The organism is Paractinoplanes ferrugineus, from assembly GCF_016862195.1.
Classification (GTDB): Bacteria; Actinomycetota; Actinomycetes; order Mycobacteriales; family Micromonosporaceae; genus Actinoplanes; species Actinoplanes ferrugineus.
Genome location: NZ_BOMM01000070.1, coordinates 1 through 57671, shown reverse-complemented (window position 1 = coordinate 57671; position 57671 = coordinate 1). Strand labels below are relative to the sequence as shown.

Annotated in this window: 47 protein-coding genes and 5 riboswitches (1 of these 52 running past the window's edge); of the genes, 23 read left to right on the top strand and 24 right to left on the bottom strand. The window is 67.9% G+C overall.

Going from position 1 to position 57671, the window contains the following annotated elements:
- The 4 genes in view from Afe05nite_RS37235 to Afe05nite_RS37220 are tightly spaced (at most 11 nt apart) and all read left to right on the top strand, a layout consistent with a single transcriptional unit that may run on beyond the window.
- Window positions 1-287 carry the 3' end of a FecCD family ABC transporter permease gene (locus tag Afe05nite_RS37235; protein ID WP_203822018.1) on the top strand. It extends 799 nt beyond the left edge of the window, so only the last 287 of its 1086 coding nucleotides appear in the window; its start codon lies off the left edge, out of view; its stop codon occupies window positions 285-287.
- Window positions 288-298: 11 nt separating this feature from the next.
- Complete coding sequence (locus Afe05nite_RS37230; protein WP_203822017.1) at window positions 299-1261, top strand: ABC transporter substrate-binding protein; 963 nt, start codon at window positions 299-301, stop codon at window positions 1259-1261.
- Window positions 1258-2028 carry an ABC transporter ATP-binding protein gene (locus Afe05nite_RS37225; protein ID WP_203822016.1) on the top strand — a complete coding sequence of 257 codons (771 nt, stop codon included), beginning with the start codon at window positions 1258-1260 and terminating at the stop codon, window positions 2026-2028. The genes Afe05nite_RS37230 and Afe05nite_RS37225 overlap by 4 nt, the downstream gene beginning before the upstream one ends.
- The gene (locus Afe05nite_RS37220) at window positions 2025-2687 is read left to right on the top strand and encodes a class I SAM-dependent methyltransferase (protein WP_203822015.1); all 663 of its coding nucleotides are present in this window, start codon (window positions 2025-2027) and stop codon (window positions 2685-2687) included. Before Afe05nite_RS37225 ends, Afe05nite_RS37220 begins: the two co-directional genes overlap by 4 nt.
- Window positions 2688-2762: 75 nt before the next feature.
- Here the strand turns inward: Afe05nite_RS37220 and Afe05nite_RS37215 are convergent, their stop codons facing one another.
- Complete coding sequence (locus Afe05nite_RS37215; protein WP_203822014.1) at window positions 2763-3407, bottom strand: GNAT family N-acetyltransferase; 645 nt, start codon at window positions 3405-3407, stop codon at window positions 2763-2765.
- 98 nt (window positions 3408-3505) lie between these two features.
- Between Afe05nite_RS37215 and Afe05nite_RS37210 the strand changes: the two genes are divergently transcribed.
- Window positions 3506-3943, top strand: coding sequence for a Fur family transcriptional regulator (locus tag Afe05nite_RS37210; protein ID WP_203822013.1), 438 nt, complete (start codon window positions 3506-3508; stop codon window positions 3941-3943).
- Between the two features lie 135 nt (window positions 3944-4078).
- On the opposite strand, the gene Afe05nite_RS37205 is transcribed toward Afe05nite_RS37210, so the two are convergent.
- Together Afe05nite_RS37205 and Afe05nite_RS37200 are read right to left on the bottom strand one after the other, a co-directional pair.
- The gene (locus tag Afe05nite_RS37205) at window positions 4079-4423 is read right to left on the bottom strand and encodes a PDGLE domain-containing protein (protein ID WP_203822012.1); all 345 of its coding nucleotides are present in this window, start codon (window positions 4421-4423) and stop codon (window positions 4079-4081) included.
- Window positions 4420-5121 (bottom strand): energy-coupling factor ABC transporter permease, encoded by a 702-nt coding sequence (locus tag Afe05nite_RS37200; protein WP_203822011.1) that lies wholly within the window; start codon window positions 5119-5121, stop codon window positions 4420-4422. The genes Afe05nite_RS37205 and Afe05nite_RS37200 overlap by 4 nt, the downstream gene beginning before the upstream one ends.
- Window positions 5122-5262: 141 nt before the next feature.
- Window positions 5263-5417, top strand: a riboswitch (cobalamin riboswitch).
- Between the two features lie 106 nt (window positions 5418-5523).
- Between Afe05nite_RS37200 and Afe05nite_RS37195 the strand changes: the two genes are divergently transcribed.
- From Afe05nite_RS37195 to metE, 5 genes are all read left to right on the top strand, one after another.
- Window positions 5524-6021 (top strand): acyl-CoA thioesterase, encoded by a 498-nt coding sequence (locus Afe05nite_RS37195; protein WP_203822010.1) that lies wholly within the window; start codon window positions 5524-5526, stop codon window positions 6019-6021.
- A gap of 96 nt (window positions 6022-6117) precedes the next feature.
- Window positions 6118-6327: riboswitch (cobalamin riboswitch) on the top strand.
- Between the two features lie 122 nt (window positions 6328-6449).
- Window positions 6450-8861 (top strand): ribonucleoside-diphosphate reductase subunit alpha, encoded by a 2412-nt coding sequence (locus Afe05nite_RS37190; protein WP_203822009.1) that lies wholly within the window; start codon window positions 6450-6452, stop codon window positions 8859-8861.
- Entirely contained in the window at window positions 8858-9904 is a 1047-nt protein-coding gene (locus Afe05nite_RS37185; protein WP_203822008.1) for a ribonucleotide-diphosphate reductase subunit beta, read from the top strand. Before Afe05nite_RS37190 ends, Afe05nite_RS37185 begins: the two co-directional genes overlap by 4 nt.
- A 14-nt stretch (window positions 9905-9918) precedes the next feature.
- Window positions 9919-10275, top strand: coding sequence for a restriction endonuclease (locus Afe05nite_RS37180; protein ID WP_203822007.1), 357 nt, complete (start codon window positions 9919-9921; stop codon window positions 10273-10275).
- Window positions 10276-10541: 266 nt separating this feature from the next.
- Window positions 10542-10759: riboswitch (cobalamin riboswitch) on the top strand.
- Window positions 10760-10882: 123 nt separating this feature from the next.
- A complete protein-coding gene (metE, locus tag Afe05nite_RS37175) occupies window positions 10883-13132 on the top strand; it encodes a 5-methyltetrahydropteroyltriglutamate--homocysteine S-methyltransferase (RefSeq protein ID WP_203822006.1) in 2250 nt (749 codons plus the stop codon).
- Window positions 13133-13497: 365 nt separating this feature from the next.
- On the opposite strand, the gene Afe05nite_RS37170 is transcribed toward metE, so the two are convergent.
- The 7 genes from Afe05nite_RS37170 to Afe05nite_RS44250 form a co-directional block, all read right to left on the bottom strand.
- Window positions 13498-14451 (bottom strand): MerR family transcriptional regulator, encoded by a 954-nt coding sequence (locus tag Afe05nite_RS37170; RefSeq protein WP_203822005.1) that lies wholly within the window; start codon window positions 14449-14451, stop codon window positions 13498-13500.
- A gap of 2 nt (window positions 14452-14453) precedes the next feature.
- Window positions 14454-14665, bottom strand: a riboswitch (cobalamin riboswitch).
- A gap of 105 nt (window positions 14666-14770) precedes the next feature.
- Entirely contained in the window at window positions 14771-15322 is a 552-nt protein-coding gene (locus Afe05nite_RS37165; protein ID WP_203822004.1) for a GNAT family N-acetyltransferase, read from the bottom strand.
- A complete protein-coding gene (locus Afe05nite_RS37160) occupies window positions 15322-15987 on the bottom strand; it encodes an ABC transporter ATP-binding protein (RefSeq protein ID WP_239118479.1) in 666 nt (221 codons plus the stop codon). The genes Afe05nite_RS37165 and Afe05nite_RS37160 overlap by 1 nt, the downstream gene beginning before the upstream one ends.
- Window positions 15984-16931 (bottom strand): ABC transporter ATP-binding protein, encoded by a 948-nt coding sequence (locus tag Afe05nite_RS44750; RefSeq protein ID WP_275407542.1) that lies wholly within the window; start codon window positions 16929-16931, stop codon window positions 15984-15986. Before Afe05nite_RS44750 ends, Afe05nite_RS37160 begins: the two co-directional genes overlap by 4 nt.
- Window positions 16928-17800, bottom strand: coding sequence for an ABC transporter permease (locus Afe05nite_RS37150; protein ID WP_203822003.1), 873 nt, complete (start codon window positions 17798-17800; stop codon window positions 16928-16930). Before Afe05nite_RS37150 ends, Afe05nite_RS44750 begins: the two co-directional genes overlap by 4 nt.
- A complete protein-coding gene (locus Afe05nite_RS37145; RefSeq protein WP_239118478.1) occupies window positions 17793-18815 on the bottom strand; it encodes an ABC transporter permease in 1023 nt (340 codons plus the stop codon). The genes Afe05nite_RS37150 and Afe05nite_RS37145 overlap by 8 nt, the downstream gene beginning before the upstream one ends.
- Window positions 18800-20395 (bottom strand): ABC transporter substrate-binding protein, encoded by a 1596-nt coding sequence (locus Afe05nite_RS44250; RefSeq protein WP_239118477.1) that lies wholly within the window; start codon window positions 20393-20395, stop codon window positions 18800-18802. The genes Afe05nite_RS37145 and Afe05nite_RS44250 overlap by 16 nt, the downstream gene beginning before the upstream one ends.
- A gap of 184 nt (window positions 20396-20579) precedes the next feature.
- Window positions 20580-20762, top strand: a riboswitch (cobalamin riboswitch).
- Window positions 20763-20792: 30 nt separating this feature from the next.
- Between Afe05nite_RS44250 and Afe05nite_RS37140 the strand changes: the two genes are divergently transcribed.
- The 4 genes from Afe05nite_RS37140 to Afe05nite_RS37125 are packed head-to-tail and all read left to right on the top strand — an operon-like array spanning window position 20793 to window position 24335.
- Window positions 20793-21797, top strand: a complete 1005-nt coding sequence (locus Afe05nite_RS37140; protein WP_203822001.1) for an ABC transporter substrate-binding protein — start codon at window positions 20793-20795, stop codon at window positions 21795-21797.
- A gap of 5 nt (window positions 21798-21802) precedes the next feature.
- Window positions 21803-22858: a FecCD family ABC transporter permease gene (locus tag Afe05nite_RS37135; protein ID WP_239118476.1), complete on the top strand. Its 1056-nt coding sequence runs from the start codon at window positions 21803-21805 to the stop codon at window positions 22856-22858.
- Window positions 22858-23616 carry an ABC transporter ATP-binding protein gene (locus Afe05nite_RS37130; RefSeq protein WP_203822000.1) on the top strand — a complete coding sequence of 253 codons (759 nt, stop codon included), beginning with the start codon at window positions 22858-22860 and terminating at the stop codon, window positions 23614-23616. The genes Afe05nite_RS37135 and Afe05nite_RS37130 overlap by 1 nt, the downstream gene beginning before the upstream one ends.
- A complete protein-coding gene (locus tag Afe05nite_RS37125; RefSeq protein WP_203821999.1) occupies window positions 23613-24335 on the top strand; it encodes a (2Fe-2S) ferredoxin domain-containing protein in 723 nt (240 codons plus the stop codon). Before Afe05nite_RS37130 ends, Afe05nite_RS37125 begins: the two co-directional genes overlap by 4 nt.
- A 153-nt stretch (window positions 24336-24488) precedes the next feature.
- Here the strand turns inward: Afe05nite_RS37125 and Afe05nite_RS37120 are convergent, their stop codons facing one another.
- Entirely contained in the window at window positions 24489-24860 is a 372-nt protein-coding gene (locus Afe05nite_RS37120) for a helix-turn-helix domain-containing protein (RefSeq protein WP_203821998.1), read from the bottom strand.
- Window positions 24861-25126: 266 nt separating this feature from the next.
- Here Afe05nite_RS37120 and Afe05nite_RS37115 point away from each other — a divergent pair, with 266 nt between their 5' ends.
- The 3 genes from Afe05nite_RS37115 to Afe05nite_RS37105 all read left to right on the top strand — a co-directional run bounded on the left by Afe05nite_RS37115 (window position 25127) and on the right by Afe05nite_RS37105 (window position 27792).
- On the top strand, window positions 25127-26476 hold the full coding sequence (locus tag Afe05nite_RS37115; RefSeq protein ID WP_203821997.1) for a tyrosine-type recombinase/integrase: 1350 nt from the start codon (window positions 25127-25129) through the stop codon (window positions 26474-26476).
- A gap of 236 nt (window positions 26477-26712) precedes the next feature.
- Window positions 26713-27249: a hypothetical protein gene (locus Afe05nite_RS37110; protein WP_203821996.1), complete on the top strand. Its 537-nt coding sequence runs from the start codon at window positions 26713-26715 to the stop codon at window positions 27247-27249.
- A 195-nt stretch (window positions 27250-27444) separates the two neighbouring features.
- Entirely contained in the window at window positions 27445-27792 is a 348-nt protein-coding gene (locus Afe05nite_RS37105; RefSeq protein WP_203821995.1) for a histone-like nucleoid-structuring protein Lsr2, read from the top strand.
- On the opposite strand, the gene Afe05nite_RS37100 is transcribed toward Afe05nite_RS37105, so the two are convergent.
- From Afe05nite_RS37100 to Afe05nite_RS37075, 7 genes are all read right to left on the bottom strand, one after another.
- On the bottom strand, window positions 27777-28904 hold the full coding sequence (locus Afe05nite_RS37100; protein ID WP_203821994.1) for a hypothetical protein: 1128 nt from the start codon (window positions 28902-28904) through the stop codon (window positions 27777-27779). The genes Afe05nite_RS37105 and Afe05nite_RS37100 overlap by 16 nt on opposite strands.
- A gap of 446 nt (window positions 28905-29350) precedes the next feature.
- Window positions 29351-32863 (bottom strand): DEAD/DEAH box helicase, encoded by a 3513-nt coding sequence (locus tag Afe05nite_RS37095; RefSeq protein ID WP_203821993.1) that lies wholly within the window; start codon window positions 32861-32863, stop codon window positions 29351-29353.
- Window positions 32853-33638 (bottom strand): Hachiman antiphage defense system protein HamA, encoded by a 786-nt coding sequence (locus Afe05nite_RS37090; RefSeq protein WP_203821992.1) that lies wholly within the window; start codon window positions 33636-33638, stop codon window positions 32853-32855. Before Afe05nite_RS37090 ends, Afe05nite_RS37095 begins: the two co-directional genes overlap by 11 nt.
- Window positions 33639-34166: 528 nt before the next feature.
- The gene (locus tag Afe05nite_RS44245; protein ID WP_239118488.1) at window positions 34167-34355 is read right to left on the bottom strand and encodes a DNA-binding protein; all 189 of its coding nucleotides are present in this window, start codon (window positions 34353-34355) and stop codon (window positions 34167-34169) included.
- A 189-nt stretch (window positions 34356-34544) separates the two neighbouring features.
- Window positions 34545-38462 carry a hypothetical protein gene (locus tag Afe05nite_RS37085; RefSeq protein WP_203821991.1) on the bottom strand — a complete coding sequence of 1306 codons (3918 nt, stop codon included), beginning with the start codon at window positions 38460-38462 and terminating at the stop codon, window positions 34545-34547.
- 515 nt (window positions 38463-38977) lie between these two features.
- On the bottom strand, window positions 38978-44176 hold the full coding sequence (locus Afe05nite_RS37080; protein WP_203821990.1) for an NACHT domain-containing protein: 5199 nt from the start codon (window positions 44174-44176) through the stop codon (window positions 38978-38980).
- Between the two features lie 188 nt (window positions 44177-44364).
- Window positions 44365-44925 (bottom strand): hypothetical protein, encoded by a 561-nt coding sequence (locus Afe05nite_RS37075; RefSeq protein WP_203821989.1) that lies wholly within the window; start codon window positions 44923-44925, stop codon window positions 44365-44367.
- On the opposite strand from Afe05nite_RS37075, the gene Afe05nite_RS37070 reads away from it, so the two are divergent.
- Window positions 44915-45157: a hypothetical protein gene (locus tag Afe05nite_RS37070; RefSeq protein WP_203821988.1), complete on the top strand. Its 243-nt coding sequence runs from the start codon at window positions 44915-44917 to the stop codon at window positions 45155-45157. The two genes, Afe05nite_RS37075 and Afe05nite_RS37070, sit on opposite strands and share 11 nt — an antisense overlap.
- Before the next feature lie 359 nt (window positions 45158-45516).
- Here Afe05nite_RS37070 and Afe05nite_RS37065 read toward each other — a convergent pair whose 3' ends face one another.
- From Afe05nite_RS37065 to Afe05nite_RS37055, 3 genes are all read right to left on the bottom strand, one after another.
- The gene (locus tag Afe05nite_RS37065; RefSeq protein ID WP_203821987.1) at window positions 45517-46110 is read right to left on the bottom strand and encodes a hypothetical protein; all 594 of its coding nucleotides are present in this window, start codon (window positions 46108-46110) and stop codon (window positions 45517-45519) included.
- Window positions 46107-47468 (bottom strand): MFS transporter, encoded by a 1362-nt coding sequence (locus Afe05nite_RS37060; protein WP_203821986.1) that lies wholly within the window; start codon window positions 47466-47468, stop codon window positions 46107-46109. The genes Afe05nite_RS37065 and Afe05nite_RS37060 overlap by 4 nt, the downstream gene beginning before the upstream one ends.
- Window positions 47469-47592: 124 nt before the next feature.
- Window positions 47593-48036 (bottom strand): hypothetical protein, encoded by a 444-nt coding sequence (locus Afe05nite_RS37055; protein ID WP_203821985.1) that lies wholly within the window; start codon window positions 48034-48036, stop codon window positions 47593-47595.
- A gap of 430 nt (window positions 48037-48466) precedes the next feature.
- Here Afe05nite_RS37055 and Afe05nite_RS37050 point away from each other — a divergent pair, with 430 nt between their 5' ends.
- From Afe05nite_RS37050 to Afe05nite_RS37040, 3 genes are all read left to right on the top strand, one after another.
- Complete coding sequence (locus Afe05nite_RS37050; RefSeq protein ID WP_203821984.1) at window positions 48467-48703, top strand: hypothetical protein; 237 nt, start codon at window positions 48467-48469, stop codon at window positions 48701-48703.
- Between the two features lie 62 nt (window positions 48704-48765).
- A complete protein-coding gene (locus Afe05nite_RS37045) occupies window positions 48766-49011 on the top strand; it encodes a hypothetical protein (RefSeq protein ID WP_203821983.1) in 246 nt (81 codons plus the stop codon).
- A 74-nt stretch (window positions 49012-49085) separates the two neighbouring features.
- Window positions 49086-50462, top strand: a complete 1377-nt coding sequence (locus Afe05nite_RS37040; protein ID WP_203821982.1) for a hypothetical protein — start codon at window positions 49086-49088, stop codon at window positions 50460-50462.
- Between the two features lie 83 nt (window positions 50463-50545).
- On the opposite strand, the gene Afe05nite_RS37035 is transcribed toward Afe05nite_RS37040, so the two are convergent.
- Window positions 50546-51019, bottom strand: coding sequence for an NUDIX domain-containing protein (locus Afe05nite_RS37035; protein ID WP_307835670.1), 474 nt, complete (start codon window positions 51017-51019; stop codon window positions 50546-50548).
- Window positions 51020-51100: 81 nt separating this feature from the next.
- Between Afe05nite_RS37035 and Afe05nite_RS37030 the strand changes: the two genes are divergently transcribed.
- Window positions 51101-52063 (top strand): phosphotransferase, encoded by a 963-nt coding sequence (locus tag Afe05nite_RS37030; RefSeq protein ID WP_203821981.1) that lies wholly within the window; start codon window positions 51101-51103, stop codon window positions 52061-52063.
- On the top strand, window positions 52056-53105 hold the full coding sequence (locus Afe05nite_RS37025; RefSeq protein WP_307835669.1) for a phosphotransferase: 1050 nt from the start codon (window positions 52056-52058) through the stop codon (window positions 53103-53105). Before Afe05nite_RS37030 ends, Afe05nite_RS37025 begins: the two co-directional genes overlap by 8 nt.
- Window positions 53106-53192: 87 nt before the next feature.
- Here Afe05nite_RS37025 and Afe05nite_RS37020 read toward each other — a convergent pair whose 3' ends face one another.
- The gene (locus Afe05nite_RS37020) at window positions 53193-54347 is read right to left on the bottom strand and encodes a DUF2399 domain-containing protein (RefSeq protein ID WP_203821979.1); all 1155 of its coding nucleotides are present in this window, start codon (window positions 54345-54347) and stop codon (window positions 53193-53195) included.
- Window positions 54344-57625: an SbcC/MukB-like Walker B domain-containing protein gene (locus Afe05nite_RS37015; protein ID WP_203821978.1), complete on the bottom strand. Its 3282-nt coding sequence runs from the start codon at window positions 57623-57625 to the stop codon at window positions 54344-54346. The genes Afe05nite_RS37020 and Afe05nite_RS37015 overlap by 4 nt, the downstream gene beginning before the upstream one ends.
- Window positions 57626-57671: the final 46 nt, after the last annotated feature.

Sequence of the window (57671 nt, the reverse complement as noted above, 5' to 3'; positions counted from 1 at the left end):
TGCTGGTCATCGTGTCGCTCTGCGTCGGCGTGCTCGTCTCCGCGTCCGGCAGCATCGGCTTCGTGGGGCTCGTCGTGCCGCACCTGGCCCGCCGGCTGGTCGGCGCGACCCATGTCCGCGTCGTGCCGGTTGCCGCCCTGCTCGGCGCGATCCTGCTGATCTGGGCCGACGTCATCGCCCGCGTCCTGCTGGCCCCGCAGGAGATCCCGATCGGCATCATCACCGCGCTGCTCGGTGCCCCCTTCCTGCTGATCCTGATCCGCCGCCTGCACGCCACCGGTTCCTGAGAGGTTCGCCCATGAAGAAGGCTTTCTGGTTCGCCACCCTGCTGCTGGTCGCCGGCTGCGGCGCGGCGGCAGACGACAGTGAGGCCGCGGCCGGTGCCGGCTATCCGGTGACGGTCACCAACTGCGGCGTCGACGTCACCTTCGACAAAGCCCCCGAGCGGACCGTGCTGCTCAAGAGCGCCGCCGTCCCCTACTTGCACGACCTCGGCGTGCTGGACCGGGTCACCGCCCGCGCCGGGCAGTACCCGAAGGCGTACTACGACGCGGCGACGCTGGCCGAGCTCGACAAGATCCCGCTGCTGACCGACAAGACCGACACCAGCGGCCACCTGCAGATCTCCAAAGAGGTCGTCATCAGCCAGCAGCCCGACCTGGTGTTCGGCGAGGTCGACAACCTGTCCCGTGACACGCTCTCCGCGGTGGACATCCCGCTCCTGGAGGAGCCCGCGTTGTGTGAGAACAACACCGCGGTGCCGAGCTTCGACGACATCTACCGGCAGATGCAGACGTACGGAAAGGTGTTCGGCCGCACCGCTGAGGCGGCCACCGCGGTCACCGCTCTCAAGGACCGCATGACCAAGATCAAGAGCGACGGGAACGGACGTACGGCGGCGGTGCTGTACCCGACCGTCGGCGGCGGCGTCACCTACGCGTACGGGTCGACGAGCATGGCGCACCCGCAGTTGGAGGCGGCCGGCTTCAAGAACGTGTTCGGCGACAGCAAGGAACGCGTCTTCGAGGTCACCCTGGAGGAACTGCTCGGCCGCAACCCCGACGTGCTGATCCTGCTCTACAGCGACGGCGACCCGGCCAAGGTGGAACAGGCTCTGACCGGGCTGCCCGGCGCCGAGAAACTCAAAGCTGTCCAGAACAAGAACGTGATGCCGCAGCTGTTCAACTTCACCGAGCCACCCTCACCGCTGTCGATCGACGGCTTGGAGAAGATCGTCGAGCGGTTCAAGGCGGGCGCGTGATCAAGGCCCACGGGGTGTCCTGGCGCTACGGCGCCAACCCCGTGATCGACGGGGTCAGCGTCACCGCCCAACCGGGCCGGGTCCTGGGTCTGATCGGCCCGAACGGCAGCGGTAAGACCACCCTGTTGCGGTTGCTGTACGGCGCCCTGCGCAGTCCCACCGGCTCGGTCACGGTGGACGGCTCCGCTTTGACCGCGCTCAGCCCGCGCGAGGCCGCGCTGCGGATGGCCGTGGTGGTACAGGAGACCGGCGGCGAAACGGCCCTGACGGTGGCCGAGATGGTCTTGCTCGGCCGGGGCCCGCACCTGTCGACGTTCCAGCGCACCGGCCGCGCCGACCACGAGATCGCCGCCCGGTGCCTGGCCCGGGTCGGCGCCACCCACCTCGGGCCGCGCGCCTTCGGCGGCCTGTCGGGCGGAGAGCGCCAGCGGGTGCTGATCGCCCGGGCGCTGGCCCAGCAGGCCACCCACCTGCTGCTCGACGAACCGACCAACCACCTCGACATCCGCTACCAGCACGAGGTTCTGGCCCTGGTCCGCGGTCTGGGCACCTGTTCAGTGGTCGTGCTGCACGACCTCAACCTGGCCGCCCGCTACTGCGACGACCTCGTCCTGCTCGGCACGGGCGGGGTGGCCGCCGCCGGCCCGGTCGACGAGGTCCTCGACCCGGCCATCCTCGAGCCCGTCTACGGCATCGGCATCAAGCGGCTCGACCTCGACGGACACCTGCACCTGTTGTTCCAGCCCCTGGAGGAGACCGTCGCATGACCGCACAGGAGCGCATCAACACCTACTGGACCGGCCGGGCCCCCACCTACGCGGAGTACCAGCGCCGGCCCGACCGGCTGGCCGACGACACCCGGGCGTGGTCGCAGATCTGGAGTTCCGCCCTACCGGCCGGGCCTGCCGATGTGCTCGACGTCGGCACCGGCAGCGGCCAGGTCGCGGGTGTCCTGGCCGGCCTCGGCCACCGGGTGATCGGCATCGACCTGTCCGAGGGCATGCTGGCCCAGGCCCGATCGGCTTACCCGGCCCCGGAATTCCGGCTCGGTGACGCCGTAAGCCCCGAGTTCCCGGACGACAGCTTCGATGCGGTGACCGGACGCTATGTCATGTGGACCCTGCGCGAGCCGGAGACGGCGGTGGCCGACTGGATCCGGTTGCTGCGCCCCGGCGGCACTGTCGCCGTGGTGGACAGCACCTGGTTCCCAGAGGGCGGCACCGACTTCTACGATGCCGAGGTGTGGGCGGCTCTCCCCCTGGCCACCGCCACCTCGATCAATCAGACCGCCGCCGTGCTGGAGAGGGCCGGTCTCACCGAAGTGACGGTCACCCCGCTCACCTCGATCCTGGAGCTCGATCAGAAGTACGGCGTCGCCCCGAATCACGAGGTGCAGACGCAGTACCTGATCACCGGGCGCGTGTGATGTAGCGCCCGCCCGTCGCGTGACGCCGCGGGCCGATCGACGAGTGGGTGTCCTGGCTCCGCCGACGGCCCGGTCCTAGACGGGCCGGGACGGCGGGCGGCGATTCGGCCGCGTCGCCGAGCGTCGGCGGACGGGCCCGCACGCGGATCCTTGGCCCGGGGCCGGCAGCGCGGGCGTATCCCGCGGCGGCGACGCTTGGTAGGTGTAGAGGACCAGCGGCGTACCGGACGCCACGTAGGCGGCCCGCCGGACCCAGCCTTCGCTCTCGTAGAGGGCGACCGCACCCGCCCCGGGATGGGTGGCCAGCCAGGCCCGGGAACGGCCCGCCACGTACTCCGCCAGCAACGTGCGGCCGATGCCGCGGCGGTGGAACGCGGGAGCGACCATCAGCTCGGCCACCACCACGGCCGGAGCGACCAGCAGCGCCGCGACCGCCGGGGACACCGCGTCGCGGACGGCCAGATCGAACGCGCTCGCCTCGGGAAGACACGCCGGGGCAGGCCAGCCGTAGATCGCCCCGGCGAGCTCCGCGCCCTCCTCAGCCACGAAGCCGTACGACCCGGGGTGGCCGGTGTGGCGGGCCAGCCGGGCGGGGTAGTCCGCGATCTCCTCGTCTGTCTCGTTCCACGGCGGGGCGGAGAAGCACTGCCGGTAGACCGGCTCGAGGCGGTCCTGCAGGTCGCACAGTTGCGCGGCGGAGACCGGGCGGATAGCGATCATGCCGGTGGCACCTGCTTCCTGCGGAGTGGCCGTGAGCCGGCTGCGACGGTCGAGCGCTACCGTTGGGCCCGGCCGGCGAACAGAACGTGAGGTGGATCGTGGTAGGGGCACGGCAACTGGACAGGCTGAGCGCGGTCCGCGACCAGGTGCGCGCGGCCGGGCGTCGCTGGACCGTCGCGAAGGGCGCGGTCGTCGAGGCATTGCTCGCCACCGACGAGCACCTGTCCGTGCAGCAGGCCCATGACCAGGTCAGCGCCCGGTTCCCGCAGATCGACCGGTCGACCGTGCACCGGATCCTGCTCGCGCTGGCCGACGAACACGTCGTGCACATCCTCGGCCGCCAGGGCGAGGCCCGATACGGCATGGCCGACCTCCCGCACCACCACGCCATCTGCTCCCACTGCGGCAACGAGGCCGAGATCCCGGCCGCGGCGATCGCGCCGGCGCTCGCCTCCGCCACGGCCGCCACCGGCTTCACGTTCGACAGCAGTAGCGTCACACTCACCGGCCTGTGCGAGAAGTGCACCGCTGCGTGACCTGAGGGCGCCCCGCATGCTGGATCATCGCAACGGAACGCCCTCAGTCACGGAACGACGGGTCACGGCCACGCAACACCCGTTCCATCTGCCATCTTCTAGCAATTGCCATACTGATGCAACAAGGTGGGGCGATCAAACTTTCTGATCGCGGCGGCGCACCAACCAGAAGGCCCCCGCGCCCACGGCGAAGGTGATCAGCACCCCGGCCGTGCCGGCGAGGGCAGTCGACAGGAAGCTGTTGTCCACGCCGCGGACGCCGTAGTCGGCCAGCGGGCTGTCACCCATCTGGTGCTCGCCCTCCTGCTGCAGCATGCACGTGCCGCCGGTGATCTCGTCATCGGCGTTGAAGGTGCAGCCCTCCCGAGCGGTGGCGTCCAGCCCGTCCGGGCTGCCGGACGCGAAATTACTGACCACACCGGCGAGCAGCAGGGCCACGAGCAGGCCGCCGGCGATGAACCAACCCAGACGCCGGCTCACGCGGTCGCTCCGATCCCGCTGGTCGTGACGGGCTTACGGAAACGGCGCAGGGCGTACACCAGATCGGGCCGGACCCTGGCCACGGTGACGACCGTGGTCGCCGCGATCAGGCCCTCACCGATACCGATCAGCACGTGCGTGCCGGCCATCGTGCCCGAGATCAACGGCAGCGACAGCGCTGTCGTGCCACCCAGCGCGTACTCGAGCACGAAGCCCTGCGAGGCCACCACCACCGACACGACCGAAGCGATGAACGCGACCGCGCCCAGACTTGTGGGCGTCTTCGGCAGGATGCGCAGCAACGCCGCGACCAGCAGATAGCCGGCCGCCGTGCCGAGCAAGGCCATGTTGGTGATGTTCAGGCCGATCGCCGTCAGCCCACCGTCGGCGAACAGCAGGCACTGCACGATCAGCACGGTCGAGACGCAGAGCGCACCCACCCACGGCCCGACCAGGATCACCGCGAGCGTGCCGCCCAGCAGGTGCCCCGAGACACCCGGCAGCACCTGGAAATTCAGCATCTGCACGGCGAAGATGAACGCCGCCACCAGCCCGGCCATCGGCGCCAGCCGGTCGTCCAGGTCGGCGCGCGCCTTCACCACACAGAACGCGAGCGCGGCCACCGCTATCACTATGAAGATCACCGAAACGGGACCACTGATGATCCCGTTGGCGATGTGCATCGCCACTACATCCATCGAAGCCCTCCCCAGGCCTTCCCGGCCCTTGAGGCCCGGTCAGCGGCAGCATATTGACAGCAGTTGGCTCCTGCCAATACTTCGCAACAGAGTCTGGTGCTCGGGACGACAGTCCGGCCGCCCATGACCGGCGACGGTGGCTACCATCGGGGCAGCGCTGGTTCGCCCCCTCTGACCGAGGCGGCGACGCAAGAGGGAACCCGGTGGGAGTCCGGGACTGCCCCGCAACGGTGAGCACGGCCCCTCGGTGAAGGGACCGCACGAGTCCGGATACCTGCCTGCGCCACGCACACGGTCGGCGTGTGCGTTGCCGTCGGCCTCGCGGGTGGGCTCTCCGGCACGGGTTGCGCCGTGCCCGACCACGCCCGCCGGGCCGGCCGACCCGGAACGGACGCCACCTGCATGACCCAGCCTGCGCGACCGCCCGCGGCCTCCGAGATGACGCTGTCGCAGATCATGGATCAGCACCACACCAACCTGATGGGCACAGTGCACGGCGGGCGCATCCTCAACCTCATCGACTCGGTCGCCGGCGTCGTCGCGGCCCGGCACTCCGACGGGCCCGCGGTCACCGCGGCCATCGACGAGACCGCCTTCCTGCAGGCCGTACGCGTCGGGGACGTCGTCCACGTGCACGCCCGGATCACCTGGGCCGGACGCAGCTCGATGGAAGTCGCGGTCAGGGTCACCGCCGATCGCTGGGACCGGGCCGTCCCGGCCACCACCGTCGTCACCTCGCACCTGGTGATGGTCGCTGTCGACGACGACGGCAAGCCCCGTACGGTGCCCCTGCTCGCGCCCGAGACCGAGGACGACCACCGGGCGTTCCGGCAGGCGGAGATCCGCCGCCGGCACCGGCTGGCCCTGCGCGACGCCCTGGCCGGCGAGGCGGCCGCCTGATGGGCGCAGTCACTATCGGGTGGAATGTATGTGACGGAGAGACGCGACACGCCCGACACACCATCTGGTGTTGCCTGCGTCGACCCTTGCCCACATATGGTGTTGATCGCAGCTGGTTCGATCATCGCTCCACGGTGGTCGAGGCAACAGGGAACCCGGTGTGAATCCGGGACTGCCCCGCAGCGGTAAGTGGGAACGACCGCCGTCATGAAGCACTGGACCCCACCCGGGTCTGGGAAGCGACGGCCAGTAGGAGCGTGTCCGACGCCCACGAGTCCGAAGACCTGCCAGCGCGCCGCACCCCGGCCGGGTGTGCGGTCGAAGGCCGCGTGGGACGGCTGACGCCATCGAGCTGGGGGCATTCTGCGCCCGGTGGCGTCTCCCTGCGCGCCCGACGACCTTGGGGTCTCGGCGTGAAAGAGGGGGACATGACGGTCACGCAGGACAAGACTTCCGTGCCGGATCAGCGCCGGCACGGTATGCAGGTGCGCAAGCGCAACGGCGACCTGGAGACGGTCGACGTCAACAAGATCGTCAAGGCGGTCGAGCGGTGGGTCGCCGATCTCGACGAGGTGGACCCGCTGCGGGTCGCGACCAAGACGATCAGCGGGCTCTATGACGGCGCGACCACCGCCGAGCTCGACAAGCTCTCGATCCAGACGGCGGCCGAGCTGATCGGCGAGGAGCCGCAGTACTCCCGGCTCGCCGCGCGCCTGCTGGCCGCGTACGTCGACAAGGAGGTTCGCCTGCAGGGGGTGGCGAGCTTCAGCCAGTCGATCCGCTACGCCTACCAGCAGGGCCTGATCAGCGATGCGACCGCCGAGTTCGTGGCCCGCAACGCCCGCAAGCTCGACGACGCGGTGGACGAGGACCAGAACCTGCGGTTCGAGTACTTCGGGCTGCGGACCGTGGCTGACCGTTATCTGCTGCGCCACCCGCAGGAGCGCACGGTGCTCGAGACCCCGCAGTACTGGCTGTTGCGGGTCGCGTGTGGTTTGTCGGAGACACCGACCGAGGCGATCGGCTTCTACCGGCTGATGTCGAGCCTGGCCTATCTGCCCAGCTCGCCGACCCTGTTCAACTCGGGTACGAGCCACACGCAGATGTCGTCGTGCTTCCTCGTGGACTCGCCGAAGGACGAGCTGGACTCGATCTACGAGCGGTACCACCAGGTCGCCAAGCTGTCGAAGTTCTCCGGCGGCATCGGCATCTCGTGGTCGCGGGTCCGGGGCCGGGGCGCGCTGATCCGGGGCACCAACGGCAGGTCCAACGGCATCGTCCCGTTCCTCAAGACTCTCGACGCGGGGGTGGCGGCGGTCAACCAGGGCGGCCGGCGCAAGGGTGCGGCGTGTGTCTACCTGGAGCCGTGGCACCCCGACATCGAGGAATTCCTTGAGCTGCGCGACAACACCGGCGAGGACTCCCGGCGTACCCATAATCTGAATCTGGCCAACTGGATCCCGGACGAGTTCATGCGCCGGGTCGAGGCCGACGGCGACTGGTCGCTGATCGACCCGTCCGAGGTGCCCGAGCTGCCCGACCTGTTCGGCGACGCGTTCGACCAGGCCTACCGGGCGGCCGAGAAGAAGGCCGTCAAGACGGTCAAGGCCCGCGACCTGTACGGCCGGATGATGCGCACCCTGGCCCAGACCGGCAACGGCTGGATGACGTTCAAGGACCAGTCGAACAAGCTGTCCAACCAGACCGGCGAGCCGGGCAACACGATCCACCTGTCGAACCTGTGCACCGAGATCCTCGAGGTCAACTCCGACGACGAGACGGCGGTGTGCAACCTCGGCTCGATCAACCTGGGCGCGCACCTGGCCGACGGCGGCGTCGACTGGGAAAAGCTGCGCACCACGGTCCGCACCGCGGTGGTGTTCCTCGACCGGGTCATCGACATCAACTTCTACCCGTCGGAGCAGGCCGCCGCGTCGAATCCGCGCTGGCGGCCGGTGGGCCTGGGGCTGATGGGGCTGCAGGACGCGTTCTTCGTGCTGGGGCTGCCGTTCGACTCCGACCAGGCGAAGGAGCTGTCGACCCGCGTCCAGGAGGAGATCTTCCTGACCGCGCTCGAAGCCTCAGCCGCGTTGGCCGAGCAATTCGGCCCGCACCCGGCCTACGCCGAGACCCGCGCGGCCAAGGGCGACCTGCACCACGAGCTGTGGGGGGCCACGCCCTCGCAGACCGGGCGGTGGAGTGCCCTGAAGGAGCGCGTCGCGGCGACCGGCCTGCGGAACTCGCTGCTGATCGCGATCGCCCCGACCGCCACGATTGCCTCGATCGCCGGCTGCTACGAGTGCATCGAGCCGCAGGTGTCCAACCTGTTCAAGCGCGAGACCATGTCCGGCGAGTTCCTGCAGATCAACACCTATCTCGTCCGGGAGCTCAAGGCCCGTGGTCTGTGGACCGCCGCGATCCGCGAGCAGATCAAGCGGGCCGAGGGCTCGGTGCAGGGCATCGCCGAACTGCCGGCCGACGTGCGCGAGGTGTTCCGCACGGCGTGGGAGCTGCCGCAGAAGGCGCTGATCGAGCTCGCGGCGGCCCGCGCCCCGTACATCGACCAGTCGCAGTCGCTGAACCTGTTCATGAGCGCACCGACCATCGGCAAGGTCTCCTCGATGTATCTGTACGCGTGGAAGGCCGGCCTGAAAACCTCGTACTACCTGCGCTCGCGCCCGGCGACGCGCATCCAGCAGGCCACGGTCGCGGTGACTTCGACTGCCAGGACCCCGGTCGTCACCGCTCCGGTCGTCGTCGCGCCGGTCGCGGCGATCTCCGATGAGGAAGCGCTGGCCTGCTCCCTGGAAAACCCCGAATCCTGTGAGGCCTGCCAGTGACCACCATTCCCGAACCCCGCACCGCGCCCGCTGCGACCAGGCAGCAGATGCTGCTCGACCCCGGCATGGACCTGACGTTGCGGCCGATGCGCTACCCGCACTTCTTCGACCGGTTCAAGGACGCCATCAAGAACACCTGGACCGTCGAGGAGGTCGACCTGCACGGCGACCTCGCTGACCTGCAGCGCTTGTCACCGGCCGAGCAGCACCTCGTGTCGCGGCTGGTGGCGTTCTTCGCCACCGGTGACACGATCGTGGCCAACAACCTGGTGCTCAACCTCTATCAGCACGTCAACTCGCCCGAAGGGCGGCTCTACCTCTCGCGTCAGCTGTTCGAGGAGGCCGTGCACGTCCAGTTCTACCTGAACCTGCTCGACACCTACGTTCCCGATCTCGACGAGCGCACGGAGGCCTTCTCCGCCGTCGAGAACATCCCGTCGATCGCCCGTAAGGCCGAGTTCTGCTTCAAGTGGATCGACTCGATCTACGAACTGCGCGAACTGAGGACCCGCGAGGACCGGCGGGCGTTCCTGCTCAACGTCATCTGCTTCGCCGCCTGCATCGAGGGCCTGTTCTTCTACGGCGCCTTCGCCTACGTCTACTTCCTGCGCTCACGGGGCTTGCTCAACGGGCTCGCGTCCGGGACCAACTGGGTGTTCCGCGACGAGAGCATGCACATGGCGTTCGCGTTCGACGTGGTCGACCAGGTGCGTCAGGAGGAGCCGGACCTGTTCGACGCCGAGATGGAGCAGCAGGTCCGCGACATGCTGGCCGAGGCCGTCGAGTGCGAGGTGCAGTTCGCCGCCGACATCCTCGAACAGGGCGTCTCCGGCATGTCGCTCGGTGACATGCGCGAATATCTCCAGCACGTGGCCGACCGGCGGCTGGGCGTGCTGGGTATCGAGCCGATGTACGGCAGCAAGAACCCGTTCGCCTTCATGGAGCTGCAGGACGTTCAGGAGCTGTCGAACTTCTTCGAGCGCCGCGTCTCGGCCTACCAGGTCGGCGTGACCGGAAGCGTCAGCTTTGACGACGACTTCTGATTATCGGCGGCGGCGTGAGCAGGCAGCTCGCTGATCGCGTCGCCGCGCTGATGCGCGCGGGTGGCTGGCGAAAGGTGACGGTCACCGCCTCCATGGGTCTGCTCGGCACGGATGTGGTCGGGGTCGGCGCGGACGGGCGGCGGTGGCTGATGCGCTGCCACCACGACCCGTCCCGGCTGGAGCCGGCCGACGTGCACCGTTTCGCCGACATGGTGCGCCAGGCACGCCGGGGTGAGGTGAGCATGATGGTGGTCCCGGGAACCGTCCCGGATCCGGTGCTGCACACCGCGGCCCAGGCCGGCGTCACCCTCGTCGACGCCGGCAGCCTGCGATGGTGGGCGGCACTGCAGAGCGAGAACGGCAGCGCCTGAGCCGGAGATGTCAGCAGGTGCGGCCGCTGTCCTGGGTGACTCTGTCATCCAGGACAGCGGTGACCTGACCGCAGACGCACTGCGCAGCATCACCGGCCGCGAGGATCACCCGGATCCGGGCCAGCCTGGCGTTCGCATCACGCAGTTGCTGACAGACCCAGTGCGTCCGCCGTTCGGGACGGCGGGATGAGGTCTGCCCGTCCGACTTCGATCGCCTGGACGCCTCCCGCCGGCAGGTGGGCCCCGGGTTCCGGTCGCGAGCCCGTACGATGGCCGACGGTGTTGGTTCGCCCGGTCGGCCAGAGTGGGCGTCGTAAGAGGGAACCCGGTGCAAGACCGGGACTGCCCCGCAGCGGTGAGTGGGAACGACCGCCGTCATGAAGCACTGGACCTGTGTACGGGTCTGGGAAGCGACGGCCAGTAGGAGACCGGGATTCCGGTCGTGCCCGCGAGTCCGAAGACCTGCCCGCACTGCGCACACCGTCCGGTGTGCGCCGCCGGCGACCCCTCGGGAGGGTCAGGGCGGAAGCGGGTGCTTCGCCGTACCCGTCCTTCCTCCTTTCCTCCTTCGGTGTCGTCGGGCACTTCGAGGGAAGGACCCCTGCAGGTGAACACCGCATTCGGGCAGAGCACCGTGCTCGGCTACCCGCGCATCGGCGCGAACCGGGAACTGAAGAAGGCCGTCGAGGCCTACTGGGCCGGCACGATCGACGCCGCCGCCCTCGAGCAGACCGCCGCCGGGCTGCGGGCCGAGGTGTGGCAGACGCTGCGCAACGCCCGCCTCGACGCCATCCCGTCGAACACGTTCTCGTTCTACGACCACGTCCTGGACACCGCTGTCGCCGTCGGTGCGATCCCGGACCGGTTCGACCGGCTGGGTCTGTCGGACCTGGACACCTACTTCGCCATGGCCCGGGGCGTTGACGCCGAGCCCGCGCTCGAGCTGACCAAGTGGTTCGACACCAACTACCACTACCTGGTCCCCGAGATCGCCGACGACACCACCTTCCAGGCCCGGCCCGGCAAACCCCTCCGGGAGTACGCCGAGGCCGCCGCGCTCGGCATCACCACTCGCCCGGTGCTGGTCGGGCCGGCCACGTTCCTGTTGCTGGCCAAGACGTCGGAGTCGAGCGGGCGGCCGTTCGACCGCCTCGGCGAACTGACCGACACGTACGCGGAGATCCTGGGCCGGCTCGCTGACGCCGGCGTGCCCTGGGTGCAGCTGGACGAACCGGCCTACGTCACCGACCGCACACCGCAGGAGATCGAGGCCCTGCGCGCGGTCTACCACCGCCTCGGCGGCCTCGAACGGCGGCCGCAGATCTTCGTGGCCACCTACTTCGGCGAACTCGGCGACGCCCTGCCCGCCCTGCTCGACACCCCGATCGAGGCCCTCGGCCTCGACCTGGTCGCCGGCCAGGGCAACCTGGTCCGGCTCGCCGCGGCCGGGCCGCTGCGCGGCAAGACGATCGTGGCCGGGCTGGTCGACGGGCACAACATCTGGCGTACGGATCTGCACGCCGCGGCGACGACCGGTGCGACCGTCACCGGGCTGGCCGACCACGTCGCCGTCTCCACCTCATGTTCGCTGCTGCACGTTCCGGTCGACCTGTCGGCCGAGACCCGTCTCGACGCGGATCTGGTCGCCCGGCTCGCGTTCGCCCGGCAGAAGGTCGACGAGGTGGTCCTGCTCGGCCAGGCGCTGCGCGACGGCACCGCCCACCTGCCCGATCCGCTGCCCGCGACCCCGGCAGCGTGGCGGCACGACGAGGTCCGGGCCCGGCTCGCCGGGCTGAGCCCGGCGGACCGGCAGCGCGGCGCCTACCCGGAGCGGGCCGCCGCCCAGCAGGCCCGGCTCGGCCTGCCGGACCTGCCCACCACCACCATCGGCTCGTTCCCGCAGACCGCCGAGCTGCGCCAGGCCCGCGCCGCACTACGGGCAGGCACCCTCGACGACGCCGGATACGCCGCCCTCATGCGCAAGGAGGTCGAGCACGTCATCCGGCTGCAGGAGGCGTTGGGCCTGGACGTCCTGGTGCACGGCGAGCCCGAGCGCAACGACATGGTGCAGTACTTCGGCGAGCAACTCGACGGTTTCGCCGCCACCGACCTGGGCTGGGTGCAGTCGTACGGGTCCCGGTGCGTGCGCCCGCCGATCATCTACGGCGACGTGGCCCGGCGTCGGCCGATGACGGTCGAGTGGTCGACGTTCGCGCAGTCGCTGACCGCCAAGCCGGTCAAGGGCATGCTCACCGGCCCGGTCACCATCCTGGCCTGGTCGTTCGTCCGCACCGACCAGCCGCTCGCGGACACCGCCGACCAGGTCGCCCTGGCCCTGCGCGACGAGTGCCACGACCTGGAGACGGCCGGCATCACGGTGATCCAGGTCGACGAGCCGGCCCTGCGGGAAACCTTGCCACTGCGCAAGGCCGACCAGAAGGCCTACCTGGACTGGGCGGTCGGCGCGTTCCGGCTGGCCACCAGCGGTGTCGCCGACGACACCCAGGTACACACCCACCTGTGCTACTCCGAGTTCGGCGAAGTCATCACCGCCATCGACGCGCTCGACGCCGACGTCACCAGCATCGAGGCGTCCCGCTCCAAGATGGAGGTCCTCGACGACCTCGCCGCCATCGGCTACCGCCGCGGTGTCGGCCCGGGCGTGTGGGACATCCACTCACCGCGGGTGCCGTCACACGACGAGGTGATCGGCTCGCTACGCCGGGCCGTCGCGGCTGTTCCCGCCCAGCGGCTGTGGGTCAACCCTGACTGCGGCCTGAAGACCCGCGGCTACGCCGAAGTCGAGGCCTCCCTCAAACGCCTGGTCGCGGCGGCGGCAGTGGTCCGCGGCGGCTGATCCCCCTTCCCCGGTGCCGGGCGGGCCGTTGCCGCGGCCCGTCCGGCCCTCACTCCTGGAGTGACCGGCTGATCCGGTGAGCCTGGTGTCTGACGCAGTCGTTCGGCGGGCGTCGCCGCTCGTTCGGCGGGCGTCGCCGCTCGCTCGCCAGGCGAGCCGGGCGCGTTGTCGGCGATCATCCAGCGTCGTTGCCGCACTTCCGCGGGATCCGCGAGGACAAGGCAAGCGGCTCCCGACAGACCCCGGGATCGGCGTGATCAACCCGGGCAGCGCCGTCCGGGTCCGCGCCTGCGCTGCGTCCTGACCGGAGATTCTACGGCGGCACGGTCATCGAAGCGGCCTCCTCTCCATCGGCGGCGTCCACCCTACGGACCATCGATCAGCCCGGCGACCGCCGCGACGGTGTCCGCGAGGGTCGGGCAGAGCACGCCGTGGCCGACCGGCCACGCGCCGCCCGCGGTCACGATGACCGGCTGCCATTGCGGCACGGTACTCAGCGCGGCGATCAGCTGTGAGATGTCCTCCCGCCAGGAGTGGCTCCACACGACGACAACGGTTGGTCGGATCTGCCCGGCGACGTCGGTGAGAGCGCCGGGCGGCAGATCCGCGCCCAGGTGCACCGAGCCCACGCCGCGCTCGGCCAGGGCTGCCGCCAGGGCGTCGAGCGCGGCGACGTCGCGGCGGGTGTCCACGGCGACGAGCATCACCGGCGCCGCTGACCCGGCCGGCGGACGGGGCACCGCGGCGAAGACCTCGCTGAGGCAACGGCCGAGGACCCTTCGGGCGACAGCCTTGTGCGGCTCGCCGTATCCGGCCTGGCTGATGTGGACGAAGGCCGGCCCGGCAAGGGCGTGCCAGGTGTGCACCACCCCCTGCGACGCGACGGCGGCGGTGAGGGTCTCACGTAAGGTCAGCACGTCCAGGCGGCGGGCGGCACGAGCGATCCTCCGGGCCGCGGCCTCGGTGCCCCGGTCGAGAGCCGGATGGTCGGCGGGCCACGGAGTCGTCTGTCGGCGAGCCTGCCGGGCGGCCTCGGCGGCCGGGACGCCGCGGGTGGTCAACCGGGCCATCTCGGTCAGGGCGGCGACGTCATGCGGCGTGTAACGACGATGTCGACCGGCCTGGTGACCGGACGGCCCCAGCCCGTACCGCTGATGCCAGGTCCGCAGGGTCGTCGTTGCGACTCCCAGCCGGCGGGCGAGCGCTCCGGCCGCCAGACCAGGGTCGGCCCGCTCACCGGACGTGTTCGGGGCATGCTGAGGAAAGATGCTGTCTGTCACCGCCGACCCGCCCTCGAGGTCACCGAAAAGACCACGCACCGACCGATGCGTAGGCAGTGGCAGGTCTTCGGACTCGTGGGCGCTCGTTCTTGCCTACTGGCCGTCGCTTCCCAGACCCGTGCGCAGGTCCAGTGCGTTTCTGACGGCGGTCGTTCCCACTCACCGCTGCGGGGCAGTCCCGGATTTACACCGGGTTCCCTCTTACGACGCCCGGCCTGGCTGAGCGGGCGAACCGACTGCGCCTGCAGTCTACCGACGGGCCGCCTTCAGCGGCTCGGGCCATCCCGCCCGCGAACGTCATCGGATGCCGCAGGCATGCGCTCGACCGCCGGTACCGAGGTGGACGCACCACCCCGCCTCAACCCGTAGCCTGTGAGTGCCATGGTGCCAGGAACACCACGATGTCGTTGACGGCCTGCGGAAGCGGGTCGACCTCATGCCATCCCATGCCCCGGTAGAACGCCACGGTTTCGCCGGCGTGCCGTGCGGTCAGCAGCCAGGCCCGGCGCTGCGGCGCGGTCTGAGTGATCAGGTGGAGCAAGCGCCGCCCCAGTCCCCGTCCGCGAGCCGTCGGCATTACGGCGAGTTCGTCGACCTCGAAGGCCCCGTCGAGCAGCTCGCTGGTGCGGATCTCACCGAGCTGGCTGGTCACCCTGGGGTAGGCCCGCTCGGCCGGAAGCGGGGTGTGGGTGAGCCGGCCGGTTGCGAACCCATCGACCCGGGTGCCGGTGCGGGCGACGACCGCCCGGAATCCGTCGCTGCTGGCGTCGGTGGTCAGCCGTTGCCGGAATGCCTGTGCTGCTGCGGCGTCTTCGTGCCACGGTGGAGCGCTGAACACCTGTGTGTAGACGCCGGTGAGGTCGTCGAGCAGAGTCGGCGGCAGGAGCGGGCCGGTGTAGGTCTCGAGCATCAGCGGGCGACGGCCGGCAGATCGGCCAGGTCGAGTGTGCGGTCGGCCCAGCGGGTCATCAGCGCGGGGTCGTGGCTGACGATCAGGACGCCGGCGTTGTGGCGTTGCTGGTAGGCGGTGATGACGGTAGCGATCAGCGCTTGGGTGGCCGCGTCGAGCATGGTGGTGGCTTCGTCGCAGAGCAGGTAGTCCGGGGTGTGGGCGAAGGTCCGGGCCAGGCAGGCGCGTTGCAGTTGGCCGTCGCTGACGGCGTGCGGTCGGCGGGTCAGCAGGTCGGTGGTCAGTCCGACGGTGTCGGCGAGTTCGGCGACCCGTCTGGTGACGGTTTCCCGTGGGTGCCGGGCGACGCGTAGGGGTTCGGCGATGAGGTCGGCCAGGGATAGTCGTGGGTCGGCGGCGGCGCGGGGGCTCTGGAAGAGCACGCCGATGCGGGTGCGGACGGCGGCCGGGACCGCGTACCGGGTGCCGGCGATTGCCGTGTCGTCGATGCTGATCGTGCCGGCGGCTGGGCGGTGCAGCAGGGCGAGGACCCGCAGCAGGGTGGACTTGCCCGCGCCGGACGGGCCACGCAGCCCGACCGTCTCACCCCGCATGATGCTCAGCGACACGCCGTCGAGGACGCGGCGGCGGCCGTAGGTGACGGTGATGCCCTCGGCGGTGATCACAGCCGGGCTCCCATCGGGTGGTGGCAAGCCACGCCGCGGTCGCGGCTCGGCTGAGTGCCGCAGTCGATCGAGGCGTACGGGCAGCGCGGCGCGAAGGCGCAGCCGGCCGGCAGGTCGGTCAGCATCGGCGGGTGGCCGGGGATCGGCGCGAAGGAACGGTCGGGCAGCGCGTCGAGCAGGGCGTGGGCGTACGGGTGCCGGGGCCCGGCGAAGAACTCCAGGGCAGGCCGGTGTTCGACGATGCGACTGGCGTACATGACCGCGACGGTGTCGGCGACCCGTTCCGCCGCGGCCAGGTCATGGGTGATCAGGATGACCGCGGCGCCGTCATCGCAGCGGGCCCGCAACAGGTCCAGGGTCGCGTCGACCAGCGGCCGGTCGAGTCCCGAGGTGGGTTCGTCGGCCAGCAGCAGCGGCGGATCCGGCGCCAGCGCCAGCGCTGTCGCGAGGCGCTGGGCCATCCCTCCGGACAGTTCGTGTGGATACAGGTCGAGGTCGGCCGGGGCGAGTCCGACTCCGGCGGCTACCGTCTCGGCGTCGGTGCGGGCTCGGCTGTGGGCGCGCAGGGTTTCTTGCAGGAGGTGCCGGCCGGTGCGGACCGGCGTCAGCGCGGTGGCCGGGCTCTGCGGGACCAGGCCGACGCGGCGTCCCCGTACCGTGCGGGCCATGGTTTTTTCGTCGGCGGCGAGCAGGTCGACCGGTGCGCCATCGCCGTGCAGCAGTGCGGTCCCGCTGACGGTGGCGTTGGCGGGCAGCAGACCGAGCAGGGCGTGGGCGAGGACGGACTTGCCGCAGCCGGACTCCCCTACCACAGCCAGCAGTTCGCCCGGGGCAACGGTGAGACTGATGGCGGTGACGGCGTGCACGATGGCGCCGGGCAGCCGGAACCGTACGGTCAGGTCGCTGATGGCCAGCATCGTCGAGGTACACACGGTGGTGGTCACAGCTGCAGCTCCGCTCGGACGCGGGGGTCGAGGCGGTCGCGCCAGCGGGCGACGACCGCCGCGAGGGCGAGGGTGACGATGACGATGACCAGGCCGGGCATGAGGCTGGCCCACCAGGCGCCGGTGAGCAGCGAGCCCTGCCCGTCGTTGATCATGTTGCCGAGGGAGGCCAGGTGCGGTGGCAGGCCGAGGCCGAGGAACGACAGGGCGGTCTCGTGCCAGACCGCGTGCGGCACCATCAGGGTGGTGGCCAGGGCCAGTTTCGGCAGGACGTGCGGCAGCAGGTGCCGGGTCAGCACGCGCAGTCGGCCGGCGCCGCCGCTGATGGCGGCGTCGATGAACGGCCGGGTGCGCAGGCTGAGCAGTTCGGAACGCACGATCCGGGCGGTGGACAGCCAGTGGGTCAGTCCGACGGACAGGATGACTGCGCCGAGGCTGGGCCGCAGCATCGCCACGATGAAGATGCCCAGCAGCAGGTGCGGCAGCGCGGCGACGGTGTCAACGATCCGCATCAGCAACCGGTCCACCCGGCCGCCGAGGGTGCCCGCGATGCCGCCGACGATCCCGCCGATCACGGTGGCGACCAGTGCGGCGACGGCACCGACGAGCAGGGAGACCCGCAGGCCGTAGAGGGTGCGGTGGGCGACGTCACGGCCGAGGTCATCGGTGCCGGCCGGATGGGCCCACGACGGCGCCAGCCGGATGCGGGCGAGGTTGACGGCGCTCTGGTCCAGCGGCCACAGCAGCGGGGCAAACAGGCAAGCGGCCACGGCCAGCACCAGCACAGTCGTGGCGATGGTGACACCGAGGCGGCCGGGCCGCAGGCGCAGGCGGGGCAACCGGGTGCGGCGCAGGGTCAGCTCAGCCATCGAGGCGCACCCTCGGGTCGGCGGCGGTGTAGGCCAGGTCTGTGAGCAGGTTCGCGGTCAGCACGACGGCGGTGGTGACCAGAGTGATCGCGGCCAGCAGGGGGAAGTCGCTGCCCAATGCGGCCTGCACGGTGACCGCACCCAACCCGGGCAGCGAGAACACCGTCTCCACCAGCACCGCGCCACCGACCAGCTCGGGCAGGTGGGTGCCGATCAGGGTCAGGAACGGCAGCAGCGCGGTCCGCAGCGCATGTCCAAACAGCACGGTCCGCCCGGGCAGGCCCCGGGCTTTCGCAGCGAGGACGTGGTCGTCGCGCAGACTCTCGGCGACCGAGTCCCGCACGAACAGCAGGAACCACGGCGCCTGCGACACCGCCAGGACCCCGACCGGCAGGATCAGATGCCGGGCCACGTCCGCGGCCGACGTGGTGGTGGCGGTGACCTCGGTCAGGCCGCCGGCGGGCAGCCAGCCCAGGCTCAGGGCGAACACCGCGATCGCGGCCAGGCCGAGCCAGAACACCGGCATGGCCTCGACCGCATAGGCCGCGGCCCGCAGGCCACGATCGAACAGACCACCCCTGCGGTACGCGGCCAGCGTGCCGAGCACGAGGCTGGACACCAGCACGACGGCCAGGGCGGTGCTCACCAGCAGCAGGGTCCAGCCGGCCCGGGCGCCGAGGACCGCGGTGACCGGCTCGTGCCGGCTCGTGGACCAGCCCAGATCACCCTGAAGCAGGTTGCCGACCCAGCGGGCGTACTGCACCGGCAGCGGGTCGTCGACACCCCAGTTCGCGCGGATCTGGTCGAGGTTCTCACTCGTGGCGGTGAACGCGGCTGCGCCGGCGTACTGCTTGGCCGGGTCGATGGGCGAGGCTGCGCCCAGCAGGAACATCCCGATGCTGGTCGCGATCAGCACCGGCACGGCGACCAGCAGCCGGCGGCGGACCACCGCGCCCGCTCCGGCGAGCCCGCGCCGTCGGCGTGCCGGCGGTGCCTGGGTCACGAACGGGTCCAAGTGTTGATGTTCCACCACAGACTGTTGGCCACGTCGTGCTCGTGCGCCTCGACCCGCGGGCTGACCCCGGTGATACCGGCCTTCACCACGTAGGTGTGCTTGAGGTAGGTGAGGAACACCCACGGGGCGTCGGCGGCCAGTTGCTGCTGGAACGTGGCGTAGGCGGCTTTGCGCTCGGCCGGGTCGGCCTGGTCACGGCCGTCCTGCAGGGCTTTGTCAGCGATCGGGGACTTGTAGCTGCCGGGGTTGAAGTAGCCCTGCGCGGCGAACACCGACCCGAACAGCTTGTAGGACACGAAGTCCGGGTCATACGGGGTGCCGAACCCCATCAGCAGCGCGTCCCGGGTGATCCGGGTGTCGATGGCGTCCCAGGTCAGGCCCTCCGGATTGACCTTGATGCCGACCTTCTTCGCGTCCGCGGTGACGGCCAGGGCGAGTTCCTTGCGCAGGCTGTCGCTGGCCGGGTACATGAGCGTGAAAGCCGCCTGCCGCCCGGCCTTGGCCCGGATCCCGTCCGGGCCGGGCGTCCAGCCGGCCGCGTCGAGCAGCGCGGTCGCCGCCGCCGGGTCGGCCGAAGGGTTGCCGGCCGCCGACCCGTCGGCGTACTCGGAGGTCGGCGGGATCGGCCCGAAGGCCGGTTCACCCGCCCCGGCGAGGATGCCGGTCACCATGGCGGCGCGGTCGACCCCGACGGCGAGGGCCTTACGGACGGCAGGGTCCGCGGTGACCGGGTTGGTCAGCGGCAGCATCACACCGCGGTAGTCGGCGGTCGGTACCCGCTGCACGGTGTAGCCGGTGGCGTTGTCGAAGCCGGCGGCGAGCTTCGGTGCCAGCTCGGCGGCGTCGAACTCCCCCGCGCGCATCCGCTGGGCCCGGACGTTGTCGTCGGCGACGAAGGCGACGATCAGCTTGCGGTTGGCGGGCTTGCCACCCCAGTAGGTGTCGTTGGCGGCGAGCACGAGGCGGTCCCCGGCGGTCCAGGATTCCACCTTGTACGGGCCGGTGCCGATCGGTTGCCGGTTGAAGCCGGCCTTGTTGATGTCCTGGCCGGTCAGCGCCTTGGCCGGAACGATACCCAGGGTCAGCCGCTGCAAGAACGGCGCATACGAGTACTTCAAGGTGAACACGACGGTGGCCGGATCCGGTGCGGTGACCGTGGTCAGCATGTCCAGGTCGGAACGCAGGGTCGAGTCGACCTTCGGGTCCAGCACCGCCTGATAGGTGAAGACGACGTCCGCGGCGGTCAGCGGGGACCCGTCGTGGAAACTCACCCCGGAACGCAGTTTCGCCGTCACCGTCTTGCCGTCCGCGGAGACGGCGGGTAGTTCGGCCGCCAGGGCCGGAACCAAAGTGTTCGTGGCGTCCCGGGCGACCAGGCCGTCGAAGATCAGCGACGCGCCGTCGACACCGAAGTTCAGCACCGGGTTCAACGTGTCCGGCTCCCCCGCGGTCGCCACCACGAAGGTGGAACTCGCGGCTGAAGGTCCTGACGTGGCCGAGGTGGACGAGCAGGCGGCCAGCAGCAGAGCGCCGGTGACGGCAGCTAAGACACGGCTCGCGCGGGGATGCGATCGGACCATCACAGGGGTGACTCCCAGGTCTGGGCAGGCCGGGGTCACCGGCCGGCGAAGGCTTCTGGTGCGATCGGAGACTTCCTGACGTCAGCCTGACGCAGTTGCACAAGATTGGCAACAAGTCGATCGTGAATGAGTACGGGTCCACCGCCATGGCGTTGATCACCGTGGCCAGCACCGCCCTCGGCGGTTAGGGTGGCGCTGCCGTGGTGTTCGGGAAGCCGGTGTGAAACCGGTGCGGCCCTCGCCACTGTGATCGGGAAAGTCTGCGGCCCTCGTCGTTTTTGCGAGGTCACTGGGCGCGAGCCTGGGAAGGCCGGCCGCAGACGCACGTCCCGTCAGCCAGGAGACCGGCCACGGCACCGAACGACCCGTCCACGAGGTGCTGGAAGGTGGTCCCGCGATGCGGTCCCCCATGTCTTGGCGCGCTATTGCGCCGCTGTCCGTTCTGCTCATGCTGCTCGCGGGTTGCTCCGCCACCGCGGACGAGCCCGGAACTGCCCCGTCAGGATCGGCCGGCCCGGTCGCGCTGACCAACTGCGGTGTCCCGGTCACCGTCACCAAGCCGCCGGCCCGCGCGGTGACGATGAACCAGCCCGCCACCGAGATCATGCTGGCCCTCGGATTGCAGGACCGGATGATCGGCACCGCTTACCTCGACGATCAGGTCCTGCCCGAGTACGCCACCGCCTATGCGACGGTGCCGGTGCTGGCCAAGGAGTACCCGTCGAAGGAGAAACTCCTCGAAGCCGAGCCGGACTTCGTCTACGCCTCCTTCGCCAGCGCCTTCAGCGACGAAGGCGTCGGCGACCGGGCCGGCTGGAACAAACTCGGGGTCGGCACCTACAACTCCCCGGCCGGCTGCGCCAAGGAGACCCGCCCGGCGAAGCTGAGCGTCAACGACGTGTTCGCCGAGATCCGCGACATCGCCGCGATCTTCGGCGTCCGTGACCGTGCCGAGACGCTGATCGCCGACCAGCAAGCGAAGATCACCGCAGCCGCCGCCACGATCAAGGACGCGGAGAACACCACCGTGCTGTGGTGGGACGGCGGCAGCGACGCCCCCAGCGTGGGAGCGTGCTGCGGCTCCCCCGGCATGATCATGCAAGCGGTCGGCGTCACCAACGCCTTCGCCGATCTGACCGGCAGCTGGGCCGACTCGAGCTGGGAAACCGTCGCCGACCGCGACCCGGACGCGATCGTGCTGATCGACGCGAGCTGGGATCCCGCCGCCACCAAGCAGGCTTTCCTGCAGAAACACCCCACGTTGAAGGACCTGCCCGCCGTCCGCGCGAAGCGGTTCATCGTCATCCCGTTCTCGGCAACTGCGGCCGGCGTCCGCAACGTGCTCGGCATCGAAGCCCTGGCCAAGGGCATCGCCGCGCTGCCGGCCAAGGTGGGCAGCTGACCGCCGTGGCGACCCGCCCGCTCCCGGCCCTCGGCGGGCCGGGACGGGCGGGCCGCACGACGGTAGTGCTGATCGTCGCCCTGGCCGGGCTCCTGCTGTCCATCGGTGCGGCGATCACCGTCGGTCCGGCCGACCTGTCCCTGGGCATCGTGTGGAAGGTCATCGCCGACCACCTCGGCCTCACCCACGCCGACGTACCCCTGCTGCGTGACCACATCGTCTGGGAGCTGCGCCTGCCCCGGGTCCTCGGCGCGGCCGTCGTCGGTGCCGGTCTCGCCGCGGCCGGGGCGGTCATGCAGACCGTCACCCGTAACCCTCTTGCGGACCCGTACCTGCTCGGCGTCTCCTCCGGCGCCTCCCTGGGTGCTGTCGCGGTGATCGTGCTCGGCCTCGGTGCCGGCACCGCCGCCCTGGCCGGTGGCGCTTTCACCGGCGCCCTGCTGGCGTTCGCCCTGGTCATCACCATCGCCGGCCGCCGGGCCGCCCGCGCACCGACCCGCATCATCCTGGCCGGCGTCGCCATCGGGCAGCTCTGCGCCGCGCTGACCTCGTTCGTCATCATCTGGGTGGCCGACCCGCACGCCACCCAGAGCATCACCTTCTGGCTCTCCGGCTCCCTGGCCCGCGCCGACTGGACCGCCCTGGCCTGGGCGGGACCCACTCTTGGCGTGATTCTCACGCTGATCCTGCGGTACGCCCGCAGCCTCAACGCCTTCGCGTTCGGTGAAGAGGCCGCGGCGACCCTCGGCGTCGACGTCACCCGGACCCGTTGGATCCTGCTGATCGCCACCGCCTTGCTCACCGCAGTGCTGGTCGCAGTCAGCGGGGCGATCGGCTTCGTCGGGCTGATCCTGCCGCACGCCGCACGCCTGCTGACCGGCCCGGACCACCGCCGGCTGCTCCCGGTCGTGGTCCTGACCGGGGCGATCTTCATGATCTGGGTCGACACCGCCGCCCGCACCCTGTTCGAACCCCGCGAACTGCCCGTCGGCGTGCTGACCGCACTGCTGGGTGTGCCGGCGTTCCTCCTACTGATGCGCCGCCGGGAAGTGCGCGGCTGATGCTCGAGATCACCGACGTCTCCTGGACGGTGCCGGCCGCCCGCATCCTCGACAACATCACCTTCACCGTGCCGGCCAACAGCCTCGTCGGGCTGCTCGGCCCGAACGGCTCCGGCAAGACCACCCTGCTGCGTGTCGTCGCCGGACTGCTCCGGCCGCGGACCGGGCAGGTGGCCCTCGGCGACGCCACCGTCGCGGACCTGCCCCGCCGCGTCGCCGCACGCCGGATGGCTCTACTCGCCCAGTACGCGGAAACCGATCTGGACCTCACCGCGCTCGACGTGGTCCTGCTCGGACGCACCCCGCACCAGCGGTCCCGCTGGTCGGACACCGACACCGACCACGCCCTGGCTCTGGCCGCTCTCGATCGGGTCGACCTGGGCGGCTTCGCCCACCGCAAATGGCAGACCCTGTCCGGCGGGGAACGCCAACGTGTCCAGCTCGCCCGCGCCTTCACCCAGGAACCCGAATTGCTGCTGCTCGACGAACCCACCAACCACCTCGACATCGGCCATCAGCTACAGCTGCTGCACCTGGTCCGCCGCTCCCAGGTCACCACCCTGGCCGCCCTGCACGACCTCAACCTCGCCGCGATGTTCTGCGACACCGTCGTGGTCCTGCACCACGGACAGGTCGTCGCCGCAGGCCCGCCGTTCACCGTGCTGACCACCGACCTGCTCGAAGACGTCTACGGAGTCGACGCCGACATCACCAACCATGACGGGCGACCGGTCATCACCTACCGGCCACCGTCATGACCGTGCTACTGGTCGCCCGCGCGGTGACCCACCACGGCGGCCACGACGCCATCCACCGCCTCGCCGCACAGGTCAGCGCCACCACCGGCGTGCCTACCCAGGCGTGCTTCCTCGACGGCGCCGAGCCGTCCCTGCACACCGCCCTCGACGAGACCGCCGACCACGCCGAGGTCCTACTCGTCCCCGCGCACCTGCCACCGGACCGCTACCTCGACACCTGGATACGGCGCGCCGTCGCCCACTGGCGCGCCACCCGCGACCGCCACCCGACCATCTCGGTCAGCCAACCACTGGCGACACAGCCGTCCCTGGTGACAGCGGTCGCCGAAGCCACCACCGGTGGGCACACCCTGCTCGACGGCAACCCCGGACCGTTCCGCAGCCCGGCCTGGTCACAGATCACCCGGCACCGCCGGCAGGTGCTAATCTGCCGCGGGCCACGCTGCACCGCCTACGGCGCGAACCAGGTCGCCACCGCCCTCAACGAACGGCTGGCCAAGAACGGCCTGGGCGACGATGACGTCCTCGTCACCGCCACCGGCTGCCTGTTCCCCTGCAACCTCGGCCCGCTGGTCGTCGTGCACCCCGACGACACCTGGTACGAGAACGTGGACCCGAACCTGGCCATCCGGATAGTCGACGAGCACCTGCGCGACGGCTCCCCCGTAGACGGCCATCGACCGAGAAACGCTGACAGTTCCGGAGTACGCAGCGACTGACCGCGCCACGCCGACGACTGCACTCCGACACCGCCGCGCGCTTATTCATCTGCGGCTCTGCTCGCCGCAGTAACCTGCACCATCGTCCATAGAGCGTCCTAGGAACCTGGTTCGTCAGCATCGATAACTCCAGCAGGCAATGACGTTTTTAGATCAGCCTGGCTTTCGGCTTTGTTGGATCCGCCGCAAAACCCTGGCGACATGCGGCTGGGTTGGCCTATCTTCGAAAGGCTCCACCGCGTGCTTCTCGAGCATCCGGGCGATCTGATCAAACGTGAAGAAGCGATGCCGCGCGAGACACACATGCTCCACCCGTTCAGCACGACATTCGTCAGCGAGCCATCTCGGCGACACACCAAGCAGGTCGGCGACCTCCTCAACCGTGTACCTGATCTTCCGCACGTGACGATCCGGCTCGGTTGCTCCTGTCATCATTGCGGCATTAGCGATACAAGCCTTGAGAAACTTTTCGAGGTCACCAATACCCAGCTGGGCGGCAAGCTCAAAAACCGTCGCACCGGACACGGGACCGCCACTTCCTCAACGACTACGCTGCGAAGACCGAAGGACGACCCCCACACGCTAACGATCGACACATAGAAATAGTTGCTGGTCGACGGCTTGCTGGACCCCCACACTGCCAGTTCGAACTTATACAGCCTGTGACCTGCACGTTTGCAAGGATGCCCTGGTCAGAAGGTTCTCAGGGTGCTGGTTCTTACGCTCAGTAGGAACCGACATGCCCCGTTGGTGTTCGCATGCGTACACCTGTTCGGCCTACTTTCCTGGGCATGGCATCTATGAAACCGCGTGGGCGGTCTTACGAGGTTCGGTGGCGTTCGGGTCGTCAGGGCGACTGGCAGACGTGCACGTTCGCGACCGAGAAGCTGGCGCAGGCGGCCAAGGATCTGGCCGAGGCGCGTCACCACAAGATCAGCGACACAGACGTGTACGCCGCACTGCTAGGCATCGACCAGGTCGACGACGAGCCGGAGGACGAGCAGAGGGAGGAGGTGGAGCGCAGCCCGACGCTGGCCGCCTGGGTGGATGAGTGGCTGACGCTGAAGGTCGACGTCGCGGAAAGCACTCATAAGGAGTACGCCCGCATGTTGCGGGGGCGGGTGGTGCCGGTCCTGGGCGATCTGCGGGTGGATGAGATCAGCCGGGACAAGGACATCGACCCATGGAAGGTGAACCTGTCGGCGGATCTGATGCCAGCCGGCGTGCAGAAGCACTGGGCGGTGCTGAGCATGGTCATGCGGGATGCGGTCCCGCGGTTCCGGCCTGACAACCCCCTCGACCGGCAGCCGGGGCATCGGAGTAACGGGCTGCCGAAGGTCTACAAGTACAACGCGTGCTTCCTGTCGACCGAGGAGGCGCGTCTGCTTGTCGCTGCGTGCCCGGACGCGATTCGTGATCTCGTTCGGGTGGCGTTGGGGACGGGAATGCGGATGGGCGAGATTTTCGGCTTGCGGGTGGGGTCTTTGGAACTGCGTGGCGAGCGGCCGGCGCTTTACGTCGAGCAGACGTTGCGCCGTGGTGGCACGTTCGCTGAGCCGAAGTCGGAACGGTCGAGGCGGTCCATCTTGCTGCCGAAGACGGTCGCCGCGTTGCTGGCCGATCGGATCAAGAACAAGCGCCGCGGTGATCTGGTTTTTACTGCTCCCGGCGGTAAGCCGTGGGACGCGAACAATTTTCGTTCGAGGTACTGGGATAAAGCGGTTGCGGCGGCTCAGCGGTGCGCAGCTCATCCGCCGACGCCGGCGAAGGTCGGCAATGTCAAGAAGGTGCGGCGTGTCAGCGACTTGGCGGTGTCGTCGTGCGAATGCACCACACGGCTGCAGCAGCGGCCCCGTTTCCACGACCTGCGTCATTCGCATGTTGCGTATCTAATTGACGCAGGATGGGATTTCTTCGTTATTCAGCACCACATCGGACACGCCTCGATCAAGACGACTTTTGATGTCTATGGTCACCGGCTGACGCGCGGCGACAAGGCCCGCCTTAAGGCGCTTGACGAGCGGCTCACCGATGGGACCGTCACGGATATGCAGGGTGCGAAGAAGGGCCGTAAGAAGGCGGCGAAGAAGTCAAAGGGCAATATCTCGCCCTTTATCGAAGGGTTGGGCGAGGCGGCCTGACGCGATCTCTCATGCGAGAGGGTGTCGAGGCTCCTGGTGCTGCGCGTGAGTTGGTCAAGGTCAGTGATCTTCTAGGGCCGGCTCGCGCGCAGCGGGCTCGATACCCCGTTGGTATTGCGCGTGTCAGAAGGAGCTTTAGGTTCCATAATGGAGGTATGGGCATGAGCGATAGGAAGCTCCCGCGGCAGCGGTCATACGACTCGGTGTGCTTGCGGTGCCGTCGCCTTGATCAGTTGGTGAGCGTGCCGGCCGCGGTACGCGCCGGGCATTCCACCGGTGTGGTGCGTGGCAGCGTGACTGGTCGGTTCGGCTATGACGTTCCTGTCAGCGGTCGGGTGGTCCAGGTCAGCGGGTTGGCGCGTGCATTGGCTGCGCCGAGGCGACCACGTGCCGCCACCGGGCCTGCCATCGTCTTCGGCGGCTCCGTCCTGCTCGCGATGTGGAACCTGCTGCTGGCGGTGTCGGATCCGGCTGACGGTACGGCGTGGTTCGGGACGGTGTTCTTTCTCGCTGTGGCGGCCGGCAGTGGATGGGTACTTCGAGCGCGGCAGCGCCGCCTCCAGGTGATGGGTCCGCTTGCTGACGAGGCGGTCGGGCTTTGGCGGCGGTCGTGGTACTGCCGCCGGTGCGGCGTCGTCAGCGTCTACGGCGCGGGTATGCCGGTGACCGTGCCGGCGGGCAGTCTCGCTTCTGCGCTGATCTCGGTGGCGCAACAGCGCCGTCAGCAACCGGCGCAGTCTGTGCGGTCCCCGTCTGCGGGTGTTTCGCAGTAGCCCGCATTTGGCGGTGTTTGCCGGCGGTTACAGGATCTTAGGCAGCGAGGACTTTTGCTTCGCTGCCTCACCGCGTTCGGGCACTCTTTCCTGGTCAGTGCCGGTGGCGGCCGGCTGAATGTCGGCACGTCACGACTATGGTGGACGTTGATATTGCAACGACCGAACAGGTCGTGAGAACAGGAGTGTTGATTCATGGCGAAGCAAGTCATTACCGTCCTGACGGACGATCTCGACGGCGGCGACGCCGATCGCACCGTGGAGTTTGGGCTCGACGGGGTGAACTACACCATCGATCTGTCGGAGAAGAACGCCGGCAAGCTCCGCAAGGTTCTCGACCCCTACCTCGAGAAGGCAACCAGGATCGGCCGGGGGACGGCAGCGGGCCGTATCACGTCTCGCACCGCCGCAGCCCAGCCCAGCAGGTCCAGCCGTGATCAGAACCAGGCGATCCGGGAGTGGGCAAAGAAGAACGGCCACGAGGTCTCCGACCGGGGCCGGATCCCGACTGGTGTCGTCGAGGCGTTTCACGCCAAGCGCTGAGCCTTCCGCAGGACGATCCGTCCGGGGAGGGGCGAACGAGACGCCGTTGCGAATTCCACGGGGGAAGAACTCGCAACGGCGTCTCCACGAGAGTAGTCGATGCCATGGACTTCAGCTCGATCGTGCTGAAGAGCCGGCAGCAGGTGGCGGCTTCTCCAGCACGTCGCGTTGCGGATAGCAGCTCCGGCCTCGTTGAGCAGGCTGAGCTGTTCGACGGTGTACTCCTCGTTCACGTGCCCGAGGTCGGTGGCGAACGCGTTGCCGTACCGGTCCAAGCCGGCGTAGTAGAGCGCGGCCATGGAGAAGCGGCCAGTAACGAAGGCCGGCTGCGGGGCCACGCCGATTCCTTCCGGCAGGATGATGAAAGGGGCGTTGACGAGCGGGTTAAAGTCGTGTTGCCGCAGCTCCGGACGTTGGTGACGACCAGCCTCGGCCAGCTTTCGGAGCGAGGCAACCGGTGCACTGAGCCGGGTGTCGTACACCCGCAGGATTTGCTCCTTGGGCACGGTCTCACGGATCGGCGCGAAGTGAGGCTGGTCCAGCCAGGTCGGATCGAAGGCGCCGGCGTTGGTCATCACCGCGGCCAGGAAGAAGGGGGCCAGATCGGTGTACGTGTCAATGTCGGCACCGAGAAGTTCGGCGATCACTGTGTCGCTCAAGACCTGATACTTCGGGCGCGGGAACGCTCGTTTCAACATGGGGCGCATCCGGGCCGTGTCCCCGAAGATCGGCTGTTGGTAGGGAAATTGCTGGTAGCTGGTGCGCAGCATGAAGCCCGTGATCGTTTCCTCCCCGACGCTCACGTCGCCGTTGAGCGAGAGCGGGTCCTCCAGGTCGATGACCATGGCGTCCAAGGCCCGCAGGGCCTGAAGGGTGGGCTGCTCTCGTCGGGTGACGTGGGCGCCACCCGCGAGGGCTTCGCGGGCTACGAGACTGACCGCCCATGGCTTGATCGGATCGCGGACGTCGACGGTCTCGAAGGGGTGACTTTTTAACTGCGCGGTCGACGTGCGAGCGAGCAGGCGCAGCAGTGCGAATGGCCGGTATCGGCGTACCGCCCGCACGAACTCGTCGTACCGCACGCCGGTGATCCGCTGCGGTACGTGCGGCACGGCGGAAACCCGGGACCTGTTCGGGTGACCCGGCCGTTTCCGCGATGAAGCCATAGCGGACATTGTGCCTGGAGCCCTCGGAGAGAGCGATCTACTTACCCTGCGTTCGGAGGGGCGAGACATCGCTCTTTCGGTGCGCTCGCGCCCGTGCCGAGGCGTCATACCCGCTTTCAGCTTTCAGGGACCGAGTTGATCATCGGGGTCGGACCGGTGAACCCGGCACCGACGCCACGAACGAACAGCCACCTACGCGACCCGGTGTCGAAACTCGTAGACACGAAATCCGCCGACGATCAAGCAGTGCCGAAAGTGACGTTCACACGGTGTCCAAAACCGCCGAGATAATCACTGCCGAGCGTTCAAAGCGCCGACCGGCACGGCCGCTCGGCCGGGCGGGATGCCGGTGGCGGCGGTACAACATCCCCGCCGCCACCGGGCGTCGCGCTTTAGCGAGTCGGTGGTCTCGGCAGCAGGTCCTTCGGGCCCCGATAGCGCAAACGGATGCCGGTACCTGCGCGGTGCCGGCGGGCGCGGAGGATGCCTTGCCGTTCCTGATCGAGGAGAATAGACGCCTCGCCGAGCGGGTCGAAGCCTGTAGACCAGATGTTGATCTTTCCCGGGGTCGCGTCGGTAATCCGCAGCCACGTGTCCGGTTCGGGAGGCGTCCCGTACCAGGTGACCTCCTGCACGTCCTGGGTTTGCTGGCTCCATTGGCGGGCACGTCGTGTCCGTAATGGATTGACGAATACCTCCCATGCCGACCGTGACTCGGGTGTCGGCCATTCTGGGTCGAGGCCGTACGCAGGATCAAGGTCGTCGATCCACTGGCGCATGCCGTCCGTCGAATCGAATGTGGCTCCGGTGCTCGTGACCGCCGAGATGGCGGCGAGACGATGGTCGAAGCCCGTGCGAATGAGGATCGATACCGCTCGGTTGAAGGTTCCCGTCTCTATGGCGGCGACCGCGGAGCCCGACAAGGTGTCGGCGTCGGCGTTGCTCTGGGCCGCTTCGTACACCTTCGCGGCTTCCATTCCCCAGACCAGCCGGTAGATGACGTCGTCTTCGATGAACTGGGCCACCTGGACGCGATCGCCAGGCACCTCGCTGAGAGCCAAGCCGCCTACCCAGTGGCGTAGTACGTCGTTCCAGTTGGCGAGGTTCGTTTTCGGCTCGAAGACCTCGATTGCGAATACCGTTTCGGCGATCGACACGATCAGGTCGGCGGCTGCCGCATGGTCCTCTTCGAGGATCGCGGCTTCGGCCTGGCCCGCGAGGGCGATGATGCGACCGGATACCTGGGAGAGTTCCGAGCCGCCCTCCGCCCCGAGCCCCGCCAAGAACCATCCGCGGCGCTGGGATGGTGTGGCTGTCTGCCACAGGTATCTGGTCCGGCTGTAGACGAGTGCACGAACGGCTGCTGTGTTGATGTCTTCGTCGCGGCGCAGTTGCCGGTCCCACAGCGAGTCCCGGAGGGCGTCGGCGACGATCTGGGTCGCGGCGTCGGCGACCACGTCTTGGTCGCCGTCTCCGACGATGCTGAGGATGCCGATGTCGAGAAGTTTGAGGTTCTCTCGCCAGCTCGCGGCTGCGGCCTCTTGCACGTCAGCGGTCTCGTGTACCACGACGGGCAGAGACCACTCGGGGGCGCCGGTGAGGTACTCGAGCAAGGGCTCAACCGTCGTGAGCCCTTGGGAGCGGTACATCCTGCGCAGCAGGTCAATACCGATTTCAATCAGCCCCGATTGGAGATCCTTGCCGCCGTCTCCTTCCGTCAGTTGGAACCACTCACGGCGGCGGCCTGGTGTGGGGGCGAAGATCGGGTAAAGGACGAGTCCTTCCGTATCGACGAACGCGCGGCCGGCGCGGCCGATCACGTTCATGAACTCGGAGGTTTTGATCAGTTCCTTGCCGCGGTGCAGGCTGTGAAAGAGCACTGCGGAGGCGGACAGGTTGAGTCCTTGGGCGAGCGTGGGCGAGGCGATGGTGACCTTCAGGATGCCGCGCTGCAAGAGTCGTTCGATCTCGCGCCTAAAGGGTCCGGGCAACGCGCCGTGGTGGATGGCCACGCCGAGCTGGAGGCACTTGAGGATGGGATGGTCGGCACCGAACCACTCCGCACCGACCGTTAGCGCATCGCTCAGGTCGACGTCGGGCGGCAACAGTGAGGTCACGAGGCCCCGAGCGTGAAGGTCGACGATCGTACTGGCGAACGGCTCAACCGACTTGCGTAGTGGGCAGAAGACCAGGACGGTTTGCCCTTCCTCGACCAGCCGCCATCCGGTCGCGATGACGTGCTCGCGCTGGTCTTTCGGAAACATCTTCTTGCGCCGTCCGCTCGGCTCCTTCTCCTCGAAGTAGTGCTCGATGAACGGCTGCTCCGAGCCGAGAGTGATGGACAGCCGAGCATGGTCTCTGCGCCACTCGACCAGGCCGAAGCGCTGCTGAGTCGGGCGCCACGACTCTCGGTGCAGCCCGTCGGCCTCGTCGTCGGTGATCCACGCGACGAAGTCCTGCAGCTCAGGCCCAGAGGGGAAGACGGCCGACAGGCAGAGAATGCGACGTTCCGAGGCGTCCGAGCGGCGCAGCAGCCGCTGGATCTGGGCTTCGTAGCGCACCTCGCGTTCGGAGGCCCCGATCATGTGTCCTTCGTCCAGAACGACCAGGCCGACGTCGTCGAGCAACGACGGGTCCGATCGCAGGGCGAAGTCCAGCTTCTCGGGGGTCGCCACGACGATCTCGCTGGAGCGCAGGGTGTCCTCATCGACGTCGCTGGTTCCCATGCTCCCGTAGAGCGACGACACCCGGATGCCTAGCGGCGTGAACGTGCGGGCGAGGATGTGCTCGGTCTGCGCGGAGAGCGCTCGCAGCGGGGTGACGTAGACCGTCCGCCGCTGTTGCGCAAGACAAGCCAAGATCGACAACTCCGCGATGCGGGTCTTACCCGCGCTGGTCGGCAACGCCACGACGAGGTCCCGCATGTCCTGGAAGAGCCGGTCGACGACATGCAGTTGCGAGGGCCACAAGTCGATCTCGGAGCGCTCCCGTGCCAGCAACGACGCGACGAAGGTCCGTCGCAGATACCGCCACCGCTCGACTCGGTCGCCAGCACCGGACGGCGGATCGCTCGGAATGTTGGTCTCCAGGCTGGTGTCGAACAGGCCACCCAGCAGATGCCGGGTGAGCCGGTAGATCCACCACGGCCCGGGGGCACGCACGTCCGAGGACGCCTGTTCGCCCTCGCGCAGCTCGGCGAGAGCAGTGTCCAGCAAGGCGCGGTTGCCGATCTCGATCGCGAAGAGCCCGGCGGCGACCGCCGACAGGTAGTTCTCGCTCAGAAGCAGGACAACGGGGCCGACCTCCTCGGGCACCGGCTCCTCGGGCACCGGCTCCTCGTCCACCTCGCTATCCGCTGGGTTGAGGGCGACCAGCAATACGGCGTCGGAGATCTGATCCGACGTCCGCAGCGACAGGGTCCGCCGCTCTATAGATCCCAGATTGCGCATAAGCAGATCGGCCAGCGTCTCCTCCATCGGAGTCAGCCGTCCCGACTGCCGGCTGCCCTGAACCAGCGAGAACGCTCGCGCGGAGAAGCCGCCGAGGTGACTGGCCGCGCCGGCAACGAGGCCGTGAAACACCAGGTCCGCCGCGGAGGCGGCGTTCCGGGTGGCCGCTTCCAGCGCATACGAACTCTGGATGAAGCCCTGCTGAGCGAGGGCAGCCTGCTCGGGCGAGTCGTTCTGCGTGATCTCCAACAGCTCGAGGCTGGTCGATAGCAGCGCGTACCCGTAGTTGAGCAGATCGGCATCCAGGAAGGAACTGAAGTTCGGCGCGTCCGGGGGCAGGGTGCCATCACGGCGAATCATCGACTGGGCCTGACCCCGGGCCAAGAGCCGGTTACGGAAGCCGGCGTCGGTGGCGGAAGTCAGAATGTCCACCAACTCCGGCACCTCACGCGCCACTGGTGGTCACCTTCTCGTAGGCCCCCTGGACGAACTGCCGGTGACCCTGGACCCGGAGCGTGATCGTCAACTGCGACACGGAACCCTGGTAGGACTCCAAGTCCGCCGTCACATGCTTGCCCGGGTTGTTGCCCGTGAACAGGAACATCAAATGATCGACGTCCTCGGGCCGGACGCCCTCACCCAACTGCAAGGCGAGCACAGCGTCCCCCACATCCTCGCTGTCGGGCGTCGACAGCAGCCGCTCGGCGAACTGGGCGAGAGACTGCGGTGACGGTAACTCGTCGTTGCGCGACAACCCGTCGCGCGCCTCCGCGACCGTGTCGCCATACAGCCTGGCACGGCTCTTGGCCTCCGCCTTGACGATACGCAGCTTCCCGTCAGGACCGAACTTCGCCCCGAGCGCGTCGTCGCCTCGCATGGCCCATTCCTGGTGGTCGCGATCGATCAGCCTGCTCGGCCCGACCACGCAACCCTGCTCCTCGTGAAGATAGGCCGTCGCGAGGATCTCACCCACGTCACCGGATCGGGCGCTAGCCGAGGTAGGAAGTTTGTTGCGGAGGAAATCCGCGACGGCGGCCTTCCCTAAGCGCTCGGCGATGCGCGCGAGCGAGCCAGAGTTGGCGTACTTGGTGGGTAGACCGGCTGCGATTGTGTTGACACCCGTGGCGTCGTCGTTGGACTCGATGAGGCCGGCAAGGTGGCCGCCGGTGGAGACCGGCGTGCCAACCGTGCACCATTGCCTAAAATCCGACATGTCGTAACGTCCGCGCATCCCATGTTCGTGACCAAACCCCAGCGGACAAACTGTATCGAGCCGACGCGATGGTCGGTCCCCTTCTGGCGGTACACATTGCGCCGGCCTCCGCGCGAACGTCGATGGCCGAGGCGCCCGCGGGCGCCACGCATCACCGACAAAATGTCACTTCCGCTGAGAAAATCTGGCCCCCAGGAAATCTCTTTGATACTGATCCGATGCAGCTCAAGGCCACGAGCGCTGATCAGTTCGGTTGAGAACGGACATCGGCGGGCGCTCGGTCACACGGAAGCAATGAGTCCCTGAAAGTCACACTCACCCGTGTGGTCTGAGGTCCGCCGCTTCTGCCCCCGGCCTCCCGGCGGAGCGGGGTCAGGCGGGGTACCGCTCCGCGAGCCGGTCGAAGAAGGCGTTGAGCCGACGTGCTGTATCGGGGCCGTTGACTAGTTCGGCGCCGCCGAAGCGGTAGACCTCGTAGCCGGTCAGCTGCAGTCGCCCGCGTGCCGGTCTGCGAGTCGCCAGTTCGGCAATCCCAAGCCGAGGCCTCTACGGCTCTGCGAAGTCCGGCTGATGCTGCCGGTGCGTCTTGATCCAAGCTTCGACGTCCTCCCGGGACCACACTTTTCCCTGCGCCAAGTCGGCGATTGGTCGGGGGAAGTCCTGACGACAGGTGATCTGATATGCCCGCTGCCGACTCACTCCGCCGAGTCGGATGCGGATTTCATGGGCGCCCATCAGTCGCACACGCGGGCTCGACATAAGACTAGTCTAGGCGCTGCGCCAGTGGTCGTAAAGCATGTTGCTGTGCGTCTACTCGACCGACATGCGGGCGTATGAAGGGCTCGGTCAGCAGCATTGCCTGCTGGTAGACAACGACTGCGGCGGCGACGCCGATGCCCCCCAGGGCGGCGCGGGGAGATTCGCCTAAAGCGCAAGGAGGGGCTTCACAGCTCGACTGATGTGGCCAAGCGGTGCGTCTTCGTCGAGATTGAGTAGTTCGTCGGCGAATGCTCGTGCCAGTTCGGGTGTGAGGTGGGCCATCGCGGTAAGGCAGGCGTCCCAGCCGCCGGCGATCAACGCTCTGGACAGGAGCCGTCGACCCGTATCGACGTCGGCGGCGATGGCGGTCGCGGCAAGCGCAGCAGATTGCAGGTCAGGATCTTCGATCGATAATGAGACGTTCTCGGCAACGGTGAAGTTTCCGACCATGGCGGCGGCCGCAGCGAACCGTTTCTGGATGTGCCCGCGCCATGATCCGATGATGCCGTCCAGCGTGCGGGTGGCCCGTTGGATATCCCCCTGCTGGATCATCATTTCAAGGACCTCGGCGATGTTCGAGGCGTGCGAGCTCCAGGAGGGGCCCGCTGTCGCGTCGTCTTCGGTGAGAAGCGTTTCGGCCATGTCGAGCCGGCCAGCCTTTGCTGCTGCGACGGCCAGGAGCGCTGCGAGTTGGTCGTGCATGAGCGGGTCGACGCGTGCTGCGGCGGCAGCTCGCTGCAGGAGCTGGTCAGTCCGTTCGGTGAGGCCTGCTGCCGCGGCTGCCGCGGCAAGCTTGGCGAAGGGGTTCAGTTGGGCGTGACCGGCCTCAAGCGAGACGGTCAGGTTTTCGGCCTCGGTGATAACCGTTTCGGCGATTTCGATCTTGCTGGCCGCTGCGGCTGTCTCTGCCAGCTGTACGAGCGCCGCGACCCGAGGTTCAGTTGATTCGATCAGATCGGCGATCGTGCGAGCGCCTTCGACGTCGTCCAGCCGGCACAGCACGGCCGGGAGCCAGTGCAGCGCATAGTCGCGGTCGCGGGGTTCAGTGATCTCATCTGCGGTCGTGCGGGCGGTGACGGTCAGCTCACGTGCCTGTTCCGGCTGGCCGGCAGCGATGTGTTCGTGGGCGAGCTGGGCCAGCGCGTGGGTCTTGCTAGCGGAGGCGGGCAGCGAGAACACGATGTCGCGGGCTCGGGTGGACAGGCCCTTACGGGCGGCCGCAAGCGCCACAGCCGGGATCAACGATGGATCTCCGTACGGGTGTTCGTGGGTGTGGGCAAGCCGCAGTGCTGCGGTCACGTTGCCCACGGCGACGAGGGCTTCGCAGGCGGCGGTGCGCAGCATAGACCCGGCTCCGACTGGGCCAAGCAGAGCAACAGTCGGTTCTAGATGTGCGGCCAGCGCTGCCGCACGCGCGTGATCGCCCACATGCAGCATCGCGTTGGTGGCCACGACCAGCGAGGCGGTCTTGGCCTCGGCAGTGTCGATCGACTGAGCGATCTGTTCTGCTTCATCGGCACACCTGCCAGCGTCGGGAAACACGCCGTTGCCGACGAGCCTTACCGCCACACCGGCAAGGGCCTGCGCTCGTCGGAACGGATCCTGGATCATGTTGGCCAGCTCGCGCAAACGGTCCGGACTGGCCGGGACGGGGCCGAGGAGGACGTTCTCAAGCAACCGATCGCGCTCATCGGGCGCATCGATCTCCTGCAACAGCTGTCCGAACCACTCCGCGTCGAAGCTGGCAGTCAGCGAGGCGACCAACGCGAGCGCCGATGACCGCTCAGAAGGATCGGCAATCGACCGCGCTCCCTGTTCCACTTCACCGGCCAGCGCGGCCGCGCGGTCGAGGTCCCCGACCGTTATCGCTGTGTCACCGCACCAGCCGAGCATCCGGGCCAGTTCGACGGGTGCGAGCTGGCGGGCGGCGGTGACGGCATGCTCGATCATCTCGACGGCGCGTTGTGCGTCGCCCAGCTCGGCGAATGCTGTCGCGATCAGTGCGCACCTGTTGGCGCGCTCTTGGGCGGCATCGACCGTCAGGCACAGTTCGGCTGCTTGCTCTGCCCAAGCGACGGCTCGTTCCCGGTCGCCGTGCCAGGCTGCGGTTTCCGCCAGGTGATGCAGCTGCTGTATCTGGCCGAATCGCGTCGGTGACACGTTGAGCAGCCGCACCGCACGTTCGATGTCGCCGGCTTCCAGAGCGGCGATCCCGGTGGCGTCGAGCTCCTGCTGGCGCATGCCGGGAAACTTCAGGGCCGACGCGCACGCCTCGGCCTGATCGGCGAACCGAGCTGATGCAGGCTGATCACCAAGGCTGGCCGCCGCGACCGCGAGCTGCCCGAACACGCGGGCCTGACGCAAGGCGGGATCGGCGTTTACGAGACCGGCCGCCATGTCGAACAGCCGGCGCGCCCGGGGTAACTCGCTGGTGGCCACCGCCTGACGGGCAACGGCAAGAAGGGCACCCACACGCCGAATTCCAGCAGGGATCGAGGCGGCAAGGCGTTCCGCTTCGTCAAGCTGGCCTCGGCCGGCAGCGATGTCGGCCAGCGACGCGAACACCGCGGCCCGGTCGTCCGCGCTCGTCACGGAGTTGGCCAGTGCTTCAGCCCGGGCCGTCTGGCCCAGGCGAGCGCGTACCTCGACCAGTGACCAGGGAATATGGGTGTTGCGCCGGCGGATCCGTTCCCGCAGCCAGGCCAACCGCGCGATGTTAGACAGGTGGGTACCGCCGGCGTGGTGCAGGGCTTGCTGAGTGACGCTGATCTCGACGAGGGCAGCGTCGTCGCCTCCGGTAAGGGTCCGAAGCCACTGATGCCGGTCCGTGTCGGTCGCGAGAGCGAGCATGCGGTGGAGGTCATCGGTGCTCTGCAGCATGCGGAAGTACCCGCGGACCAGGTACCCGGGCGTGTCGCCGGGCCAGTGCTGCTGCCGGTAGCTGTCTGCCCAGCTGTGCAGGCGTTCTCGGAATGCCGCGAGCGTGTGCGGTCCGAGCCGTTCGAGAGCCTGAACTCGAAGGGTCTCGTGGGTGAAGAGGAAAACCCGGCTCTCGACGCGCTGCTCCATGCGTCCAGCGATGGTGCGGCCGAATACCCCGCGGACCAGCTGATCGATCTGGTAGGTCGGTCTCCCGGTCAACATGTGCAGGTCATTGAGGTCGAGCCCGCCGCCGCTGGCCGCGACCAGCCCCAGGACCTCAAGAACGAGTCCGTCATGACGCCGGGGGTCGACGGCCAGAAGCTCGTCGAGTTCGCGTTCGGCCAGCTCAGTCACGTGGCGGGCGTGCGGCGAGGCTTCCAAATCGCGTATCCGGGCGGTACGCAGGGGGTGATCCGGGTCGACGTCGGCCGGGATCGGCGGATCGGAGCGGCCTGCAACGACAACCTTGAGGCCCTCGAGGCGCTTCGGCAGTAGAGCCGCGATGCTGCCCAGACCCGAGCCTGGAGCAGACCCGCAGTCCTCGTCGAGTCCGTCGACCAGCAGCACCAGCCTGCATCCCGCAGCCGCAGCCTTCGCCACGGCTGCGGCGAGTAGCCGACGACGGAGCCTGTCCCGTCCGCCTGACGACGTGACCTGCGGGAGTTGTTCGCCGGTGATCGCCGCGAGCTGATCGAGCAAGCCATCGGTGAATGCTTCGCTGTCCGCCTGGCTCGCCAGTCGTGCCGTGACGAAGAACGACACTACCCACACGGCCGGTGGCGGGTGCAGGGCGAACCAGGCCATCAATGCCGTCTTGCCTGCCTGGGCCGGCGCCTGCCACCACACGTACGCCTCGCCGCCGTCGCTGGTGCACCAGGCGGCGAGCTCGTCGAGCTCGCCGGCGCGATCGAGAAGATCGAGCGGCGCGATGTCGACGAGCCCTTCGACGTAGCCCGACCGCCTCCACCAGTCTGGATGCTCCCGCCGGGCGGCCGCGGTGTCGCGCTCCAAGAGGGCCTTCGTGAAGATCCGCCGCCCGCGCGAGATCTCCGCGTCGATCGCGCCGAGCGCGCGCAGCAGGCTCTCGGCCTGGGTGTCGTCGGCAGGCCAGGCGAGGCCACGCAGGATCTCGCCGACCCGGCTGGGCGAAGAAAGCTTCATGTGGGCCGCAAGCGTGCGCAGGCTGGGCAGCCCGTTGTCTTGATGGATCCGCGCGCACAGGTCGAGCCAGTCGCGCCGCGGTCCGCCGGCGGGCCACTGTGACTGGTCGATCGGTTTGCCGCGCCTGCTGATGATCGCCGCCCTCCTGTCGCATCTGCTGTGCGCTCAGCGTACGGCGGGTGTGCTGCGGACAGTCGTTTCAGTCCTGGTCAGAGACGTGTGACCAGGGAGAGGACGACAGCGTACAGCCGGCGGTCCGCCGATGGGGACAACCTGGATCTCGAACCGAGTTCATCGAGTCGAAGGACGTACAGCCATGCAAACCTGGACCACCGTGACGACCATTCTCGGCGACCTTCTCTCGCTTGCCGGCGGCATCGTCACCCTGGGAGCGGCCATAAGAGCGCACCATCGCCCTCGTGGACGGCGGCGCGTTCTGCACACCCGTCGAGGCGGCGAAGGCAGTTGACCTGACCATGGTGGAGCCTGTTGCTCCAGCAGACCGAGTGTCCGGTCTAGCCGTGCAGGAGATCTAGGACTGCCAGACGTAGCGGCCCTTCCCATTCGGTGAATGGATTGTCCACGACGATGTCCGCTGAGTTGGACGTCAGAGTCTGCGTCACGGCGGCTGCCTCGTTTCGGGGCAACGCTCCTGCTTGCCGTAGGACCAGCGCGAAGAGGTAGGTCCGTTGTGCCGGCACCATGGCCGGCCACTGCCCAGCAATCGGATCCGCCTCGATCTCGAACAGTGGAGTTTGCCGCGTGATACCCATCGGTTCACGGACGGCGTTCTTGAAGGCGTCGACTGCAGTCGCGTCCCGACGCAGGCGCCGGAGGAGGGGGTTGAGCAAGGCGGGGAGGAAATGCGTCATTCTGGGGTGACGGAAGCGTTCATGAACGCGGAGGAAGATCACAGGAAGGTCCTGCGAGGCAGCTAGCGCGAGCACCAACGCCAACGTGTCGTCCCATTCTCGAGGCGCGCGGTGGGCTCGGTCGCCGCGGAACCATGCTTCGAGGTTGCGGAATGCGGTAACGGATACGGCGTCGTCCGGGAAAAGCTCTACGTAGGCGGCGAGCTTGTCCTCGTTGTACCACCGTGCGCCGGAGGGGTCGGTGTGGGCGTCGTCGGTGAGCACCGCTTTGAAGGTGTCGTCGAGCACGGTCCAGCTATCTCTTTCGAGCACCGCTTCGAGCACCTGGTTCGCCCAGCTCTGCCTGGTGGCACCAAGCTTGCCGGCCAGGGCGCGTAGAACGGTTTCGTCGCCGCGATTTTCCTGCTTGGCCCAGAGCAGGAAGTTCGGGTCTTCGCGGAGTTTCAGATCGGTGTCGGCCTCGTGTCGCAGGATCTCGGCGATTGCCGGGTACCGGGTAGCCGTCGTCGCCAAGGCCGCCATGACGTCGTGCCGGTAGTCGGCGACGCTCCTGGTGCGGTCGCCGGAACTTCGGTCTAGGCGCTGGTACAGGTCGGCGCCGAAGTGCTCCTGCAGACGATCCCAGTGCTCGGCGACGAGGTCGACCAGGATCTGGTCGACGGCGCCCTCCGGGAGTCTGGTGAGCTTGACGGCGACCGGGCGGGGTTCGCCGATCCACTCGGTGATGCCGTCGATGAGTGTGATATCGCCGAGCATCAGCATGCCGGTCCATGCCAGCTGCCGCATGTCATCAAGGTCGGGGCCGTAGGCGCAGAGGTTGGCTTTGATCTTCTCCACCAGCCACTGCATGTGGTGGGTCAAAACCTCAGTGCCGGCCGTCTGGTCGTGGGCCTGTTGGTGGCGCTTGATCGCTTGGACCAGACCGATGAAGGCGATGCGGCGGACTTCGGAGTCGGGCTCCTTTTCCCACTCAGATAGCACCTCGACGAGCTCGTCAAGGGTGAGGGCGCTGCGGGTCAGCTCGAACGTCAGCACTTCGCGTAGTTCTGGCTCGATGTGCCCGAGCTGGGCCCACACCTTGGCGCATAGCTCCCGTGAGCGTGTGTCGTCTCGGGTGCAGTAGCTGCGGAGGATGGCGACCGGGATGGTGTCCGAGATGCCGGAGGTGAGCGTTCGGGTATCGGCGATGAGCTGTTCGGCGAAGTTCTGTACGGCGGGTTGGGACGGCCAGGCGTTGATGACAGCGGCAATATGCCAGGTCAGCAAGTGGGCTTCGCCAGATGTGCACAAGGCGGCCAGTTCGGCCGGGTCGTAGTCGGCGAGGATGGACGGTGCTGCTCCAGCGCCGGGCTCATCGGCGTTCGCCGTCAGACGAGTCCATGCCTCAGCGACAGCTTCGGCGACCACGACGCGTTCCTCGCGGCGTCCATCCTCGGCCGAATGGCGCAGCAGCGAGACGAGGACGGCGAATCCTTCTTCGTGCCCGAGCACATCAAGGGCTACGCCGGCCAGGGGGGCGGCCTGCTTGTAAGGGCCGCGCAGCCTACCGGTCAGCGCCTCGCGGACGGTCGCGTCGTCACCGTACTTGTCGGCCAGGACTCGGGCCGCCCCGTACGGGCGTAAGCCGTCCAGGCCGCGCAGCAGCACCGTCGAGGCCTGCTCGGGTGGCAGTGCGGTAGCCAGACGAGCGCCTCCGAAGGTAGGTAGCTCCGCCAGATCTTTCTGGACGTACGGGCGTAGGGCCTGGGCGAAGACCGGGTCGTCACGCCATTGCTCGGGGATCGCGCCGAGGTGATACAGGATCAGGCTGTGCTCGTCCGTGCTGGCCAGCTGCTCGGCCACCCAGTCTTTGAAGCGAACGTCATCGGCGAAGACTGTGCAGGCCAGATGCCACGCCAGAGACCGATCGCCGCCGGCGCGGCCGTTCGTTTTGAGGGTTTCGAGCGCGAAGTCGGCGGCCTCGGTGTTCCCAGCAGCGCAGGCGGCGACCAGGTCAGCTGCGGGCCATGGGCCCGACCGATAGTCCTCGTGGTACAGCATGGAGAGCAGCCAGGCACGCTCCTCGGTCCGGAATGCGGAGCTGTCTTGTTGCTCAGTGGCCTTGAAGACCAGGTTCAGCGCCGCCAGCCGCAAAGCGGTGGACGGTTGGTGGCGGCCCCATTCGATCAGGTTCTCGGTGTCCGGAGCATCGGGCCATCCTTCGCCGAGTGCGAATATCGCGGCGGCCTGGGTAGCCGCGCTCGGCCCGGTCTCGGTGAGTGCTACCAGCGTCGGGACGAGATGTGGTTGTCCGCCGAGCCTGCGGGCGAGAGCACCGGCTGCGTTGATCTTCACTTGGTCATTGGGATGCCGTAAGCCCCAGAGCAGATACTTGGCGGCGTCCTCGTCGGCGATGGGCAGGTCGCGTAGCGCCCACATGGTCGCCCACGGCTCGGGGCGGGGCGCGGTGAGCCACCGTTTCATGATGTGCAACAGCTGGGTGCTGGCCGCGGGGCTCGCGAGCGTCGCGACCAGCGCGGTGATCAGGTTGGCGCGGTGCCTAGCGTATGGGTGGTTCTCCACCCGCTCCACAAGGTCCTTGATGTAGGCGACCTGAACACGGGGGGTGAGTTTGACGCCGGCGGCCAGCGCGTCGGCCAGCAGCTCGTGTCCGTCGATGTCCGCCCAGACATGGTCACCGGTGTTCAGGGCTGCCTCGATCAGAGGCTCGGTGGAGTGGGGGCTGATCTGGGCGCTGAGCAGGGCGAGCAACACGTCACGCCAGGCGGGATCGGGAACGAGCCGCCGGACAGCGTCGAGCTGCACGTCGGGCGCCAGCATCGCCAGGTGCTGGCCGGCCAGGTGGTCGAGCACAACGCGGTGCAGGAATCCGTAGGAGCCGGCACCGTGCGAGACAATCAGGCCGAACTCGTTCTCGGCCATCGTGAGGACCGCATCGGCCAGCCGCCGGGCGTCGGGCTGCTGGTAACCGAGGACTTCGTCGTCGGTCATCGACTCAACGATGATCTTTCGCATGTCCTGTTTGGTGGCAACGCCGGCCGCGTCCTTGAGGCGCAGCCGGTAGGCGACCGCGGCGAACAGCGTGCTGGCGTCGTCGGCGAGGAGCGGGCCGCCACGAGCATGGGAAGCTCGCTGCCGCATCTGCGGGTGCTTCTCGATCAGCAGTTCGACGAGTCGCGCATAGATCTTGAATCGCTGCCGCGGCAACGGCTCGCCCTGCCAGGTCGTTGCGAGCAGCGTGAGGAACAGCGGCGACCGGGACAGCTGGGCAAGGTCGGCGGAAATCTCGAGCTGAGCGAGGAACGCGTCTACGCCGGCGCCCCAGTGCAGCCGTGGTTCTTGGTCGACTTCCAATGCCGTGCCTGGCTGCAGGACCCCTGAGGCGATGCTGCGTCGCTGCCCGTCGGTCAGCGGCGTGATCTGCGCGTGGGTCCAGGGGCGCTGCCAGTTGAGGCGGTCGACGGCGTAGGGGCGGGTGGAGAGGACCGCGGTGGCGTTCGAGCGGCCCAGGAACGCCTCGAGGATGCCGAGGGCGTGTTCGGCTGAGCTGATGTCGCTCCACTCGTCGATGCCGTCGACGAAGAGCATCAGCCGGTCGTCGTGCAGCGCCCGCTTGGCCAGGGGCCAGAGATCGGCGGCGCTTTGCGACGACAGCCATGCTTCAAGGGCGGAGACCAGCGAATTCTCCGTCGAGGCGTCGAGGTGCCGGCACAGGAATCCGAAGGGTAGCCAGATAGGAAGGTTGCCGCCGTGCTCGCGCTGCAGCGTGATCGACTGCGGCCGTTCGGCGAGCAGATCGGCCGCCGCGAACCGCAGCAGGCTGGACTTGCCCACGCCTGGGCCACCGATGACGAGCCGGTACTTTCCTGCAGCCAGCCACTCGTCGGCCGGCACGGCACCCTGTGCACTCGGCGCTTCCGCCGTAGCCGAACCGATGAGGTCCTGGGCAGAACGGAACGACTGGCGGCGAGCGCCCAGCCGGGAGGCGACGTAGGTGAAGCCTTCCTCCGGCCGCTCCGACATGATCGAGCCTTCGGTGGTCGGCCGCTCAATGTCTACGACCCCGCGTTGCTGGGGCCGCGGGTCAACATTCACAATCACGAACTGCGGCTCGGAGGCAGGGTCCTCCCCCTGTTGGATGCCACCCTGAGCTGAGAAGACCGCCTGGTAGAGCTGCCGCAAACGCGTGCGTAGTTCCCTGCTCTCCAGAGCGGGCAGGTTGTTCGCCAACGCCTGGGCTGCCTCATGGCCGCAGAAAGCCTCGACCCAACTCCTGCCGAAGAAGTCGTCGACGATGCTCGGCTGGTCCTTCAACAGTGTGGAGACCTCTTGCACCCCCCAAGGGACAAAAGTCACCCCGCGAGCGGACAGACGATCACCTTGCGTCCGAAGCGCCCCGTCGAGCTTGGTGTCTTGCAGGTCATATGACGTTGCGTAGTAAAAGGTGCGGGTCTTGTCCGCCCAGTCGCCCTTCAGGAAGTCGTCCACCGCCTTTTTGATCTTGGTGGCGGTCAACGCCTTCACCCGGCGTGACTGAAGTGTGATGTAGTCGCGGCCGGCGGCATCGGTAGCTGTCAGATCGAGCGGCAGGCGTGCGTACCCATCGATGCCCTCCTGCCCCTGGCCGGGCGTACCGAACAACTTCGCATACGTGACCGGCCGAACAGTCTGCAGAAGCCGCAGAAAGAGCTTTTCAGCGTCAGGCCAGGTCAGCTGATCGAGAGGTAGCACCTGGAGGTTGGTCTTGGCCGGCGGCGGGGGAAGCGGTCCGGCCGGTGCAGCCCACAGGACGGCTTCGGCCGGGTCATGGCCCTCGGACTCACTTGCGATCCCCACCGTCATGCTCCCCCCGACCGCCCGGACGCACCTACTCTATGCAACCGAACGACGCTGGCAGACACGACACCATTGGAGTGGGGGGGTGACGGCCCCAGCTCATGCAGAGACGCTACCGATCTGGGTTCAGCGAACCTGCCGTCGCTGGGTGGACCCGTGGCCAGTTGTGGCGGATCAAACTCCGGAATCGGTGGTCACCTGGTGCCGGCGATCTGCTCGGCTGGTGGTGCTTGCACGGTGACGGGTGTGCCGAAGTCGGAGTAGGCGAGGTCCAGTGGGTAGGTGCCGCCCTTGGTACGCGGGACGTCGAGGTGGTAGCGGGTGAGGCGGCCTTGGTCGTCGAGGTCGGCGGTGAAGGCCACGGTCGGTGCGGTGGTGGCACCGGAGCTGGTGCTGGGGGTCGGCAGGCTGAGGGCTGTGGCGACGGCGGCGGTGCTGAAGGTGCCGGTGAAGTGGCGGGCGCTGGTGCGCTGCACGCTGACAGCTTGGGTGAGCGGGTTGGCCATCTTGGCGCCATCGAAGCCTTCAGCCAGGCTTCCGGCCTCTGCTGGGCTGACGCGCCGCCAGGGCTTGTCCTTATTGCTCGCCAGGCTGGGGGTGCTGCTCTTGAGGTAGACGACGGTGTCCAGGATGCGCCATTCGATGGTCGAGGTGCCGCCGTTGCGTTGGGTCGTGGCGGTGAAGGCGCCGATCTTCTGGGTCGGGTCCATGGCGCCGTCGAGCCGGGCGTCGGTGGTGTCAATCTTGATCGTCATGGTCATTTTGAACGTGTCGTTCTTGAGGCGGCTGGCAGCGTCGGCGAGCTCGGCGGTGGGTGTCTTCGTCGGTGTGGTGCTGGTGCTGGGTCCGCCCGTGCTGGGGTCGGTGCAGCCGGCCATGGTCAGGGCCAGCGCGGCGGTGATGGCGAAAATACCGCTGGAAAGTATGGGTCGTCGCATGGTGGCGGATTCCTCCGTGGGGTTGGTTCTGCCGGTGGAAGGCAAGTGAGCGGCGGATCGTGTCGCCGGTGCCGTCGTAGGGATGTGCTTGGCGCGCGGCGAGCTGGTCGGCTGCGAGCCGGTGGGCGCACCATCCGGGCGGCGGCGATCAGCAGCACGGCCAAGGCGGGCAGGATGAGTAGGGCGTTACCGAGCGCATGCGGTGCTGCGGCGGCGCCGATGACGAGGCCTGCGCGGCCGCCGGCGATAACGTGGCGCCCGGGGCGGGTCGAGTCGAGATTGCCGATCAGGCAGCTACTGCCCGGGCCACCCAGCCCGACATCGGCCTCGGCGGGACGACAGGGCGCCGTCGCGAACCGCAACGGCACCCTATCGTCGGTCTGAGGACCTCTCAGGCATCCCGGGGACTCAGAAGTCGGCCACTCCGGTGGCGCCGCCTGCGTAGCCGGGGGTGTTGACCAGGATCCCGAGCCGCATCCGGAAGTAGGTGTTGTCCTTGACGTTCGTGGCCGCGTTCGCCCAGGCGCCGGCCACGATGGTGGTTTGGTAGTTGCAGGTCCGACTGGTCTTGCCGAACATCACGCAGACGCGGATCTTGCCCTTGGTCGTGTTCTTGACGTTGATGTCCCGGCACTCCGTGGTGGTCTTCAGTACCGGTGTGGTCGTGGCATTCCACTGGCCGGTCGGGTCTTCCGGAAAGGCGATACTGCCGTAGCCCTCGAAGTGGAACCTGTACGGGGCCGCCCTGCACCCGGACGCGGCCAGCGTCGAGATCGTGCCGGCGCCGGGGGTCGGGTCGCGGTAGGTGGCGGCCTGCGCCGGGGTGGCACCCATCAGCGGTAGGGCCGCGGCGATGGCGGCGGCGATGATCAGCAGCAGCGGAGTGCGGCGCCGGGTTCGAGCGACGACCCGGGTCGCGCTGATCGCCTTGTTGTGACGGGGGCTTGCCGCAGCGGCGTCGGCGATCGTGGCGGTGCTGGTGCGGGTGAGGGTGGTGTTCACCGGAGGGCTCCTTCGAGCTCGAGGACCTGGTGGTCGCTGTGATCGGTGGTGACTTCGGGCGTACGGATCGGATGGTCGGGCGTTGTCATGTCGTCGCCGTCAACGGGCACGGGCGTGTGGTGGCTGCGGGGGTTTGTCCTCCTGCGGTGGTGCCGGCCACGGCTGCTCTGCACGACCGGGGCGGCGATGACCAGCAGCGTTGCGAGGGCGGGGAGGATGAGCAGGGCGTTGCCGAGGCCGATGTGCATGGCGGCGCCGCCGATGATGGCCGGTCCGGTGACGTAGCCGAGGTAGCCCAGCGCTGCCACTTGCGACAGCGCCGCACCCGGTCGTGCCGGGTCGAGCCCGCCTGCGGTGGAGTAGAGCAGCGGGACGACGCAGGACAGGCCGGCGCCGAGGCAGGCGAATCCGGCGATCGCGGTGGCTGGGGTGCCGCCGATCAGGCCGAGGGCGAGGCCGCCACCGCCGATCAGGCCGCAGCCACGCAGCAGCGCGGCGGGTGCGATGGCAGCGGTGAGGCGGTCGCCGACGAGCCGGCCGATGGTCATGCTCGCGGCGAAGGCGGCGTACGCGGTGGCGGCCATGGCGGGTGTCGCGCCGAGGCGGGCGAGGTAGGTGCTGGCCCAGTCGGCGGCGGCGCCTTCGCTGATCAGTGCACTGAAGGCGAGCACTCCGAGCAGCAGGATCCGGGTTCGCGGCCGGCGTTGCGCCGGTGCGGCCGTGGCTGTCGACTCCTGGGTGTCGGGGCTCGAAACGGGTGCGGGGATGAGACGGTGGATCGCCCATCCCGCTGCTGCGGTGGATACGACTCCGACGGCAGCGAAGGCATCGGCGACGCTGAGGCCGATGTGGGCGCAGGCGGCCGACACCAGGGCCCCGGCAACGCCGCCGATGCTGAACAGTGCGTGGAACGAGGTCATGATCGGCCGTCCGTACGCGGTCTGGCACGAGACCGCGGCCGCGTTCATCGCCACGTTGAGCGTGCCGTGCAGGACGCCGAAGGTGAGCAAGGCGGCGGCCAGCGTCGTCCACGTCGGGGCGTGGCCGGCGAGCAGGAGCGCCCCGCCGAGGGCCAGTGACGGGAGGACCATGACGGTGGTGCTGCCGTGCCGGTCGATGAGCCGGCCGGCGGCGCGCATGCCGAGCAGGCCGCCGGCGGCGAGCAGGAGCAGGCAGATGCTCAGCTTGGCGTCGGCCATCTTGATGTTGTGCTGGATGGTGGGGATTCGCGCGGTCCAGGTGCCGATGGTCATGCCGGCGATGGCGAACATCAGGCTGATCGCGAGTCGGTAGCGGCGCAGCACCTCGGGGACGACGCCGGTGATCGTGCTGGACTCCGGGCTTAGGGCGATGGTCATGGAAGATCTCCACGGAGGGGATAGTGGGCGTCACGGCAGCAGCGGAAAGGGCCACGCGTGCGGTGCCGGCTCGGGGGCCGGTGATGCCGGCGGCATCACCGGCCGGTCCGGTCAGCCGTGCGGTTCAGCCGATGGTGGCGCAGGCGGTGCCGTAGCTGGAGTAGCCGTTGGACGTGCCGGGCCCGGTAGCGCCGGTGTACCGCCAGAACTTGGAGCAGATCTTGGTGCCCTTGGCGTAGTTGCGGTTGACGTTCCAGGTGCCGGTGGTGACCTCGGCGCCGAAGACGGACTTGGAGCAGTACTCCTTGTCGTCGCCGCCGTTGGAGTCGGCGTAGTGCTTGCCGTTGATCAACACCTGGCTATGGCCCCACCGGCACGTCTTGGCGTACAGCGCGACGCGGCTCTTGATCGAGTTGACGTGCAGCTTGGTGCCATTGACCGCCACGCAGCTGGCGTAGGCGTCGCCCTTGCACTTGTCCGCGCTGGCCAGCGCCGGCGTGGCCACGGTGAACGTCAGGCCCAGCGCGGCGGTGACAACGGCGCCGGTTCGAGCGAAGGTCTTGTTCATGGGTGTCCCTTTCAGGCAGGTGTGGTGTGACCTGGCCCAAGGTGCGATCGGTGATCGGCGACGTCATCGAGCGGCCAGGCGGTGAGCTCACCGGCACAGGCCCTCCGACCTCACCCAGCGGCACCGCTCGGATGTCGGGCCGTATCGCTGGATCCGGTCGTGGGTGGAGACATCTGCTGGTCACGGAGGGCGGGTACCGGTCGCTTCTTTGACGACCTTGCCTGCTCAGACGGCGACGAAATAGCTGTCCGTAGCTGTCTTAGGCTGTCCGGAGAGCCGGTGAACCTGGCTCGCTCAGGCGCAGCTGACCTGCGGCGCCTGGGGCTGTGGACGGTGACGGTCGGGGTTACCGAGGCGCTGGTTCGACACGGACGGTGTAACGGCCTGCGGATCAATTGACATGGATCGGCGTGGTTGGTGGCATCGGCGGATGCAGGCGATTGCCGAGTACGCCGACGAGGTAGCCGGCGGTGATACCGGCGGCTGGCGGGCAGCCGCACCCCGAGCGGTTCAGCTGATCGAGCACCGCCATCCCACGGTCGATCTGAGTCACCGGCTTCCGCTCACGCAGATCTTGCTGCAGACCGGCGCGTTGATCACCTACGGCCTGGCTGCCCGCGACGGTGTGGATCCGGGGGCACTGTCCCCGCTCGCGGTGTCCGCGTAGGCTGCCACCCGCGTGCTTCCGCTGCCGTAGCATCCCGACAGCGCTCTGAGCAACGACCAGGGATGCACGCCGACCGTCGGTGGCGTCAGCAGCGCGATCAGGCCGTCGAGCGCATCCGCCACGACATGGCGCAGCTGTTACGCGACGCCGGCCATGACGTCCAGGACGCGGACGTTGGCAGGCTCAGCCGGTACTCCGACGACCCGGTCGTGGCGACGTGGATCGACCTCGCCGACACCGACCCGCCCGAGACCGCAGCGCGGTACGGCGTTTCGAGCAGTACCCCGTCCCGCGGATCGCGTTGGTAGTGAACGCATTTCACGATCTTCACGACGACTGAGAGGTAGTGCCGCCATCAGCCAAACTGCGAGACCATACCGGCATGCGGCAGCGGCTCAGCGACGTCCTCAGAGCACTCTGGTTGAAAGTAGCGACGGGAGGACCGCGACGGTACGACAGCTCCTACAGGCCGGATCCGTTTCGCTCCGCATCCGCGCTGGTCATGGTGGACGGGCGGCTCGTCACCCGCATCAGAGACGATGATTTAGAAGCGCTCGCCGCTTTGGTGGCTACTGCCGATCCCACGGTGGCCACGGACGCCGAGAGCGGAATCACCGAGCTACGCGCCACCATTCCTGGACCCCGTATGGCTGAACGCCTCGACCTACTCGGCGTCAACGAGCGGGTAGGTCGCGAGGCGTTTGACCGCCGCGTGCATGAAGCGATCGCCAACGTTGACGACCGGCTCGCCGATGATGAGCTGGCCGTCGACCCGGCGATTTTCATGCAGGAGCGAGCCTTCTACGAGCGCTTCACGTTCCAGGTGTGGATTACTCGTCTCCGCGAGGCGGCCCCGACTGCACCGGTGACCGAGATACGCCGATTGTTTGTTTACCCCGAGCCCGACGACTTCTGGTGGCTTCACCACTGGCTGCGGTCGCTGGAGAGTCGCGCCGCGATACGGCTTGCTCTGCTGGCGTTTCCGCAGGCCGATGTGGTGGTCCGGCTTCGCGTCGGTGGAGATGATCGGACTGATCAACTGGCGGCGATCTCCGCTGACGCACGCAACAGTCTGCGTACTCGAGGCGCCTCGTTCCTCCCCTTGATCGTCCTCACCGAAGGTGCCAGCGACGCAGAATTGCTGCGCGACGCGCTCCACGTGCTCTTCCCGCACCTCGTCGACCTGGTCCGGTTCCTCGACTTCGACGCCCTACCGTCGTCGGCGAAAAGGACCTCGGGCGGCGCGAAGGACATCGCACCGAAGATCCGCACCCTGCTGGGCAGCGGCATCCAGCAACGCATCGTCGCCGTTTACGACAACGACTTGCAGGGCCGCCAGGCTCTCGCGGAATTGCAGCAACATGTCCTGCCCGCCGGTGTGGTCGCCGCCTGCTACCCAGACCTCGACCTCGCCCGCAGCTACCCTGCCTACGGCCTACCTGGAACGGGCGACGAAAACCGCATCGCCGCGACCAACGTCAACGGCACCGCAGCTAGCCTGGAGCTTTACCTCGGCCGTGACTCGCTCACCGCGCCCGACGGATCGCTATACCCGGTGAAATGGAAACTCAAGTCCCAAGACGGCGTCTATCAAGGCGTGGTTGACCATAAGGGAACGGTGCAAGATCACTTCAAACGCAAGGTAACAGCCGCTCGGGCCGGCGGCGGCTGCCTACCGGACCAGGACTGGTCAGGCGTGCACTTACTGCTGCAACACGTACTTCACGCCCATGAGTCGGTTACGCAGTCGCAGTATTGAGCGAAGAACCGCTCTCTTGGAACCTTCGCCGCGGCGTCAACATCGAGCCGAAGGACCACTGCGGACTTGGCAAACATTGACCTTCAGGCGATAAGGAATCCGTTCTCGAGGTAAAAGGTATTGCCGTCGGCGCGAGCCCGCCTGGCCGCGGCCACCCGTCGAGCCAGCAGGCCCGACAGCCGCTCACCGGCATCGTGCTCGGTACACCACGCCCAGCTACGCAGCTCCTCGGCCGGTAGCCGGATCAGCTCGGTCTGCACCGCAGTGAGCAGCCCGCCGTCGAAAACCATCATCAGGCCCTCGGTACGCCCGGGCTGCGGCGGCACCCAATCAGTCACCAGCAGCCGGCCCGGCTGCACCCGCAGGCCCAGTTCCTCCGTCAGTTCCCGGACCGCCGCGGTAAACGGCGACTCGTCCGCTTCGACGGCGCCGCCCGGGATTTCCCAGTCGTCATTGTACGCCGGCTCGACCAGCAGAGTCCGCTCTTGATCGTCCGACAACAGCACCCCAGCGCCCATCCGCTTACGGGGCAAGCTGGCAGTGAAGTCGACGGTCACTGCGACAGGCTAACCGCCAAGCCGCCTGGCAGCCCTCGGTGAACGGTCCCTTCCGGGTGACACGAGTTCGCCCACACCGACATGTTGCGTACCGCCACCACGCCGGGGAGAGCAGCCAACCTTCGAGTTCTCGACGTTGGCGTCATCGGCCAGCAGGATGGTCGTGTGCAGGTAACGCAGAGCATGCCGGGCGAGGTCCCCGCCGGTAACGACGCCGTTCTTCACCTTGCAGATCTGCAGCGTGGCGAAGAGTTGCGGCGAACCGACAAGGCCGTCACCGTAGCCGGCCACTGGCAGGGCCACGACGTGGTTGCCAAACAGCTGACCAGCTCCGAGCGGCATTGGGTGAGACGCTTCGCGCACGAGGTGGCCGCATATCAGGCGTTCGCTGCCACACCACCACCGTGGCGTACACCACGGCTGCACTACGCCGGGCGCACCATGCTGATCATCGAACGGCTGCCCGGGGCGCCACCGCACACCGACCGGTATCCCCCGCGGCTGCCCGAGACGACCGTGACCGGCATGATCGACGCCCTCACCACCTTCGCGTCATGGCAACCGCCGCCCGGACCGCTGCGAGCGCCGGCCACCGACTGGCCGGCCCGTATCCGCCGCTACGTCGCCGCCGGGGACCTGCCCGCCGACCACCAGCAGGCGCTGCTGGAGGCGGTTGCGGGTGCGCCCGTGCTCTTCGGCCACGGTGACCCCCTGACCAGCAACGCCCTTGCCATCAAGCACGGGCCCTTGACCTACATCGACTACGAGTTCGCGGGGCTGTACCCGGGCGGCGCCGACCTCGCACTGCTCGGGCTGTGGCTCAGCCGCCACGACCCCGACACCGAACAGCGATGCGCCCATACCGCAGAGGTCGCTGGCTATCTCCGCGGCTACCAGGCAATGCGAGTGCTGTGGATCGCCCGCGAACAGCGGCTGTATCAGACCCTGTTCGACACGGTCGACGACCAAGACCACCGGCACTGGCTCGACGACCAAGCCGCCACCGCCATCACTGCGTTGCGCAAGGCCGCGCGCCGTGCCTGAATCCCCGTCGACGCCAACCCCGGCTCTGAGTGATCCGGTCGCGGCGCGCATCGCCACCGCATTCGGTTTGGGGCGCGTGCTCTCCTGCCGGCGGATCACCCAAGGGCTGATGAACCCGAATTGGCAGCTGACGACCGAGGCCGGCAGCTACGCGATCAAGCAACTGCAGGACCGGCCGCCCGAAACCGTCCGCGACAACCACCGCGTCCTGCCGAAGCTCGCCGCGCAAGGCCTCCCTGTCCCCCTGCCCTACACCACCGACCACGGCGACACCCTGCTGCGCGTCGGCGACGACTGGTACACCGCCAGCGCCTGGCTCCCCGGCACCCACCTCAATGGCCACGACCTGACGCCGAACGCCTGCGAAGCCCTGGGCGACCTGACAGGCCGGCTCCACAACGCCCTCGCTGCCGCATTGCCGGGGGCACCGAACCGGCTGCTCGACAACCCCACCACAGTCCATGAGGCCCAGGCCCGGCTCGAGCGTTTCGCGCGCGCCACCGGCGGCGGGGCCGGCGACGACTTCGACGAGCTCGCCGGAGCCGAGATCCGTCAGCGGCAAGCCCTGCTGCACCGCATCGCCTGCCAGCAGCCGCCGCCCCTGAAGGTCGAACCGGCCGGCTGGACCCACGGGGACCTCCAACCGCTGAACCTGCTTATCGAACCGGTCACCGGTCACGTCACCGCGATCCTCGATTGGGACCGCCTCGACGTGCGCGGCTACGGCACTGAGGTGGTACGGACCGCGACCATCTGGTTCACCCATCCCAGCACCGGCGCACTCGACCTTGACCGTGTCGCCGCCTTCATCCGCGGCTACCGCACACAACGGCTGATCACCGACACGCAGCTGCTCGACGCCGCCCACCGACGCTGGTGGCAACTGGCCACCGGCACGTGGCAGCTGCGCCTGCACTACGACCAGCACGACCACGGCTGCGACCACCTGCTCTTCTCCGACGCCCGCCTGCTGCGCTGGTGGCTCGTCCACACCGAAGCCGTCAACACGGCACTCACCACCGCGAGCACGTCTGCACGCTGAGTACGCCTTCTGACCCGGGCTCCCGGGTGCCCCCGTCGGGTCGGCGTGGAGGACGAATCCGCGAGCGGCGCTGCTCTACTGAAGCATCTATTGCTGACTGACTCCAAGTGGGTCATTGGAGTCCACGCCGAGCAGCGCACCGAGGATGCGGTGGTCTTCCTGGTAGATTGGAGAATCGTTAGCCGAGTCACTATCGGGTGAGGACCCGACGATTAGTGGGTCTGCGCCGTAGCGGTTATAGACGGTCCGGGTGATTCCTCTGCCAGTGGGGTCGTCGTCGCCGCTGTAGACGATGGGGACTCTGTCGTCGACCAATTTTTGGAGAAAGCAGTGGTCGACAGCGGACAGCGTGCCGGAGGTGCAGGCCAGCGGTCCGCGGTAGCGGCGGATTAGCGCTTCTTCTAGAACCGATGGGTTTTCGACCACGTGAACCGTTTCGGCGTTGGAGAATATCGGCGGGTTCATCGTCAGATCGTAAAGGCTGAGATGCAGTGGTCGAGGTGCTGCTCGTGCCTGGCGCACAACATCGTCGATCGGGCTCTGCCCGACAGCATCGATGCCGAGCACAATCACGGTGCTGCTGATGCGGTCAGGGACGATGCCGCAGCGTGTCAGCAAGTGGAAGCGTTCGAGCGGGGTTCTAGCGACTATTGCATTCTCGCCGAGAAGTTCGGCGGCAAGGAGGACGAGCTTGGAGCCGTTGCCCGGGCTTTTGAAGTCGAAGTAGTGGGGGTCCGTCGCGCAGTAATAGGCGAGTCTCGGCAACGGGACGGGCCGTTGTAGGGGAAGCAGGTCGTGGGCTCGCGCGAGCGCGTTGATTAAGCGTCCGCGCTGTTCGAGGGTAGTGTCAGTCAGCCCGCCGATTCTCAGGTAATGAACCAAGGCGGGAGTCTTGGGCAGACGAATTTCAGCAGAGTTCCAAAAATCAGCCTTCATTGTTTGCAGTCGAAGTCTCGGTTGGACTTCGTCGGGCAGTCCGACAGTTTCTTGCAGGATGGTGTGGAGGTCGGTCTCGGGACCCAGAGCTGCTGCAATTTTGTCGAGAGGCACTCTCACCCAACCATTGATGGCGGACAGCCTGGCGGCTCGGCTCTGGGCGAACCAGCCGTTCAGCCGGGCAAGACCAGCGGTGCTCAGCTCGACTCTGACAGTGCGTACCTTGGCGAGTTCACCGGTATCGATCAGTCTGCTTTTGATCGCGCGCCACAGGGGCAAGAGATGAGGGTCGTTCAGGTCGCTCATGCGGTAGGGCCGCCTTCGTCACTGGCGTTGGCTCCTGGCACAGCGATGCGTACAGCTTGGGGCAACCCGGTCCCGTCCCAGATGTACGGGATGCTGAACCGGTTGCCGCCCGAGCTCTTGATGATCTTGTGGATGGCGGTCGAGCGCACCTCAGGCACCAACAGCTTGTTCATGCTGGGAAGTGTGGAGATAACATCGAAGTCCCAGTCGCGAAGAAGGTGAAGGAGCATGCGTAGATTGGTTTTGTCCAACGCTGCGTCGAGTTCGTCGATATAGGCGAGCCGAGGGCCGTTGTGGCCGGGGGTTGCGTAGAAGGAGCGGATGGCGGCGAGCAGCGGCAGCATGCTGGCGAGGCGTTTCTCGCCGGTGGACAAGGTGTCGAGCGGGTTTTTGCGGCTGGTGATCTCTTTGAAGACTTCTCCGGGGTGGGCGTCGTCGGAGAAGGCCTTGTGCGTGACTTCGATTTTCCAGGCGAACCAGTTGCGGTAGTCGAAGACGCGGGCGATCCGCTCGGCGGTCGTCTCATTGCCGGACTCGGTTCTCAGCCGGGCCGTGAAGAAGGTGTACATGTCGTCGTAGTTGCCGTCGGCGTTGGGTTTTTCGATGTGGTAAAGCGCTTCCACAGCTTCGGGATCGTCGGTCCGGCGGTCCCATGCGATGCGGACGCCGACGTTCTCGACGCCGGTCCTCACACCTTTGAGCGTTTTAGAGATACCTTTAACGATGTCGTCAGCGAGCTGGATCCGGGTAAGGATCTGACCGCGGAGCTGCTCGAGCAGAGATCCCTTGATCTCTTTGCGCAACTGCTCGTCGTAGTCGTTCTGTAGACGTTCGAGCCGGTCGCTGATCTCGTCGACAGCCTGCTTGAGCGACTTGCCGTTACCGGTGTCCGCGGCGGTAGCGCTCTCAGCGAGCACGATTCGCCGCAGGCCGGCGGTGCCGAATTCTTGGTCGATGATGTGACGGCCCATACGGAGGAACACCTCGGCTACCCGGCGCAGTTCGGTGTTGAGCAGGTGGCCCTCACGCTTGAGTTGGTCGCGGGCGTGCTCCATATTGGTGTGCCGTGTCAACCGTTGTGCGAGCTCACTGCCCTGTTGTGAATCCGCTGGGCGTTGGTAGCTGTCGCCGTCGGTGATGTCAGCGATCATGTTGTGGTCGAACAGCTCTTTAAGTTGTTCGTCGGCGATGCGCCGGTTCTCGTGGGCTGCGTTGAGTGCGGTCGCGGTCGTCGTCGCTCGTTCTTCGAGACGGCCTAGTTGAACTTCGGCGGCACGCCTCAATTCATGGTGACGGTCGGACTGCCGTCCGAGTTCCTCTTGGGCTTCGCCGTTAATGCGGAGCTCTTCGAGCATGTCTCGATACGGCTTCTCGTGGAGCCTGGTTTCCTCATCGAGCTGGTACTGCTTAGCCTCGGCGGCTTCTTGTGTGTTCTGGGCTTCAACTTCGGCACGCTTGGCTTGGCGGAGGGCCTCGGTTGCCGCGAGTACAGCCTTCTGGGCTTGGCCGCGTTCCAGCTGCAGCCGCTCACTGCTCTGAACCCACGCAGCACACGAGGCGGCCAGTCGCCGGACATCTGCCCTGAAGTGGTCCAGGGCATCACGTTCTACCGGTAGCTGGCGACCGTCCTGGGTGGTAGCCACCCGTCGGCGCTCGGTGCGGGAAAGGTCGGTCGCCGTGCGGGCAAGTTCATAGTCGCCACGGGTTCGCCGTTCGGCTGCTTCAGCTTGCTCCTTGCCCACTTCCGAGGCGGCGAGCGCCTTGAGACCGGCTTCCAGCTCGGTGAAATGGGGCAGTGCTGCTCGACTGGAACGGACCTGCCGGTCGCGCTGCCCTGCCTCCGTCAGGGCGAGCTGTGCGGCGTCAAGTTCGGAATCGAGTGCCGCCTTTTCGCCGATTTGAGCAGTGCGGCTGGTCATCGCGGCGACGAGAAGTTGGACCACGGTCCGGCTCTCGTGCAGCTGCCGGATCACCGTCGCGCATGTCCGAGCGTCGGCTTCGATGGCGGTGGCGTCGACCGGAACGCGGGCGGTTTCACACGAGGCGGCTGCCGTCTTCCAAGCGTCCTCGGCTTTCTGGGTGCTGACGCCGGCCCGCGTCGTGGCGTCGCGGTTGGCCGACTGGGCGGCGACGAGAAGTTGGACCACGGTCCGGCTCTCGTGCAGCTGCCGGATCGCCGTCGCGCACGCTCGGGTGGCCGCTTCAATGGCGGCGGCGTCGACCGGAACGCGGGCAGTTGCACACGAGGCGGCTGCCGTCTGCCAAGCGTCCTTGCCCTTCTTGGCGCTGATGCCGGCCCGCGTCGTGGCGTCGCGGTTGGCCGACTGCGCGGCGACCACCGCGGCGTTGGTCGCGACTAGTTGGTCGCGCTCGCGTACGAGGCTGTCGAAGTTCGGCAGATGCGCCTCCTGGCCAAGAACGGCAAGGAGCTCTCGCAGCTCGACGACCTTGTCCGATGCTGCCATAACTCGCGGCTCCAGCTCAGCAAGCTGCGCGCGTAGCTGTTCCAGTTCCTGGCGTTGCCGTTCGGCGCGTGCGGCTGCGCCGATGTATTGGGGTTGCCATCCTGCCGGCGCCGCTGCTGTGAGCCAGGGTGTGTGCCACTGGTCTGCGGCTAGAACGGTTCCGTCGATTTTTGGAGCGCTCAGCGAGATGCCGCGCAGGATTTGCTCGATGTGTTCACCGTTGATCTCGGCGTTCGGGTGCGCCACGAGAACATCAGCGAGGCTGGGCCCACTCACTGCCGGAGCTGGCCGAAGCAAGGTGTCGCCCGGGTCAGCGTTTACGCAGCGGGGGTCGACCCAGGCATCTAGGAGTCCGCCGACCAGCAAGGCACCTTCGACTGCGGCTTGGCGGTCCTCGGTGATTGATGGCGCGAAGTCGACGAGATCCCAGAATGGCGCGCCTTGTCGGCTAGATCGGTCGGGCCTCCAGCTCGGCGCAGGCGGCGTCGCTTGGCCGGTTTCCCGTTCAGCGATCTTGGCGAGCAGTTGGTCACGTTCGACGCCGAGCTGCTCGGCGGCGCGCTCGGCGCGCATGATGCGGTCCCGCAGCGGAGGTTCTGCGCGTCTCTGGGCGTCGGCCACGCGCAGCGCGTGGGAGGAGAGGTCACCATCGCGGGCGGCTAAAAGGTCCGGTATCTCATCAGGTTCCAGCACGAGGACGCGCAGGCCGGACGTCCACTGCTGAACCTGACCCAGGAATGCTGCGACCTCGTCGTCGCGCCGGGTCAGCTGCTGCCGATGGATCTCACTGGCCTGCGAAAGGTTCTCTGCCATAGCACCGGCATGGGCTGCGTCCTCGTCCGCGCGGTGTTGATGGCCC

Excerpts from the sequence above, each read along its gene's own strand:
- Afe05nite_RS37060 (WP_203821986.1), bottom strand. The coding sequence starts at position 47,468 with ATGACCATCGCCCTAAGCCCGGAGTCCAGCACGATCACCGGCGTCGTC.
- Afe05nite_RS37105 (WP_203821995.1), top strand. The coding sequence starts at position 27,445 with ATGGCGAAGCAAGTCATTACCGTCCTGACGGACGATCTCGACGGCGGC.
- Afe05nite_RS37050 (WP_203821984.1), top strand. The coding sequence starts at position 48,467 with ATGCAGGCGATTGCCGAGTACGCCGACGAGGTAGCCGGCGGTGATACC.
- Afe05nite_RS37090 (WP_203821992.1), bottom strand. The coding sequence starts at position 33,638 with ATGCGCGGACGTTACGACATGTCGGATTTTAGGCAATGGTGCACGGTT.
- Afe05nite_RS37200 (WP_203822011.1), bottom strand. The coding sequence starts at position 5,121 with ATGGATGTAGTGGCGATGCACATCGCCAACGGGATCATCAGTGGTCCC.
- Afe05nite_RS37190 (WP_203822009.1), top strand. The coding sequence starts at position 6,450 with ATGACGGTCACGCAGGACAAGACTTCCGTGCCGGATCAGCGCCGGCAC.
- Afe05nite_RS37080 (WP_203821990.1), bottom strand. The coding sequence starts at position 44,176 with ATGACGGTGGGGATCGCAAGTGAGTCCGAGGGCCATGACCCGGCCGAA.
- Afe05nite_RS37115 (WP_203821997.1), top strand. The coding sequence starts at position 25,127 with ATGGCATCTATGAAACCGCGTGGGCGGTCTTACGAGGTTCGGTGGCGT.
- Afe05nite_RS37140 (WP_203822001.1), top strand. The coding sequence starts at position 20,793 with ATGCGGTCCCCCATGTCTTGGCGCGCTATTGCGCCGCTGTCCGTTCTG.
- Afe05nite_RS37215 (WP_203822014.1), bottom strand. The coding sequence starts at position 3,407 with ATGATCGCTATCCGCCCGGTCTCCGCCGCGCAACTGTGCGACCTGCAG.
- Afe05nite_RS37015 (WP_203821978.1), bottom strand. The coding sequence starts at position 57,625 with ATGGCAGAGAACCTTTCGCAGGCCAGTGAGATCCATCGGCAGCAGCTG.
- Afe05nite_RS37055 (WP_203821985.1), bottom strand. The coding sequence starts at position 48,036 with ATGAACAAGACCTTCGCTCGAACCGGCGCCGTTGTCACCGCCGCGCTG.
- Afe05nite_RS37130 (WP_203822000.1), top strand. The coding sequence starts at position 22,858 with ATGCTCGAGATCACCGACGTCTCCTGGACGGTGCCGGCCGCCCGCATC.
- Afe05nite_RS37220 (WP_203822015.1), top strand. The coding sequence starts at position 2,025 with ATGACCGCACAGGAGCGCATCAACACCTACTGGACCGGCCGGGCCCCC.
- Afe05nite_RS37230 (WP_203822017.1), top strand. The coding sequence starts at position 299 with ATGAAGAAGGCTTTCTGGTTCGCCACCCTGCTGCTGGTCGCCGGCTGC.
- Afe05nite_RS37075 (WP_203821989.1), bottom strand. The coding sequence starts at position 44,925 with ATGACGATCAAGATTGACACCACCGACGCCCGGCTCGACGGCGCCATG.
- Afe05nite_RS37045 (WP_203821983.1), top strand. The coding sequence starts at position 48,766 with ATGCACGCCGACCGTCGGTGGCGTCAGCAGCGCGATCAGGCCGTCGAG.
- Afe05nite_RS37165 (WP_203822004.1), bottom strand. The coding sequence starts at position 15,322 with ATGCTCGAGACCTACACCGGCCCGCTCCTGCCGCCGACTCTGCTCGAC.
- Afe05nite_RS37150 (WP_203822003.1), bottom strand. The coding sequence starts at position 17,800 with ATGGCTGAGCTGACCCTGCGCCGCACCCGGTTGCCCCGCCTGCGCCTG.
- Afe05nite_RS37020 (WP_203821979.1), bottom strand. The coding sequence starts at position 54,347 with ATGAGCGACCTGAACGACCCTCATCTCTTGCCCCTGTGGCGCGCGATC.
- Afe05nite_RS37085 (WP_203821991.1), bottom strand. The coding sequence starts at position 38,462 with ATGAAGCTTTCTTCGCCCAGCCGGGTCGGCGAGATCCTGCGTGGCCTC.
- Afe05nite_RS37040 (WP_203821982.1), top strand. The coding sequence starts at position 49,086 with ATGCGGCAGCGGCTCAGCGACGTCCTCAGAGCACTCTGGTTGAAAGTA.
- Afe05nite_RS44245 (WP_239118488.1), bottom strand. The coding sequence starts at position 34,355 with ATGGGCGCCCATGAAATCCGCATCCGACTCGGCGGAGTGAGTCGGCAG.
- Afe05nite_RS37125 (WP_203821999.1), top strand. The coding sequence starts at position 23,613 with ATGACCGTGCTACTGGTCGCCCGCGCGGTGACCCACCACGGCGGCCAC.
- Afe05nite_RS37030 (WP_203821981.1), top strand. The coding sequence starts at position 51,101 with ATGTTGCGTACCGCCACCACGCCGGGGAGAGCAGCCAACCTTCGAGTT.
- Afe05nite_RS37195 (WP_203822010.1), top strand. The coding sequence starts at position 5,524 with ATGACCCAGCCTGCGCGACCGCCCGCGGCCTCCGAGATGACGCTGTCG.
- Afe05nite_RS44250 (WP_239118477.1), bottom strand. The coding sequence starts at position 20,395 with ATGGTCCGATCGCATCCCCGCGCGAGCCGTGTCTTAGCTGCCGTCACC.